Source organism: Thioalkalivibrio sp. HK1, assembly GCA_000583135.1.
Taxonomy (GTDB): domain Bacteria; phylum Pseudomonadota; class Gammaproteobacteria; order HK1; family HK1; genus HK1.
The window spans coordinates 1-57671 of the sequence record JFBG01000016.1 but is presented as its reverse complement, the minus strand read 5'-3'; the positions used below and the strand labels follow the sequence as shown (position 1 = coordinate 57671).

The 57671-nt window shown below is 56.8% G+C and carries 53 protein-coding genes, 2 tRNA genes and 1 pseudogene (1 of these 56 running past the window's edge); 35 read left to right on the top strand and 21 right to left on the bottom strand.

From position 1 onward, the window contains the following. Both BF99_RS0106100 and BF99_RS20320 read right to left on the bottom strand, forming a co-directional pair. On the bottom strand, positions 1 to 227 hold the start of the coding sequence (locus BF99_RS0106100; RefSeq protein WP_156013186.1) for a beta strand repeat-containing protein. 4561 nt of this gene lie to the left of the window's left edge; 227 of the gene's 4788 nt are visible here — the first part of the coding sequence; it begins with the start codon at positions 225 to 227; its stop codon lies off the left edge, out of view. Positions 228 to 610: 383 nt separating this feature from the next. After that, positions 611 to 1018 (bottom strand): hypothetical protein, encoded by a 408-nt coding sequence (locus BF99_RS20320; RefSeq protein WP_025770170.1) that lies wholly within the window; start codon positions 1016 to 1018, stop codon positions 611 to 613. 412 nt (positions 1019 to 1430) lie between these two features. Between BF99_RS20320 and BF99_RS0106080 the strand changes: the two genes are divergently transcribed. Further along, a complete protein-coding gene (locus BF99_RS0106080; protein WP_156013185.1) occupies positions 1431 to 1988 on the top strand; it encodes a DUF2380 domain-containing protein in 558 nt (185 codons plus the stop codon). A 66-nt stretch (positions 1989 to 2054) separates the two neighbouring features. Here BF99_RS0106080 and BF99_RS0106075 read toward each other — a convergent pair whose 3' ends face one another. Continuing rightward, entirely contained in the window at positions 2055 to 2852 is a 798-nt protein-coding gene (locus BF99_RS0106075; RefSeq protein ID WP_051482799.1) for a hypothetical protein, read from the bottom strand. A 110-nt stretch (positions 2853 to 2962) separates the two neighbouring features. Between BF99_RS0106075 and BF99_RS0106070 the strand changes: the two genes are divergently transcribed. After that, entirely contained in the window at positions 2963 to 3946 is a 984-nt protein-coding gene (locus BF99_RS0106070) for a quinoprotein relay system zinc metallohydrolase 2 (protein ID WP_025770166.1), read from the top strand. 331 nt (positions 3947 to 4277) lie between these two features. Here the strand turns inward: BF99_RS0106070 and mnmE are convergent, their stop codons facing one another. From mnmE to rpmH, 11 genes are all read right to left on the bottom strand, one after another. After that, on the bottom strand, positions 4278 to 5777 hold the full coding sequence (mnmE, locus tag BF99_RS0106060) for a tRNA uridine-5-carboxymethylaminomethyl(34) synthesis GTPase MnmE (protein ID WP_025770165.1): 1500 nt from the start codon (positions 5775 to 5777) through the stop codon (positions 4278 to 4280). A 221-nt stretch (positions 5778 to 5998) separates the two neighbouring features. Continuing rightward, positions 5999 to 6253, bottom strand: coding sequence for a hypothetical protein (locus BF99_RS0106055; protein ID WP_025770164.1), 255 nt, complete (start codon positions 6251 to 6253; stop codon positions 5999 to 6001). Positions 6254 to 6604: 351 nt separating this feature from the next. Beyond that, positions 6605 to 7750, bottom strand: a complete 1146-nt coding sequence (locus BF99_RS0106050) for a hypothetical protein (protein WP_156013184.1) — start codon at positions 7748 to 7750, stop codon at positions 6605 to 6607. Positions 7751 to 7826: 76 nt separating this feature from the next. Further along, entirely contained in the window at positions 7827 to 9173 is a 1347-nt protein-coding gene (locus BF99_RS20315) for a DNA cytosine methyltransferase (RefSeq protein ID WP_025770162.1), read from the bottom strand. 2 nt (positions 9174 to 9175) lie between these two features. After that, entirely contained in the window at positions 9176 to 9949 is a 774-nt protein-coding gene (locus BF99_RS0106040) for a DUF6339 family protein (protein WP_025770161.1), read from the bottom strand. After that, positions 9946 to 10605: a hypothetical protein gene (locus BF99_RS0106035; protein WP_156013183.1), complete on the bottom strand. Its 660-nt coding sequence runs from the start codon at positions 10603 to 10605 to the stop codon at positions 9946 to 9948. Before BF99_RS0106035 ends, BF99_RS0106040 begins: the two co-directional genes overlap by 4 nt. A gap of 89 nt (positions 10606 to 10694) precedes the next feature. Further along, a complete protein-coding gene (locus tag BF99_RS0106030; RefSeq protein WP_025770159.1) occupies positions 10695 to 10970 on the bottom strand; it encodes a hypothetical protein in 276 nt (91 codons plus the stop codon). Next, positions 10963 to 12831, bottom strand: coding sequence for a hypothetical protein (locus tag BF99_RS0106025; RefSeq protein WP_025770158.1), 1869 nt, complete (start codon positions 12829 to 12831; stop codon positions 10963 to 10965). Before BF99_RS0106025 ends, BF99_RS0106030 begins: the two co-directional genes overlap by 8 nt. A gap of 85 nt (positions 12832 to 12916) precedes the next feature. After that, positions 12917 to 14626, bottom strand: a complete 1710-nt coding sequence (yidC, locus tag BF99_RS0106020; protein WP_306699600.1) for a membrane protein insertase YidC — start codon at positions 14624 to 14626, stop codon at positions 12917 to 12919. 15 nt (positions 14627 to 14641) lie between these two features. Next, positions 14642 to 15124 (bottom strand): ribonuclease P protein component, encoded by a 483-nt coding sequence (gene rnpA, locus BF99_RS0106015; RefSeq protein WP_081759129.1) that lies wholly within the window; start codon positions 15122 to 15124, stop codon positions 14642 to 14644. Beyond that, positions 15117 to 15251, bottom strand: coding sequence for a 50S ribosomal protein L34 (gene rpmH / locus BF99_RS22410; RefSeq protein ID WP_081759128.1), 135 nt, complete (start codon positions 15249 to 15251; stop codon positions 15117 to 15119). Before rpmH ends, rnpA begins: the two co-directional genes overlap by 8 nt. A gap of 586 nt (positions 15252 to 15837) precedes the next feature. On the opposite strand from rpmH, the gene dnaA reads away from it, so the two are divergent. The 4 genes from dnaA to gyrB all read left to right on the top strand — a co-directional run bounded on the left by dnaA (position 15838) and on the right by gyrB (position 22371). Next, on the top strand, positions 15838 to 17193 hold the full coding sequence (gene dnaA, locus BF99_RS0106000; RefSeq protein ID WP_025770153.1) for a chromosomal replication initiator protein DnaA: 1356 nt from the start codon (positions 15838 to 15840) through the stop codon (positions 17191 to 17193). Positions 17194 to 17426: 233 nt separating this feature from the next. Beyond that, complete coding sequence (dnaN, locus tag BF99_RS0105995) at positions 17427 to 18536, top strand: DNA polymerase III subunit beta (protein WP_025770152.1); 1110 nt, start codon at positions 17427 to 17429, stop codon at positions 18534 to 18536. Positions 18537 to 18789: 253 nt separating this feature from the next. After that, complete coding sequence (gene recF, locus BF99_RS0105990; protein ID WP_025770151.1) at positions 18790 to 19863, top strand: DNA replication/repair protein RecF; 1074 nt, start codon at positions 18790 to 18792, stop codon at positions 19861 to 19863. Between the two features lie 57 nt (positions 19864 to 19920). After that, positions 19921 to 22371 (top strand): DNA topoisomerase (ATP-hydrolyzing) subunit B, encoded by a 2451-nt coding sequence (gene gyrB / locus BF99_RS0105985; protein WP_025770150.1) that lies wholly within the window; start codon positions 19921 to 19923, stop codon positions 22369 to 22371. Positions 22372 to 22482: 111 nt separating this feature from the next. Here the strand turns inward: gyrB and BF99_RS0105975 are convergent, their stop codons facing one another. After that, positions 22483 to 23199, bottom strand: coding sequence for a ComF family protein (locus BF99_RS0105975; RefSeq protein WP_025770149.1), 717 nt, complete (start codon positions 23197 to 23199; stop codon positions 22483 to 22485). A gap of 66 nt (positions 23200 to 23265) precedes the next feature. On the opposite strand from BF99_RS0105975, the gene BF99_RS0105970 reads away from it, so the two are divergent. From BF99_RS0105970 to BF99_RS0105930, 6 genes are all read left to right on the top strand, one after another. Then, complete coding sequence (locus tag BF99_RS0105970) at positions 23266 to 24246, top strand: hypothetical protein (RefSeq protein ID WP_025770148.1); 981 nt, start codon at positions 23266 to 23268, stop codon at positions 24244 to 24246. Positions 24247 to 24627: 381 nt separating this feature from the next. After that, complete coding sequence (locus BF99_RS0105960; protein ID WP_025770147.1) at positions 24628 to 24822, top strand: hypothetical protein; 195 nt, start codon at positions 24628 to 24630, stop codon at positions 24820 to 24822. A gap of 184 nt (positions 24823 to 25006) precedes the next feature. Next, positions 25007 to 26185 carry a cytochrome c oxidase subunit II gene (gene coxB, locus BF99_RS0105955; RefSeq protein WP_231471317.1) on the top strand — a complete coding sequence of 393 codons (1179 nt, stop codon included), beginning with the start codon at positions 25007 to 25009 and terminating at the stop codon, positions 26183 to 26185. Between the two features lie 5 nt (positions 26186 to 26190). After that, positions 26191 to 27828, top strand: coding sequence for a cytochrome c oxidase subunit I (ctaD, locus tag BF99_RS0105950; protein ID WP_025770145.1), 1638 nt, complete (start codon positions 26191 to 26193; stop codon positions 27826 to 27828). Between the two features lie 264 nt (positions 27829 to 28092). Further along, complete coding sequence (locus tag BF99_RS0105935; RefSeq protein WP_025770144.1) at positions 28093 to 28704, top strand: cytochrome c oxidase assembly protein; 612 nt, start codon at positions 28093 to 28095, stop codon at positions 28702 to 28704. Between the two features lie 81 nt (positions 28705 to 28785). Continuing rightward, positions 28786 to 29655 carry a cytochrome c oxidase subunit 3 gene (locus BF99_RS0105930; RefSeq protein WP_025770143.1) on the top strand — a complete coding sequence of 290 codons (870 nt, stop codon included), beginning with the start codon at positions 28786 to 28788 and terminating at the stop codon, positions 29653 to 29655. Positions 29656 to 29745: 90 nt separating this feature from the next. Here the strand turns inward: BF99_RS0105930 and BF99_RS0105925 are convergent, their stop codons facing one another. Then, positions 29746 to 29955, bottom strand: a complete 210-nt coding sequence (locus BF99_RS0105925) for a twin transmembrane helix small protein (protein WP_025770142.1) — start codon at positions 29953 to 29955, stop codon at positions 29746 to 29748. A 768-nt stretch (positions 29956 to 30723) separates the two neighbouring features. On the opposite strand from BF99_RS0105925, the gene BF99_RS0105905 reads away from it, so the two are divergent. The 4 genes from BF99_RS0105905 to cyoE all read left to right on the top strand — a co-directional run bounded on the left by BF99_RS0105905 (position 30724) and on the right by cyoE (position 33848). Next, positions 30724 to 31581: an SURF1 family protein gene (locus tag BF99_RS0105905; protein ID WP_025770140.1), complete on the top strand. Its 858-nt coding sequence runs from the start codon at positions 30724 to 30726 to the stop codon at positions 31579 to 31581. Further along, positions 31553 to 32137, top strand: coding sequence for a hypothetical protein (locus BF99_RS0105900; RefSeq protein ID WP_025770139.1), 585 nt, complete (start codon positions 31553 to 31555; stop codon positions 32135 to 32137). The genes BF99_RS0105905 and BF99_RS0105900 overlap by 29 nt, the downstream gene beginning before the upstream one ends. A 327-nt stretch (positions 32138 to 32464) precedes the next feature. After that, positions 32465 to 32902 (top strand): hypothetical protein, encoded by a 438-nt coding sequence (locus tag BF99_RS0105890; RefSeq protein ID WP_025770138.1) that lies wholly within the window; start codon positions 32465 to 32467, stop codon positions 32900 to 32902. A 55-nt stretch (positions 32903 to 32957) separates the two neighbouring features. Beyond that, positions 32958 to 33848 carry a heme o synthase gene (gene cyoE, locus BF99_RS0105885; protein WP_038097486.1) on the top strand — a complete coding sequence of 297 codons (891 nt, stop codon included), beginning with the start codon at positions 32958 to 32960 and terminating at the stop codon, positions 33846 to 33848. A gap of 145 nt (positions 33849 to 33993) precedes the next feature. On the opposite strand, the gene rpoH is transcribed toward cyoE, so the two are convergent. Beyond that, on the bottom strand, positions 33994 to 34908 hold the full coding sequence (rpoH, locus tag BF99_RS0105880) for an RNA polymerase sigma factor RpoH (protein ID WP_025770136.1): 915 nt from the start codon (positions 34906 to 34908) through the stop codon (positions 33994 to 33996). A gap of 331 nt (positions 34909 to 35239) precedes the next feature. Beyond that, positions 35240 to 36286 (bottom strand): signal recognition particle-docking protein FtsY, encoded by a 1047-nt coding sequence (gene ftsY / locus BF99_RS0105870; RefSeq protein WP_025770134.1) that lies wholly within the window; start codon positions 36284 to 36286, stop codon positions 35240 to 35242. A gap of 527 nt (positions 36287 to 36813) precedes the next feature. Here ftsY and rsmD point away from each other — a divergent pair. The 5 genes from rsmD (at position 36814) to BF99_RS21870 (ending at position 41370) form a co-directional block, all read left to right on the top strand. Continuing rightward, a complete protein-coding gene (gene rsmD, locus BF99_RS0105860; protein WP_051482802.1) occupies positions 36814 to 37383 on the top strand; it encodes a 16S rRNA (guanine(966)-N(2))-methyltransferase RsmD in 570 nt (189 codons plus the stop codon). Positions 37384 to 37467: 84 nt separating this feature from the next. Then, on the top strand, positions 37468 to 37944 hold the full coding sequence (gene coaD, locus BF99_RS0105855) for a pantetheine-phosphate adenylyltransferase (protein WP_025770131.1): 477 nt from the start codon (positions 37468 to 37470) through the stop codon (positions 37942 to 37944). 7 nt (positions 37945 to 37951) lie between these two features. After that, positions 37952 to 38233 (top strand): YfhL family 4Fe-4S dicluster ferredoxin, encoded by a 282-nt coding sequence (locus BF99_RS0105850; protein ID WP_025770130.1) that lies wholly within the window; start codon positions 37952 to 37954, stop codon positions 38231 to 38233. 368 nt (positions 38234 to 38601) lie between these two features. Next, positions 38602 to 40365, top strand: a complete 1764-nt coding sequence (gene argS, locus BF99_RS0105835; RefSeq protein ID WP_025770129.1) for an arginine--tRNA ligase — start codon at positions 38602 to 38604, stop codon at positions 40363 to 40365. Between the two features lie 36 nt (positions 40366 to 40401). Continuing rightward, entirely contained in the window at positions 40402 to 41370 is a 969-nt protein-coding gene (locus BF99_RS21870) for an SPOR domain-containing protein (protein ID WP_025770128.1), read from the top strand. A gap of 62 nt (positions 41371 to 41432) precedes the next feature. Here the strand turns inward: BF99_RS21870 and BF99_RS0105825 are convergent. Continuing rightward, positions 41433 to 41506: transfer RNA gene (locus BF99_RS0105825), tRNA-Gly, on the bottom strand. Between the two features lie 332 nt (positions 41507 to 41838). On the opposite strand from BF99_RS0105825, the gene thiS reads away from it, so the two are divergent. The 5 genes from thiS (at position 41839) to ppgK (ending at position 45275) form a co-directional block, all read left to right on the top strand. Next, a complete protein-coding gene (gene thiS, locus BF99_RS23320; protein WP_025770127.1) occupies positions 41839 to 42039 on the top strand; it encodes a sulfur carrier protein ThiS in 201 nt (66 codons plus the stop codon). Between the two features lie 51 nt (positions 42040 to 42090). Beyond that, a complete protein-coding gene (locus BF99_RS0105810) occupies positions 42091 to 42921 on the top strand; it encodes a thiazole synthase (RefSeq protein ID WP_025770126.1) in 831 nt (276 codons plus the stop codon). 243 nt (positions 42922 to 43164) lie between these two features. Beyond that, positions 43165 to 43241 (top strand) — tRNA-Arg (locus tag BF99_RS0105800). 218 nt (positions 43242 to 43459) lie between these two features. Further along, a complete protein-coding gene (locus BF99_RS0105790) occupies positions 43460 to 44269 on the top strand; it encodes a hydroxypyruvate isomerase family protein (RefSeq protein ID WP_025770125.1) in 810 nt (269 codons plus the stop codon). Between the two features lie 265 nt (positions 44270 to 44534). Beyond that, on the top strand, positions 44535 to 45275 hold the full coding sequence (gene ppgK, locus BF99_RS0105780; RefSeq protein ID WP_025770124.1) for a polyphosphate--glucose phosphotransferase: 741 nt from the start codon (positions 44535 to 44537) through the stop codon (positions 45273 to 45275). A gap of 31 nt (positions 45276 to 45306) precedes the next feature. Here the strand turns inward: ppgK and BF99_RS0105775 are convergent, their stop codons facing one another. Next, positions 45307 to 46539 carry an MFS transporter gene (locus BF99_RS0105775; protein WP_025770123.1) on the bottom strand — a complete coding sequence of 411 codons (1233 nt, stop codon included), beginning with the start codon at positions 46537 to 46539 and terminating at the stop codon, positions 45307 to 45309. 192 nt (positions 46540 to 46731) lie between these two features. Here BF99_RS0105775 and BF99_RS0105765 point away from each other — a divergent pair, with 192 nt between their 5' ends. The 8 genes and pseudogenes from BF99_RS0105765 to BF99_RS22805 all read left to right on the top strand — a co-directional run bounded on the left by BF99_RS0105765 (position 46732) and on the right by BF99_RS22805 (position 55277). Continuing rightward, positions 46732 to 47757, top strand: coding sequence for an amino acid ABC transporter substrate-binding protein (locus BF99_RS0105765; protein ID WP_025770122.1), 1026 nt, complete (start codon positions 46732 to 46734; stop codon positions 47755 to 47757). A 473-nt stretch (positions 47758 to 48230) separates the two neighbouring features. Next, positions 48231 to 49256, top strand: coding sequence for an amino acid ABC transporter substrate-binding protein (locus tag BF99_RS0105755; protein WP_038097474.1), 1026 nt, complete (start codon positions 48231 to 48233; stop codon positions 49254 to 49256). A 294-nt stretch (positions 49257 to 49550) separates the two neighbouring features. Then, on the top strand, positions 49551 to 50705 hold the full coding sequence (locus BF99_RS0105745; RefSeq protein WP_038097472.1) for an amino acid ABC transporter permease: 1155 nt from the start codon (positions 49551 to 49553) through the stop codon (positions 50703 to 50705). Further along, entirely contained in the window at positions 50706 to 51821 is a 1116-nt protein-coding gene (locus BF99_RS0105740; RefSeq protein WP_025770118.1) for an amino acid ABC transporter permease, read from the top strand. 60 nt (positions 51822 to 51881) lie between these two features. Then, a complete protein-coding gene (locus tag BF99_RS0105735; RefSeq protein ID WP_025770117.1) occupies positions 51882 to 52622 on the top strand; it encodes an amino acid ABC transporter ATP-binding protein in 741 nt (246 codons plus the stop codon). A 71-nt stretch (positions 52623 to 52693) separates the two neighbouring features. Then, positions 52694 to 52876: pseudogene (locus BF99_RS22405) on the top strand (SelT/SelW/SelH family protein); the annotation flags it as partial. A 229-nt stretch (positions 52877 to 53105) separates the two neighbouring features. Next, positions 53106 to 54737 (top strand): ABC transporter substrate-binding protein, encoded by a 1632-nt coding sequence (locus BF99_RS0105720; RefSeq protein WP_081759124.1) that lies wholly within the window; start codon positions 53106 to 53108, stop codon positions 54735 to 54737. Between the two features lie 201 nt (positions 54738 to 54938). Then, on the top strand, positions 54939 to 55277 hold the full coding sequence (locus BF99_RS22805) for a hypothetical protein (protein ID WP_156013182.1): 339 nt from the start codon (positions 54939 to 54941) through the stop codon (positions 55275 to 55277). 332 nt (positions 55278 to 55609) lie between these two features. Here BF99_RS22805 and BF99_RS0105695 read toward each other — a convergent pair whose 3' ends face one another. After that, positions 55610 to 56536 (bottom strand): methylenetetrahydrofolate reductase, encoded by a 927-nt coding sequence (locus tag BF99_RS0105695; protein WP_025770113.1) that lies wholly within the window; start codon positions 56534 to 56536, stop codon positions 55610 to 55612. Positions 56537 to 56990: 454 nt separating this feature from the next. Between BF99_RS0105695 and BF99_RS0105680 the strand changes: the two genes are divergently transcribed. Next, positions 56991 to 57464 carry a YHS domain-containing (seleno)protein gene (locus tag BF99_RS0105680; protein WP_156013181.1) on the top strand — a complete coding sequence of 158 codons (474 nt, stop codon included), beginning with the start codon at positions 56991 to 56993 and terminating at the stop codon, positions 57462 to 57464. Positions 57465 to 57671: the final 207 nt, after the last annotated feature.

Sequence of the window (57671 nt, the reverse complement as noted above, 5' to 3'; positions counted from 1 at the left end):
GTGTAACTCCCGGAATTGCCCACGGGGCGAGCGATACAATCTTTCGCCGCCGTGATTTGCGCGCCCGCAGTGCCGGGGAAGGCTGCAAGCATCGACAACGAGCCGAGGATGAGGGTGAGGGTGAAAACGATCGCCGAGCGAAGCGGTCTTTCGGTAGGCGAGCCATCGAGCGGCACCGGAGCCGGATACTGGTTCGAACCGGTGCAATCAATCGTTGTGGTGTTCATCGTCAATGGCACTCCTTGTCACGGCTGCTCGTTGATTAGGCTTGGCTGTGAAAAACCCGCCGCCTCGGTTGTTTTTCGGGCACTTGGAGGCGTTGGGGCATTTTTTCGCATTGGCATTATATCCCAATCCGCTTTGAAACCACCGGAATCGAAAAGCGAATCCGATGGAAAACGATGCGCTTTATGGGCTTATCGACGCACCCTCTTCTACGTATTCTTGCCAAAATCCTGCGACTACCGGCGAGATCACCCTTGCCTTCTCGATGCAAAAAAAGCGATGCCCTGATTCGGCGTTCGAAAAAATACCGCTCGAAATCGATTCCAAGGCTTTTTTTCACTCCGACTCGGGTATCCGATATGGGTTGGAAGACCGGGTTCGGTTCTTAGTCGACAAGGCGCTTCGCCGAGACGAAGCAGGCGTCTTCGGCTTCGTTGCGGACTGCGCGAAACAGATTGATACGCTGTCTCGATCTCGGGGCGGCATCGCGAAAGATCCCACCCCGTTCGCCGGCGGTGCTGTAAAGAAAACTCAAGGTCTCGGCTGCGGTGTACTCGTCATAAGGCATATTCGCCGCGATTCGGTCGATCTGACAAATACAAGGATATAGGGTGTCATAGCTCTGCCCCCCTCGATCGGCCATGCATCCGAGCACGAATTCGACCCTGGCTTGGGTGGGAAAATCATTGGCGGCCGCAGCGCTCGAAGCAAAACTCCCCGCAACGAGGAAAAAGGCGAGGAAGGCGGCGATACCCGACCGATACCAGCGGGGGTTCGACAAGCGGTCGTTCATTGTCTATCCTTCGATTCGGTTTTTCAGGTGAGATTCTTCGATGCTTTCGAATTAGACCGATTGAAACGATTGCACGATCCGCAAAGAACGATACGCTCTCGGCTTTCGTTTTTCGATTCGTTTTCGTCGATGGTAGCGAAGAATTCGTCTTTTTTGTCGAAATTCGCTTCGATATCGTCCTCTTGGTCGTCGATGTCTCCAATTTCGATCCTCAGGTCTTCATCGTCTCGTCGGAAAATATACCGCAAGAGCGAGCGGGGCCGTCGCAAGGGAATTGGATGCCGACCGAAGCGGTCCGGATTTTTCTTTGGCTTCGCCGACGAGCGAAAAATCTTTCGAACCCGATACCCCGATATCATGCCCCGTTGTCAGGGCGCTTTATCGACGCTACGCATCACGGAAGACCGCCGACATGAACAACGCGATCCTTTTTCGATGTGCCTTGGTAGGGTTGTGGATGGCCGCTTTGGCCATCGGACCGATGAAAAGCGCTTTGGCCGCCGATGCTGCGAAACGGGTGGCGGTGCTCGATATCGAACTGCTCAAGGCGGACTATTTGCCGAATGCCGAGCGCACCACCGAGGAGGATCGGCAACTGCTGAACATGTCCGCCGATTTGATCCGAACGCGGCTTCGCAAGGAGGGTTACGATGTCGTGCCCGCCTCGCTCACCCGAGAGGCGATCGCCGCTGCGGATCCGGGTCAACGACTCCATCAGTGCAATGGCTGCGAGATCGATATCGCCCAAGGTCTGAATGCCGACTGGGTGGCCATCGGCTGGATCCAAGTGGTGAGCTATCTGATCGTGAATCTCAATGTCGTGGTCTTGGAGGTCGAAAAGGGCCGCGAAGTGGGGCGAGCCTTCGTGGACCTGCGCGGCTACAACGAGCGTTCCTTGAAACGCGCCACCTTGTATCTGCTGGATCATCTGCTCGTGGAACGCTTGGCCAAAAACCGCGCGATGCCTTGATCCGGGCATCGGGAAATACTTGCCCGCTCAAAATGCCCGCTCAACGGGCGATGAGGGGAAACCCGCCTACTGCCCATCATCCCTCGGCACCGGTATGATCGACTCCATCGGCAGCCCTTGGCGCGCCCAGCCATCGGTACCATCCGGATACCAGATCACTTGGCCATAACCCCATCGATAGGCCCTGCGGGCTGCATTCCAACCCATCCAGCAATCCTCGAGACAGAAGAAAACCATCGGCCGAGCAAAATCCCCGGCGCTCAGCCGCTCGATATTCTCCTTGAAGTAGTTCTCCTCCACGATCGGCAAAAGCCCGTAGCCGATATTCGGCAACCATACGCTTCCAACGATGGTCGTGCGCTCGGGAGGAAACCACAGGGCATCATCGTTCATTCCTTTCGGACGCCGAGGCGACGGGAGCACATCGATCAGCAAGGGGGGGGATGCGCCCTCGACCAATCGCTGCATCTCTTCGGTCGAAACCGTGCGCACCCCGCTTAGCGAACAGGGCACCGCCGAGCGATAATTTTCCGTTCGGTAGGCATCCGGCTCTTCGTCGATACAGGCTTCGGCGGCCAGGATGCCGGCGCCGGGATCGAGGGCGACGATGCCCAAGACCGCCAACAAAATCGCCCTTGACGCTCGGCCGCCGGGATTTGCGGCAAAACTCCACATCGATGATCGGTGGTACCGGTAGGCCCTCTTCGCCGGGCGAAGCTCGAATCTTCCGGACAATGCTTCGAAGATCGCCCCGCAAGAGGCCAAATAGCGAGCGAGTCTCGACAATGCACCACGAAAACGATGAGGCAGCGCATTGCCTCGCCTGCGAATCCCCAATCCCGCTTCCTGCCGTTCCTCGTTCATCGATGAGATATCCCAAAAGAAGAACCATGTTCTCGAAGACAACGACAATACCGACTTGCACGAGTCGCTTGCATGAATCGACCGCTCGATCTCGATGGGAGACAACCCCTTTGTACATCCTCGCCCTTGTCCGCAGAACCCTTCCCGCCATCGCTGCCGGAATGGTACTCGTCCTTTTTTCCTCGCTTTCCTTGCCGACGAAAGCACAACCCGCACCTTTGGCGGGGCAGAGCGCCAAGCCTCTCGATCTCGACGAGATCGCCGAGGGGATCCATGTCTATGCCGGAGCGCATGACGAAGATGCCACGCCCGGCAATTTGGGGGGCTTTTCCAACGCCGCTCTGGTGATCGGCAAGCGCTCCATCGCGGTCATCGATAGCGGTGGCAGTCGGGCTTTCGGCCTTCGTCTGCGAGCGAGCGCCCGCGCCCTGTCCGATCTGCCGATTCGCTATGTCATCAATACCCACGTCCACCCGGATCATATCTTCGGCAACGGCGCATTCGATGACGCGCAAAGCGTGGTTGTCGGCCACCACAAACTCCCCCGGGCTCTCCTTGCGCGCGCATCTTTTTATCTGGAGAACTTCGGACGGCGGATCGGGGCGAGGTTCGAAGGCACGCGAGCGATCCCCCCTACGATGACCGTGGATCGATCGATGCGAATCGATCTCGGCGAGCGGGAGTTGATCCTCGATGCTTGGTCGACGGCGCATACCGACAATGACCTGACGGTTTTCGACCCTGCGACCGGCACCCTCTTCGCCGGCGATCTGCTTTTCGTCGACCGCCTGCCAATCATCGACGGTAGCCTCAAAGGTTGGCTGCAAGTCCTGACCGAGTTGCGCTCGATACCGGCACGGCGCGTCGTGCCCGGACACGGACCCGCTTTCGCACCGTGGCCGAATGCCCTCGATGCCCAAGAGCGCTACTTTCGCGCTTTGCTTCGAGATACGAGAGCGGCCTTGGATGCAGGTCATCGTATCGAAAGGGCCATCGAGAGCGTTGCGAGCGAGGAAAGAGGCCGTTGGATCCATTTCGATATCGGACACCCCCGCAATATCACCGCCGCTTTCACCGAATTGGAGTGGGAGTGATCCTTAATCATCCATGCTCTTTTCCATCATCCGCCGATGGCCGCCCCGCCGACGGCGAGGGGATTTCCTACTCGCCATCGATCCCTTGGCCGGCAGCCATTCCCCATCTCATCGCACAGTCACGAGGTATCTGCAGATCAACGAAGCACGGATTCACCGTCAACCGATCGATGATTGATCGACGCTCTCTTTATGCATAAGCGCCATGCAAGCGATTTGAAAGATCATGTCGGATCGATTCCGGCGCTGACCGGCCGACACTCGAACCCGGACGATTCCCTATCCGATGCCTTCTCAGCCTGTCGTCCCTTGCGCCAAACGCCTTGCAACCTTATTTCCCGATACAAAATCCGGAGAAAATTTCCGCCAGCAGATCCTCGGTGGCGAATGCCCCGGTGATTTCGGCCAAGGCATTTTGAGCGCTTCGCAATTCCTCGGCGCAGATTTCCCCGGCCTTGTCCTCCACCAATCGGGAGCGGGCTCGATCCAATGCCGCAAGGGCTTTTTCCAAGGCGCTGACATGACGGCGACGGGCCATGAAGGCATGCTCGAACCCGGCCGAATCGTCCGTCACTTTCTTTACGATCGCCTCTTCCAGATCGGCGATCCCCGCCCCGGTCAAAGCGGAAACCCTCACCACCGGCAACGGGGGGGCTCCCGACGCCGGATCCCTTGCCGCAGGATTACCATCCTTTGCCGAAGTCAATGAGGAATTCGAAGATGAATTCGAAAAGCGATCCTCGACCAGCCCCGGCTTCGATCCGCTGAGATCGATCTTGTTTCGAACCAATATCCCGGCACCTTTGCGAAACAATCGCTCGGGAAGAGCGAAAGATCCTTGGGGGAAAATATCGACCCCGAGACCGATCTTTCCCGGATCGCTCTTGATATCGTCCGTAATATCGCTCGTATCGTCGAAGACCAAAAGCGCCAGATCGGCATCTTCGAGCGCCGCCTGCGCCCGCTCCACCCCGATGCGTTCGACCGGATCTCGGGTTCGACGCAAACCGGCGGTATCTCGCACCTCGAAGGGAATGCCGGCGATCACCAAACGCTCGCGCACCGGATCCCGGGTGGTGCCGGGGATATCGGTGACGATCGCCGCCTCCGAGCGCGCCAATCGATTGAGCAGGCTTGACTTGCCGACATTCGGCGCTCCGGCGATCACCAATCTCACGCCTTCACGCAGCATCGCACCCTTGCCGGATTCGGCGAGGGTCGTCGCCAACGCTTGGCGCAGAGCATCCAAACGCCGGATGATTTCCGGATCGGCGAGGAGATCGAGCTCCTCTTCGGGGAAGTCGATCGCCGCCTCGATAAAGACCCGCAATGCCACCAACGCATCCCGATGCTCCCCGACCGTGCGAGAAAACTCACCACCTAACGAGCGTATCGCCGAACGGGCCGCGCTCTCCGAAGCGCTGTCGATCAAATCGGCAACCGCTTCCGCCTGCGCAAGATCGATCCGATCGTTGAGAAAGGCGCGCAGCGTGAATTCCCCGGCGCGGGCCGGTCGAGCGCCCAAATCGCATACACGATCGATCACCATCCTCGATACCACCGGTCCGCCGTGACCCTGGAGCTCCAACACATCCTCGCCGGTGAAGGAAGCCGGTGCCGGAAAAAAAAGAGCCAGCCCGTTATCGATCTCACCCCCTTCCCGATCGAGAAAACGAGCCCTGGTTGCCAACCTCGGCGAAGGCCTTCGCCCGATAATCCCCTCGGCGATGGCCACAACCTGCGGCCCCGATACCCGCACGATCGCCACCCCACCCCTTCCCGGGGGCGTGGCAACCGCCGCAATGGTGTCACCGACAACCGGTAGATTCATCTTCCAACGCTTCGCTGATCGCTCGATAGAGAATATGGATCATGGCTTTTAAGGAAGGGCCACCATGATGGCATGAAATGATAGCAAGGATATCTTTTTATTTTCATTAAATTCATCTATAGCATAAAACGATATATCACAAAGCGCTCGGAAAACAAAAGACCGGCCCTAAGGCCGGTCGAAAAAAGCAGTGATTCTTGTGAAACGGGTATTTATCTGCACTACAGTATCCCGGATGACTTTGCGATCGCGGCCAATAGCCCCGCTGATCCTCCCACGATACTGGAAATGATGATGGTCGTCCGAATCGTGGATTGAGCCAGTTTGGAATTCCCCTCCAACATCGCGACATGAATCTCGTGAATCCTATCTCGGGTCACCTCATCTCGCTTTCGGGCCTCCTCATCCAGTCTGCGGACATCCGCCGTGAGCTGCTTGATCGCATCCTCAATTCGCTCCAACCTCGCGTCTTCCATGTCGGTCTCCTTATCGTTGGCATCGTTTTACCTAGGATCCTCTCTCTTTTGGATCCTCTAGTCGAACATTGTACACCAAGTAATCCTTTGAGGGTCAAGAAATATCAAGAGAGCCAAGATTTTTTGCCGTCTCGAAACCGTTTATCATGGGGGCATCTCACCGAAGTCAGTGCGGTTATCAAATGATTCGAACCAATCTACCTTGACGATTGCCGCTCACTCTGTTTGTATTTTATTCTTGATCCATGGAATTATTTCAATGATATACTCCTTTTACGCATTGACATATATCGATCAATCGTGATTACTATAATATCGAATGATCATCCCGTAAATAAAAATCAATAACTCTTACAATTCGAATTCTCCGATATCATTCTCTTTTCTATTTTTGACAGTATAGATAACATATCTTTCACCCTCCCTCCTGAGGCGGATGTGAAAGCCCTCACCACCATCCGGGTATTTTGAAGAGTGCATATCTTTCGTTAGATTGTTTATATAGCTTACCGGTAAAAGAAAAGATTTTCGATTATCCAAACAACCAATAATATAAAAAGCATTGTCGGCCTCTTCCAATAAACGCATCTGATCGGTATTGTAGGTATACCAATATTGATTCAATCCAGATTCGTACAGCTTCGATACCGAGATAAAAAATCGCGTGCCATCGGGGTTGGTTTCAAAAAGGGATCTCCTCTTCCGTATGAGAGAGATACCATATTTCTTCTCGATTCTTCTAGCGATATCCATTTTGAATATCTTGATCCCCTCTTTATCGGAATCAATTTTATGATGTTTTTTATTTCGCTCTTCGTTCATATCTCTTTTGGCAATCCTTTTTTTGATCGGTTCATCTCTACCCTTGAAGAAATCAAACGCAACTGAAAGTATCCGATCGATGAGGGTGAATTCCCTCGGCTTGAATAAATCGACGATCTTTGATTTCAGATATTCATTCTCCGAGTTTTCAATGAATTCCAATGCTTTATACAAAGATTCAAATCCCACGATGCGCATATTCCAATGATGCCTCGATCCGCGAAGTTGGTTTTCGAGTGCAGTTGTGTCTTGTCGACCCACTACGATCAAGCATGTGGTATTTTGATCATCGATATTGGAATAATCGTTTCTCCAAGATGCAATTTTATCGAATTCGATGCTATTGCAATCTTTATCGTTCACCTCGACGATAAACGACCACCCATCACCAATCCAAATACCATCAGCGTTATCATGGCCGTATTCCATCTTCTCTTGATAATTACCGTATTGAATACCAAAGCCCATGCGCCTGCCTATCTCATTGACGATATCCTGAATTACAAATCCGCTACCGGAAAAACCATTCTCCAAGCACTGATTTGCATAAATTTTCAGATATTTCGTATCGATCGCTTTCAAAAACTCTCGCAATTCCTTGGAAGATTGTGTGCCATCCCCCAGATTACCATCTCCCGCCATGATAACGATCTGCTGGATTGTTTTGCTCAGCATATTCTGCCTATTCGTTTCCAAGTAATTCACCAATGACATGATACACCCCCGATTCCAAGGCAACGAGTGATTCTCTTCAAAGGAAGAAGGATAGCAGCAAAGGGTAGGCGATGAAGGACGGGACGGCGTCTCCGATGATTTTATGGAAATGCGCTCGCTTGAAGTTCAGGTCGATGGCGGCCTTCCAGTACCAATCGGGGAATCCCTGTACCCTTCCGGCTTCTCGGATATTGATTGTGCGTCTTTCCCTCGGATGAACGAATCGCCCCCGGCCCGGGCTTGAAAAGCCGGTGGTGATGGTGGTCATCGGCAATTTCCCCCGGATTCGGCCGTAGACCGCAGGGTAGGAATGCTCGACTCGATGGCATTCGGGTCGATTGGAGTTGGGGAGATCGTCGGTATCGTGATCGTGCAAATAATCTATTCGCTCCTTGTTTTCCGGTGAAAAATCCCCGACATCCTCCAAAATCGAGAGCGACGGCGGCAAAGGCTCCATATCCAAACAAGCCTCGTTAAAGGAAAGAGGGTTCACCTTCAGGTGCTCGCACGCCTTTTTCAGATTCGGCGCTCCTTTCTTGCCCGCCACCAGAAAATGCCGTTGTCGGCTTTGCGCCGTTCCGAAATCCGCGGCATTGAGAACCCTTTTCTCGATCTCGTAGCCGTGTCGCTCGAGAAGACGGGTGGTGATCTCCACTACATTCTCTTCGGCGACCTCGATGCTCCTGACGTTTTCGATGATGATCTTGGGAATGCCCAAAGCCACCGCGAAGGCGGGGACCGTGAAATAAAGAAGATTTCTGTTATCGAAGCCTCTGGTCTTGTTGTTGAGGTTCGAATGCCCTTGGCAAGGAGGACCGGCGATCAGGAGATCGACCTTTCCTTTGAACTGCGCGATCTGGGCATCGAGCATCGTCGGAGCGCTGATGAAATCGTCGAGCGCCCCGGAGCGATCGACATCGTAGCGCACCAGGTCTTCGACCGGTCGGCTGCGGGTGATCAAAGGAGAGAATGCCTTCTTGACCAAGCGCAGTGCCACCTCGTCGGTATCCACCGCACACAGCAGTCTTGCTTTGAACCCCAAGAATTCGGCGGCTCTTCGAATACCGAGAGATAGCCCGCCCCCGCCACAGAAAAGATCGATGAAATGCAATGTACCGGTTTTTTCGGTCAGCGCCTTCAAGGGGCGATCGCCCAACGCCGATACGAAAAAATCCGCCCGAAGAGAATTGTCGATGGTCTCGGGAAAAAGATCGAGGGTTCGAGGCAATGATGGCTGCCTGACCAAGGGGGCTTCTTCGACCTCCTCGACATAGAGCCTTTCACCGACTTTCAATTCCCGGCGAAGCCTTCCTGCGCTTTTTCTAAAACACAGACTCGGGTTGATTTCTTCGACCTGTTCGTCAGCTTCGGCGATTGCGTGCATCGTCAACCCTTATCGATCTTGGCAAGGGCCTCGGCACGAGCCTTTTCCCATAGGTATGCAAGGAGCTCCTTGTTTTCTTCGTAGGAAAGATGAGAAAAGGAGGCACTGGAAGTCCACTCCCGGATTTCCGGAATCAGTTGCGCGCGCAAATCATCCGTCCCGATGACATCCTTTCCTGATTCGTTATAGATCGTATCGAGGAAGGCCTTCACGAACTCTCTGTCGCTTCCGAATTCCTGACGCAGGATATGAGAACGCCAAACATCGCCGGATCCCAGTTTCGCATAATGATAGGGATCATCAAGGCTCGGATCGTACATCCGATGACCGCGCAGCCAAGCACGATAAAAATAGACCTCCTTGAGGTTTTTCGGGGTGGTGATACCCCAGTTCACCAGCTGATCGCTACCGCTGAATCTCCAATACAGAAAATTCCATAGACCTCCATTGACCGCAACATTGCTGAGCCACATCCAAAACTCGATCTGACTCAATTGAAAGGCGGTGGCGTGCTCGCTCAATGCTCGATGCACCGGCTCGACCACATCGGAATCGATATCCCCACCTTTGAATTTTATATTTCCGCCTTTATAACGCATCTTGATACGATCAAGGCTTTCGAGCATCTCTTGAATTTCGACATCCGAAAAGCAACTCCAATCGTCCGAACCGATATATTCCAATGATATTTTGGAAGGATCGTATTCTTCATGATGACGCATGGAGTTCCATACATCGTTGGCGGTCTCTCGATTGATGCTCGGTAACTTCATCATTTTCGATACCCTCCGAATTTGATCTTCTCCAGATTCGATGCGATCGAACCGAGCCTTTGTACGAACCTGTCGATTTCCGATATCGCTTTCAGTTGATCCTCCAAATCATCCCCTTGAATACGTCTTGCATACTCATCGAAATCCTGAGAATTCTCCGAAAATATATCTTTTATCTTTTGATGCAACGAATCATCTCCCGGCTCTTTATCCAAGTTTGCATAGCGCAATGTTTTTTCGATCAGATTGGAAACAATCCGATCCGTTATCAAGCGAATGCAAAACTCGCCGAAAGACTTGTTGTTTTCCAACCTTTTGAATTGATCTTTGAGATCGCTATTGACCCTGACTTCGAAACATTCGGTAGGGGATGAGTTGGATACCTCGAAAGATCTCCAATCTACAAAAAAGAGTAGGTCATTCTTTTCATCGTCGGAGAATTGAACATAATTTATTTCGAATAGCGCCTCGCTAGCGGTCGCTTTCACTTCGAATAGCGTTTCGGCGATAATCTGTGACTTGGACCATAGATAGCCGGACTCCGGCCTATCGGATTTCTCTTTCGATAGATAGCAACGAAGATTGAATCCCAGATAAAAACCGAGATCATCGTCTTTCAAGTCGATGCCGATTCTCTTGTTTTCGGAATCGTTTATCAAACTTGCCAATCGTATTTCATATATCTTTTTTCTGATCCCCAATCCTATATCTTCGAGTGTTATGAAAAGGGAAAAATCATCAGGATATTTTACCCCCCCCCCCCGAATTTTTTGGCGATGTTTTTCAAATTTTCGTCTATTTTATGTGCATTTTCACGGATTTTCTCGCAGTTTATCTCCAACACCGGTTTCAACTCGCTCTGAAAATCAAACCCGATGGATTCGCTGAAACTGAAATCATCGGCACTTTGCGCACTCTCTTCAGCCCTTGCGGAAAACGAAAAGATACCCTTGGCGAGCGATGATAAATCACCCGGGAAATCTTCCCGCCTCACCGAAAAGGAGCGTTTTTCGATATCAGCCATTTTGCTCTCCCGACTTTATCGATTCCGTTTCGCATTTGCATCGAACGAGATAGTTTTTATGCCCGGGGTTGTCTATCTCGATATCGAAAGCCAACGACTTGCCCTTCGAAAAGGGTCGCTGAATTAAAAGCCTCTCTTCGTCGGAAAGGACCTCCCCCGTTGCCTGATCTCGAACGATGAAATCCCGATGCCGAATCGGAATTTTTTTGGAATCACCGGCCAAGGATATCTGCGGTTTCAAGGTCAGTTCGAATTCTTCATCGGGGGTGTGCTCGCAATCCTCGATACGCAATCTCCAAAGGGATTTCTCCTCGGATCTTCCCCCGGACTGCAAACTCAAAGAGACTGGGTTGGATATTTTCTCGATACGCTCGTTTCCTTTGGATCCCGACAGGATATTTGCCAACAGGCGTGATAAAAGCCCGCCGTCGCTTCTGGTTTTCGGAACATCGGGCTGCAACGATTTTTGAAAGTCGCGAAAGTTTTTCATTAGCACCCGATTGGTTCGCTTGACCAATTCCTTTCCGACTTCTGGATATTGTTGCGCCAAGCGTCGGGAATCCTCGCTCCATTGCGAATGAGCGGCATTCTCCGCAATGCGAAGGTGATCTCTGATATCTTTATGCGCCACGAAAACTCCGATCGCCGGTTCGTATTGGTCGCTTCCCATCTTCACATAGTCGATCACCATTCCCGTACCCCTCATGATGGCGACCCGATTTCTCTTATTTCTCGTTTTCGAATCATCGTCATCGGAGTCGATTTCGCCTTCTTCGACGATGGTGGACTGAAAAGCGAAACTCCCGATGTAATAGCCTTGGTGTCGGGCCAGATTTCCTGTCCAGAGGGTCTGTTGCTTTAGCTTTTGAGCATTGCCGTCTCCGGCTTTTTTATAAAGATCGAGAAAGGGCAGAAGATCTTCTCGTTTAACCACCGAGGGGATGGTGGTTTTTTTATTTCTATCGATGAATCGAACATGCAATTGATTATCGTGCAGAGCGGGGAAATAATAATCCTCGATCGCCCGGATCAAGCCCTTCCAATCGAGATTGTCCATCAATATCAACACATCCGTCCCATGCTGTTTTTCCGATCGGCTCAAATCGACACCGAAGGCTTCGCCCAAGGAATTCCATAGATGCTCGGCTTTTTCGTTTTCGAAAGGACCGGCATCTTTTGTCGATTGGCGCTGTCCGATATAGGCATAGCCTCCGTACTTTCGACCTTTGAACTCATGCCTCGGATAAACGCCGGCACCCATCAATCGACGATATGCACCCTCGGTGGATTCGGTCTCCTTGAAAACAGAATGATAGATAACGGTGTTGATCGTGGAACTCTTGGCATAAGCGGTTTTGCCCAAACCATAGGAGCCGCCCGAATTATCGTCTCCGCCGGCTTTGTCATCCAAGTTGAGGGCATAGATCAGTCTGCTGAAATGATCTTCTATTTCGTAGCGATTCAGCGCTCCACCCAAGCCACAGGTGTTGTAATCTCGAATCAGCAAAGCACGCATCGGCTCCGGCGATAGAAAATTCTTCAAACTGTCGAAAAATCCAATATCCCCTTCGCCCTCGGAGAAGACTTTCAACCTAGGCTTCAAGCCATCTCGTATCTTCAATAAATCCAATATGCGATCTTTGTTCTCACCCTCGGCTCGCAGTTCTTGGAAAACGAGCCGCGTTACCTTTTTGATCTTGCTGCCGGCATCCATCGCGTTCTGGCCGCTTTCGCGAGCGGCGACTTCCTCGGGGGAAAAATCGCGGTGGTCGTAAGAATTAAGGAACGCTCCCGTATGAGTCGGATTCTTTCCTTCCATCACGTTCCATTCCCAAAATACCTCTTCGCTTTTCAATGCCATTTCCCGGCCCCCTTCTTGGGATGAGTGAGATCGGATGGATAGTATGAGGGGTCTTCGGTCGCTTCGACAAGTGGGGGGCGGGGGATCAGGTCGTGCCCACGATCTTCTTGGTGATCACCCATTGTTGGATGATCGAGAGTACGTTGTTGACGAACCAGTAAAGAACGAGTCCTGATGGGAAGAACAGGAAAAAGAAGGTGAACACGAAGGGCAGGGCCATCATGATCTTGGCTTGAATCGGATCCGGGGGCGATGGATTGAGCCTTTGTTGGATCAGCATCGTCAGCCCCATCAGGATCGGCAGCACGAAATAGGGATCGTGCTCGCTCAAATCCACCAGCCAGCCGATGAAGGGGGCTTGGCGTAGCTCCACGCTTTCGAGCAATACCCAATAAAGGGCGATGAAGACCGGTATCTGCACCAAGATGGGAAGACACCCCCCCAAGGGGTTGATCTTCTCTTCCCGGTAGAGGTTCATCATCTCCTGGTTCATGCGCTGGCGGTCGCTGGAGTAGCGATCGCGCAAGGCCGTGATTCGAGGCTGCAGCTTTCGCATTCTCGCCATCGAGCGATAACTCGTGGCCGAAAGGTGGAAAAACGCCAGCTTGATCAGGCACGTCAGGACGATGATGGAAAAACCCCAATTGCCGATATAGGTGTGGATCCAGCGCAGCAGCCAAAAGAGGGGCTCGGCGATCAGGGAAAGGAATCCGTAATCCACCGTCAAATTGAGGTTTTCCGCAACCGACTCCATGCGATCCTGGATTTTGGGTCCGGCATAAAGGGTTAAGGAGAAGGTCTCGCTCTGGCCGGGATCGACCGAGCGCGAGGGACCGACCACCCCGAGGGCGAATTTCCCGCCCGACAACTGCCTCGAATAATAGCGATTGGTATCTTGCGCCCCCGGCACCAAGGCCACGGTGAAATAGTGCTCGATCATCGCCGCCCAGCCACCGGCGACGTCTCGCTCCAAGTTATCTCTTTCCATATCGGAGAAATCGACTTTCTCGTAAGGATCTTGCGGGCCCGACAACACGCCTCCGGTATAGGTGTAGGTGCCGAAAAGCCCGCCGCCCCCGGAAGGCGGGCTACGCTGCATCTGCGCATAGAGGGCCGCTTTCCAAGGACCGTTTCCGGCATTGGTGACCTCGGTGCGCATTTCGATGGTGTAGGCGTTGCGCTCGAAGAGGTAGGTGCGAAGGTACTCGACACCATCGGCGGAGCGCCATCGAAGGGGGACTTCCAAGGAGCGAGCCTCGGGGGGAAGCTCGTAGAGGGTTCGATCGGATTCGAAAAGGGTATTGGAGTTCGGAAGTGCCTGATTCGGGTCGGCACCTTGGGCTCGGGCCATCCCCGATCGAACCGTGAAATAGCGATCCGGATCTCGATCGTCGAGCAATCGATAGGCTTCGTCCGGCCGGTCCACCGCAACCGGATAGCCGATCAGTTCGAGATGATCGATGGTGCCGCCTCGGGTGTCGATCTCGACCGAAAGGACATCGGTGATCACCCTGATCTTGGGCGAAGCGGTCTCGTCGGTGGATGAGATTGCGCTGACCTCGCCCGCCGCGGAAGGGATATCGCCTTCCGCCGAAGGGAGCACCGGCGGCGCGCTGGGGATATCGCTTTCGGTCTCGGGGACCCCGGCAACGCCATCGGGAGGCGAAACCTGCTGCGAGAGCGCTCCACCTGCACCCGACGCCGGACCGTAGTCGCGCTCCCAAGCATCCCAAAGCAGGAAGCCGAGCACGCCCAAGGTGAGGATCAAAATCATTCGAAGCTGGTCGACCGCCACCTTGGCACCTTCTCTTTATATAGCCGACTCGTTGCCGAGCCGAAGGGATATTTCACCGGATGCGTTCATCGAGCGGGACCCTCGCTTGGCGCTTTTCGCTCGCAAAGCCGAAAGAGCCGCCCGCTCCCACTTGACATCGAGCTGCGAACGCACTTTCGATCGCTCTTGCGTTCCCGCTTGGGCTTTGGCCAATACGACGAAATCGACGCCGCCCAAACGATGAGCGTGCTGGCGAAAGCTCTCCCGAATGCGGCGTTTGAGCCACTGCCGCTTGACGGCAAGGCGAATCCGACGACGACCGATCGCCATCCCGAGGCGCGGATGATCCAAGCCATTGGGCACAGCGATCATGGTAACCACCCCGGCATGAATACGCGCGCCATCGGCAAATACCCTCGAAAACTCCCGTGCCTTGCGCAAACGGAAGTCGGAGCCGAATCGATGGGAAGCCGATTTGGGGGCCGGCCGATTGGCCGAGGTGTCTTTGGATTCAGGCACAAAGGCGGGCGCGGCCCTTGGCTCGACGGGCGCTCAAAATGCGCCGACCCGCACGGGTCGCCATTCTGGCGCGAAAGCCGTGTTTGCGTTTGCGCTTGAGATTGCTCGGCTGATAGGTGCGCTTCATGATGTGGATATCTCCGATGTCTTGCGATATACGCTGTATGCCATCGGGGGAATTCTACGATATCTCGATGTCCCGGGGACCGATGGTTCGATTTTGAATGGCTCGAGGAAAAAACCGCCGGTGTGATCCCCGCTGCGGTCCGGGGCATTGGAAGTTGGAACCTTAGGACTCCACGAGCGTTGGACCGGTTCCCCGAAGACGGTGAATTGTGCATCCGAAACGAAAGATCTGTCAATGCCGAGGGAGGACATCATAGAAATCACCGCTTGAGCAAGTACCTGCCATCGGGGGGCGATGAGGGGCTGAATCGGCGGGTATACTTAACGCCCTGCCGATTCGAAGTTCTTCTCGCCTCGATGGTCGAAGGCAATCGATCGACCGAGCGGTCATTATCGACATCGGCTACCCTTCGTGCCTTGCGGCATCGTCATCGCCGAGCGCCGATAAGGATGTGGCGGGAAGGACTTCTCGGCATCGGCGAAAGAAATACGGTGGATAGCATTGAATGCGCGAAAAAAACCTCTTCGATCGAATCTCGAACCATCATCACTTCGAATCCAATGAATCAATCAGCGGAGCCTGAACGGTGAGCGAGGCCGTCTGGAAGTCTTGCCTGGATCGCCTCGAAGGCGATCTGACGCCGCAGGACTTCAATACCTACATCGGCTCCTTGCAGGCGGTGGTGGAGAACGGCGTCTTGCGTCTTTTCGCCCCCAATCGCTATATTCGGGACGAGGTCGAAAAGAACTTCGTCTCGTGTATCGAAAGCGCCCTCGAACGAGTCGGCTCCGGCGATGACGAAGGGGGATCCCAAGGGGTGGAAAGGGTCGTCGTGGAAGTCGGCAACCCCTCGCAAAAAACCGAAAGGCCTGCGGAAAACACCCGAACTTCCGTGCAAAGACCGGCCGCGATCGATCCGAACAGCGGCCTGCAAGCGACTTTCACCTTCGAGAATTTCGTAACCGGCTACTCCAATCAGATCGCCTCGGCGGCATCGAAGCAGGCGGCGGACAATCCGGACGATCCGAACTGCAATATCCTGTTCATCTACGGCGGTGTGGGGCTGGGAAAAACCCACCTGATGCACGCGATCGGCAACCATCTCCTGCAAGGAAAAAGCTCGGAGGTGATCTATCGCCATTCCGAGCAGTTCGTCAACGAGATGGTTTCGGCGATCCAGCGTAAATGCATCGGCGAATTCGCGAAGTTCTACCGCTCGGTGGACGCCCTGCTCATCGACGATGTCCAGTTTTTCGCGGGAAAGGAGCGCTCCCAAGCCGAGTTCTTTCATACGCTGAACGCTCTGTTCGAGCGCAAAAGACTCGTGGTGCTGAGCTGCGATCGCTATCCCAAGGAAATCGATGGCATCGAAGAGCGATTGCAGTCGAGGTTTTCCGGCTCCGGTCTACCGGTTTTCATCGAGCCTCCCGATCGAGAGATGCGCGCCGAGATTCTGTATAAAAAGGCGCTTGCCCAAGGTATCGATCTCCCGGTTGCCGTTCAAGATTGGATGGCGAAGGAGGTCCACTCGAATGTGCGCGATCTGGAAGGGGCGCTGAATCGAGTCATCGCCACCGCCCGCTTCATGAAGCGCGAACTCACCGTCGATCTCGCCAAGGAGGCGCTGCGGGACCTGCTGGCCTCCCAAGGGCGGCGAGCGTCGATCGAGAATATCCAAAGCGTGGCCGCCAGTCGGCTGGGGATTCGGGTCGCCGATATCAAATCGAGAAAGAAAACGCGTCCGATCACCCGCTGCCGACAAATCGCGATGGCCCTCGCAAGAGAGCTCACGGAACACAGCCTGCCGGAAATCGGAGATGCCTTCGGTGGTCGGGATCACACCACCGTTTTGCATGCCTGTCGAAAAATCAAGGAACTGCGAGCGACGGATCCGAAGGTCAACGACGACTACCGGATGCTGCTTCGCCAATTGACCTCGTGAGCCCCAGTCCTTCGATCGGGGATATGAACACCCCTGTGGGATGGCTGTGGGCAATGGCTTGGACAGCGAAGTGCATCGAGATCCGTCCACGAATCTTCCCTTGCTCATCCACAGGGAAATCACCTCTCGTCAACCGAGATAACTTCGATGCAAGTGACTGATTTTCAATGGAAAAAGGTCTTTGTGCAGAAAAAAGGCCTTACCGATAACGATGACGATCGAGGATTAAGATCATGAAATTCACCATCGACAGGGATACGCTGCAAAAGCGGTTGACGAATGTGCAAGGGGCGGTCGATCGTCATCCTCAGCTACCGATCCTGATGAATCTCCTGGTGCAGGCGAAAGACGGAACCTTGTTTTTCACGGGCACCGATTTGGAGCTCGAGATCGAAACGAGTGTCGCCCTCGACGAGATCGAAACCGGAAGCGTGACGGTACCGGCTCGGAAATTCATCGATATTTGCAATGCCCTGCCCGAGCAGGCGATCGTGGATTTCAATCTCGACGATGACAAGGTCGTCGTGAGTTCGGGGAGAAGTCGCTTCACCTTGAGCACGATGGACTCGAGTCAGTTCCCGACGGTCGACGAAATCGGCGATGCGACGAGTTTCACCGTCTCCGCCACCGCCTTCAAAGGCCTGCTGACCCGCACCCGCTTTGCGATGGCCAACCAGGATGTTCGCTACTACCTCAACGGCATGCTGCTCGATATCGCCCCGCAGCGTATCCGTGCCGTGGCCACCGACGGCCATCGTCTGGCGCTATCCCAAATTCAAACCGTTACCGGAGTGGACGAGGCCAAATCGGTGATCGTTCCTCGCAAAGGGATCGGTGAAATCTCTCGCCTGATCGGTTCTCGGGAAGGGGAGATCGGCATTCGGGTGGGGAGCAATGCGATTGCCATCGATATCGAGGATATCCGATTCACCAGCAAACTGATCGAGGGTCGATATCCCGATTACGGGCGCGTGATTCCGGATGCCTCCAAATGCGACAAGAAAATCAAGGTGGATCGACAGACCTTTCGCCAGTGCTTGGAAAGGGTGGCGGTTCTCTCTCGCGACAAGGCGCGAGCGGTATGGATGAACTTCGGTAGCGGGATTTTGAAATTCAAGACCGAGGAGACGGTCGAGCGGGAAGTGGCCGAAGACGAGATGGAGATCGATTACGATGGACCCGAGTTCAAGATCGGCTTCAATATCGGCTATATCCTTGATTCTCTTTCGGAAATTCAAGACGATCATGTGGATATCTTTCTCACCGATGCCACCAGCAGCTGCCTGATACAGCCGCATGACGATACCGATTCGCAGTATGTCGTGATGCCGATGCGTATTTAGGCCTTTTCGCCTCGGGATATCGTTGTCGTCGAGGGATCCGAGTCGATATCCTGTCGATATCGGCTCGAAGCATTCTTGATGGGGGCGAAAGACGGATCGATTCCAAATTCCTTGGAATCCGCCGAGCGGTCTTTGGGTATCCATCCAAGCCAGCCATCGGGATCGGCCTTGAAAGCCGGTGCGTGGCGGGGTTTCTCACCGAGACTCGTCGCTATCGCTCTTTATCCTTCGAGGCCGGTTTGACGGGTCGATTATGCGAGTCGTTTCCTTGGAAGTCGGCAATCTACGCATCATCGCCGATATTTCGATCGAACCGTCGCCGGCGTTGAATCTCATCAGCGGCCCGAACGGCAGCGGTAAATCGAGTCTCCTCGAGGCTTTGCATATTTTGGGATCGGGGCGCTCCTTTCGCTCCCATCGACTGCGCGATGTGGTGCGAAGGGAGAGCGACAGTCTGCGCGTGGTGGGTCGCACCCTTGGCGACGACGGCCTTGTCGATGTTACCGGTATCGAATATTCCCGAGACGGCCTTCGGATTCGCCGAGGAGGAAATACGCTCAAAGCCGCATCCGATCTCGCCCGCACCCTGCCGATCGTGGCCGTGACCCCCGATTCCTATCGCTTGGTGACGGATGGTGCGGATATCCGCCGCCGAATCATCGACCGCTTGTTGTTTCACATGGAACCATCCAGTTTGGGGGTGCATCAGCGTTATCGCAAGGCATTGCGCCAGCGCAACGCCGCGATTCGGGGCGATCCCGCTTCGCAAGGGTTGAGTGGATGGAGCAAGGAATTGGCGATCGCCGGGAGCGAGTTGACGGAAATCAGAATGCGGCACGCCGAACGCATTTTGCCGCTGATGGTCGATAACGTCTCTCGTTTCGTCGGGCGGCGGATGAAGATTCGCTTCTACCCGGGCTGGGATTCGGCGATCTCTCTCGAGGATGCCTACGAAAGGACTTTGGCGGCGGATCGAATGCGAGGCTATACCGCGCTCGGCCCTCATCGCGCCGATTTGAAATTCAGTATCGACGGGCATTCCGTTCGGCAGACGCTTTCTCGAGGCGAGACCAAGCTCTTCGTGATGGCCATTGCGGTGACTCAGGTGCACGATATCGCGGAATCGGTCGGGTCGCCGCCGATGGTGCTGGTGGACGATTTGGCCTCGGAGCTCGATATCGCCGGCCGCAATCGCTGTCTCGGGGAACTGCGCGAGACCGGGGCCCAGCTGTTTTTGACCGAAATCCCGGGCAGCGATCCCCTCGCCGTCGGACAGGATTCATCCGCTCGGGTGTTTCATGTGAAACATGGGCAGGTCGGTGGGTGATAGAATCTCACAGGATCATCCCGGGATTTTCCCGCATTCGGATAGGTATGCATCAAAGTGATCGAACAACGAGAGAGAGAGTACGATTCTTCCAGCATAAAGGTTCTAAAAGGTCTGGATGCGGTCAAAAAGCGTCCGGGGATGTATATCGGAGATACCGATGACGGAACCGGTCTCCACCACATGGTCTTCGAGGTCGTCGACAACGCCGTCGATGAATCCCTCGCCGGCTATTGCACCGATATCGAGGTGACGATCCACCAGGACGAATCGATCACCGTCACCGATAACGGCCGCGGGATTCCGGTGGACCGCCACGAAGAGGAAGGTCGCCCGGCGGCCGAGGTCATCATGACCGTCCTTCATGCGGGCGGAAAATTCGATGACAACTCCTACAAGGTCTCCGGCGGATTGCACGGAGTCGGGGTCTCGGTGGTCAATGCCCTTTCCGAACGCCTCGAGCTCGTGATTCATCGCGATCGGAAGACCCATCGACAAATCTATCGCTACGGTCGCCCCGAGACCGATCTCGAAGTCGTCGGCGAGACCGCAAAAAGGGGGACGGAAATTCGTTTCACCCCCGACCCCGATATTTTCACCAATATCGAATTCCACTACGATATCCTCGCTCGGCGCCTGCGCGAGCTCTCCTTTCTCAACTCCGGGGTGAGGGTCCGCTTGGTTGACGAGCGCAGCGGAAAGCGGGATACCTTCGAGTATCAAGGGGGTATACGGGCCTTCGTCGAGCACCTCAATCGCAACAAGACCCCGGTTCATCCCGATGCTTTGAGCATCGGGGCCGAGCGCAATGACATCCAGATCGACCTGTCGATGCAGTGGAACGACGGCTATCAGGAAAATATCTTTTGCTATACCAACAATATCCCGCAGCGGGACGGCGGCACCCATCTGGCCGGTTTTCGCTCGGCGTTGACCCGCACCCTCAATCAATATATGGATGCCAACGGCTTGGCGCAAAAAGCGAAGGTGGAGCCGAGCGGCGAGGATGTGCGCGAGGGGTTGACGGCGGTGCTTTCGGTCAAGGTCCCGGATCCGAAATTCTCGTCCCAGACCAAGGATAAATTGGTCTCATCCGAGGTCAAGTCGGCGGTCGAATCCGCGGTCGGCGAGAAACTTTCGGAATTTCTGCTCGAATCCCCGGCCGCGGCTCGGGCGATCGCGGGCAAGATCATCGATGCCGCTCGCGCCAGAGAGGCGGCGCGCAAGGCCCGGGAAATGACCCGCCGCAAGACCGCCCTCGATATCGCGGGATTGCCCGGGAAGCTGGCCGATTGTCAGGAAAAGGATCCGAGTCTTTCCGAGCTCTTCGTCGTCGAGGGGGATTCGGCGGGGGGATCGGCCAAACAGGGCCGCGATCGGCGTTTCCAAGCCATCCTTCCGATCAAGGGCAAGATACTCAATGTCGAGCGGGCTCGTTTCGACAAGATGCTCTCCTCGGCCGAGGTGGGAACGTTGATCACCGCTCTTGGCTGCGGTATCGGTCGGGACGAATACGATCCGGGAAAACTGCGTTATCACCGCATCATCTTGATGACCGATGCCGATGTCGACGGCTCTCATATCCGTACCCTCTTGCTGACTTTCTTCTATCGTCAGATGCCGGAGCTGATCGAACGCGGCTACGTCTACATCGCCCAGCCGCCGCTTTACAAGGCGCATAAGGGCAAGATGGAGCGCTATATCAAGGACGAAGCCGAGCTGGACGCTTTTTTCATGGAATCGGCGCTTGTCGATGCGAGCATTCGCATTCGAGCGAGCGAAGCAGGCGATGGGGCATCGGACGATCTGATCGAAGGCGAGCGGGTGGAGGATCTATCCCGGCAATATCTGCACCGCAACACGATCATCAAGCGTCTTTCCCGTCGCATCATGCCCGAGGTGATCGATGCGATGATGCACATCCCCGGCCCCGATCTCGTCGATGGGACGAAGGCTTGGCAGGATTGGGTGGATGCCCTCGAGCGCAAGGCCTCGGATTTTCTGCACGAGCGGGATCGGGTGCGGATTCGCATCGATAGCGAGCCTTCGAAGGATGAGGAAAGCGAAGGCGATTTCTCGCTCCACATCGTCACCGTGATCAACGGGGCGGAATCGGAGCGTCGTTTGGGCACCGAATTCTTTCGCTCGGCGGAATATCGGGATTTGATCCGACTCGGGATGCGCATCGATGCCCCGCTGGAGCGGGCGGTGGTGCGCAAGGGAGAGAAGGAGCGTCCGGTCGTCAATGTGCGCGAGGCCTTCGATTGGCTCCTCGGCGAAGCCCGCCGCGGTATGCACATGCAGCGCTACAAGGGTTTGGGCGAGATGAACCCGGATCAGCTGTGGGAAACCACGATGGATCCTCAAACCCGCCGCCTGCTCAAGGTGCGGATCGAGGACGGGGTGGCGGCGGATGAACTGTTCACCACGCTGATGGGGGATCATGTAGAGCCGCGGCGGGAATTCATCGAAGAAAACGCATTGACGGTCGCCAATCTGGATGCCTGATCCGGCCGGATCCGATCCGGTTCGACGATACTCGAAACGCTCGCCGCCCGCTTGGGTTTTGCGTGCGCGGTCTCGAGCGAATGCGTCGATCGACGGCACGAGCCTAAGGATCTAAGGTGTCCTTGCGACCGCCCAGACTTCCACCTCCTGCGCTCCGGCGTGCATCAGACATTTGGCGAGGGCGTTGACCGTGGCCCCGGTGGTGACGACATCGTCGACGATCGCCACCCTTCCGTGCAGGCGACCTCGTACCTCGAAGGCATCTCGTACATTCGAGCGGCGGGCGCCGATGGTGGGCAAGGATGACTGGGGAGCGTCGCTTTGCCCCCGGCGATGGACGAAAGAAGCGATCGGGATCGGTCGATTCGGTTTCAGTTCTTTGGCGATCTCGAGCGCTTGATTGAAGCCGCGACTTCGCAAGCGGGGCAGGCCGAGCGGAACCGGGACCAGCCAGTCGACCTCCCTCGCCCGAATCTCGCAGCGTTTTTCCAGCAGGTTGGCGAGCGTCGGTGCCACCCTCAGATCGCCCCCGAATTTCAATCGCCCGATCAGATGGCTGACCGGCGAGGCGTAGGCCAAGGCGCAGAGCGTGCGCGCAACCGTGGGTGCGCGGCGGGCGCAGAGCCGACAAAGAGCGGTTCCGGGCACCGCCCACCCTCCGCATCGTCGGCAGGGATCGTCGATCAGCGGCAGGGATCGGGCGCACGCATCGCAAAGGTTGGCGATGGTGCGAGCCGGTTCGTCGCACAGCAGACAAAAGCCCGGCGGGATGCGAAATATCGGTGGTTTGGCGAAAAAGGCTCGCAATGCAGATCGAACGATGCGCATATCGAACTCCCGCGGATTTCCTGAAACGATGCGGTGGGTGCCGGGCCGAGGAAAAGGTAAAGAATCATGATATCCCCGCTCGGCGACCCCCAAGACTCGCCCCTTTGCGATGCCCCATCGAGTATCGGCGAATCGGATGCCGATGGGCGATCCGCCTTGGAACGCCGAAGCACCCTTGAAAGGAGGGTGATCGAGGTGATGGATTACCTCTCCCCGGGCGTGCGCAAAATGCAGCTCGAGCAGCTCGAGGCGATTCGTTCGGATCCGGCCAGGATCCTCGATCTCGGATCGATGCCCGCCGCCGAAGGGCTAGGCGATGCCCTCGAACGCCGATACCCGAAAGCGCAACGGATCATCGCCGATAGTGCATCGCAGGCCACCTCATCCGATGCCGCCTCATCACCGCGCCTGTCTTTACCCTCAGATAGCGCGGATTTGCTGATCGCCACCCTTTCCTTATCCGACCTCTCGCCCGAGAATTTACGCAAGTGTGGGCAGGCGCTTCGGCCGGAGGGATTGATGATGCTCGCTGCCTTGGGAGAGGGCAGCCTCGATACACTGGCCCGGCTCGTATCGATGGCGGGGGAAGCCGTCCCCGGACCGATGCCTGCATCGACGCCCGCATCGACATCCGCGCCGGCTCGAAAAGACAAGGCCTTGCGCGAGGATCTGCAACGGTTGCGGATCGCGGTCGATATGCAGCGTTTGGGTGATGCCTTTTTCGAGGCGGGATTCGCCGATGTGGTGGTGGATATCGAGAGGATTTCTCTCGGGCAAGCCCAAGTCTCGATCTTGAAAGGGATCATGCAATCGCCTTCGGGATCGACGCAAGCGACGGGATCGATCGTTGCGGGCGAGGTAGCCGAAGACGAGCGAGATGGTGTGGGCATGTCGCAAGCACGGTTTTCGATATCGGGGAAAATCGGATCGGGAGAGAACGCCGCCGATGCGGTGATGGAAATCGTCTTCGTTCATGCCCGTTGCCTTGGGAAGCAAGATCGTCGAGGAGGCGAAAGCAAGGGTGTGGTCTTTCCCGAATTTCGATAGCGGATCGAAAGGTATCCTCCTTCGATCCATCCCCTTCTCGCATCGATATTCTCTTCGACAGTCCAAATCGATATTCGATGGCGTTCGACCCTCGATCGACCGGTGATATCGACTCGCCGTCTTGGATGTTGCAATGCAACACAGCCATGATGCAATTTGCCCGCAAAGGGTGAATTGCGGTACCATTGACCGCACGGATATCGCTCGTCTCGTCTTTGCCTCCGGCGTCATCGGGTGATATGCCTTTTCGATCCCGAAGGCTCGTGAATCGCTTTGTCGGGAGGTTTCTCGCACCGGGAAATTCGACGACCTTAAGGGTCATGCGAAGTCGAGGCCTTGGCCGAGCTTGAAGCCGAGTGTGATTTTTAAGGGAGCGAGTCAGTGAGCGAATACGATAAGCAAGAGATTATCAATAGACTTTTCCAAGGCCACGAGATCAGGATTCGTGTGCTGGAAAAGATCGAGGCGAAGGTGGATCGACTGGACGAGAAGATCGATAGTCTTCGAAGAGGCAGCTGGTTGTTGACCGGGGCGTTCGGTATTCTCGTCGGAGCGATCTTCGGGGGTTTCGTCTAAGCGCAGCACCCGACACCGGCATCCTCCCGGTGGCCGTGGGCGCAATATCGATGGCGGTCGATCCGATCGTCCCTCGTCTTCGGCTGATGATATTCGGCTGATCACGGGGCCGACATGGAATCATCGCCTCTGCGCGAATCGATGGAGCAATCAGGTGCGGGCAATTGCCAGTTGGAGAAAATGGATGATGAAAGGAATCGTTTCGTCTGCGTTTGCCGGTCGATCCGCCGGGGCGATCGGGGCGGCTTTCGCCTTGCTGTCTTGTCGGGATGCCTTTGCGGCTTGGAGCGATCTGAATCTGCCGGTGGGAGTCACGCCGCTTAGCCGGATCGTCTACGACCTGCATATGCTGATCCTGTGGATCTGCGTCGTGATCGGAATCGTGGTTTTCGGGATCATGTTCATCTCGATACTGCGCCATCGAAAATCCCTCGGAGCGAAAGCGGCACAGTTTCATCACAGCACCTTCGCCGAAATCGCTTGGACGGCGATCCCGGTGGTCATTTTGGTGGCCATGGCCATTCCTTCCACCCAAACCCTGATCGAGATGGAGGACACATCCCGGGCGGATATGACGGTCAAGGTCACCGGCTATCAGTGGAAGTGGAAATACGAATTCATCGAAGACGATTTGACGATCCACAGCAGCCTCGCCCCCTCGAGTCGCGAGGCCATCTACGAAGATCCCTCCCGAGTCGAGAACTATCTCCTCGAGGTCGATAACCCCATCGTTTTTCCGACCGGCAAGAAAGTGCGTCTGCTATTGACCGCCGACGATGTCATCCATGCGTGGTGGGTTCCCGCATTCGGTCAGAAAAAGGATGCGATCCCCGGATACATCAACGAGATTTGGGTGCAAGTGGATGAGCCCGGCGTCTATCGCGGGCAGTGTGCCGAGCTGTGCGGGAGGGATCACGGATTCATGCCGATCGTGGTCGAGGCGATGCCGCCGGAAGAATACGAGGCTTGGGTGGCCGATCGGAAAGCCGCGCAGGCGGAACAAAAAGCGCTTGCCGAGCGGGAATGGGAAAAACCCGAGCTGATGGCCTTGGGCAAGGATATCCATCTCACTTCCTGCGCCGCCTGTCATCAGGCGGACGGCACCGGGATCGAAGGGGCGTTTCCCTCGATACGAGCCAGCGAGATCGCAACCGGCGAACTGCGCGCCCATATCGATGTGGTGATGCAAGGGCGTGTCGGAACCGCAATGCGCTCTTTCGCATCCCAACTCGATGATGTCGAGCTGGCCGCGGTGCTGACCTACCAACGAAATGCATTGGGCAATGCCACCGGAGATATCGTTCAGCCGGCGATGGTATCGGCGGTTCGCGATCAGATGCGTCGTATCGAAGAGGGAGGCTAAAAGACATGAGCGCCAATCAAGCACACGCACATGCAGCGGACTCGATCGCCGAGCATGATCATCACGGCCCGCCCCCGGGCTTGCTGCGCTGGGTATTCACCACCAACCACAAAGATATCGGAACCCTTTATCTGTGGTTCGCGTTGATCATGTTTTTCGTCGGCGGGGCGCTGGCTTTGGGTATCCGGGCCGAACTTTTCAAGCCCGGGTTGCAGCTGCTCGATCCGCATCTGTTCAACCAGTTCACCACCATGCATGCGCTGATCATGATCTTCGGCGCGGTGATGCCCGCCTTCGTCGGTTTCGCCAACTGGCTGGTGCCGATGATGATCGGCGCCCCGGATATGGCGCTGCCGCGAATGAATAACTGGAGTTTTTGGATCCTCCCCTTCGCCTTCACCTTGTTGTTGGCGACCTTTTTCATGCCCGGAGGAGCCCCGGCGGGAGGATGGACGATGTATCCGCCGCTGGTGCTTCAAGGCGGATCCAATGTCGCATTCTTGATTTTCGCGGTGCATATGATGGGGATTTCCTCGATCATGGGCGCGATCAACGTCATCGTCACCATTCTCAACATGCGGGCGCCGGGGATGACCTTGCTGCGCATGCCCCTCTTCGTTTGGAGCTGGTTGATCACCGCATTTTTGCTGATCGCGGCGATGCCGGTTCTGGCGGGAGCGGTGACGATGCTGCTCACGGACAAGTTCTTCGGCACTTCCTTTTTCAATGCCGCCGGCGGCGGCGATCCGGTGATGTTCCAGCATATCTTCTGGTTCTTCGGCCATCCCGAGGTCTATATCATGATCCTCCCGGCCTTCGGAATCATCTCGCAGATCATCCCGACCTTCTCACGCAAACCGCTTTTCGGTTATGAGTCGATGGTTTACGCCACCGCATCCATCGCCTTCATCTCCTTCATCGTTTGGGCGCATCACATGTTCACGGTGGGGATGCCGTTGACCGGCGAGCTCTTTTTCATGTACACCACGATGTTGATTGCGGTGCCCACCGGGGTGAAGGTCTTCAACTGGATGGCGACGATGTGGCGAGGATCGATGACCTTCGAGACCCCGATGCTATGGGCGATCGCCTTCGTCGTTCTGTTCACCATCGGCGGATTCTCCGGTTTGATGCTTGCCATCACTCCGGTCGACTTCCAGTACCACGATACCTATTTCGTGGTTGCCCATTTCCACTATGTTCTCGTCACCGGTGCGGTCTTCGCGATCATCGCCGGGGCCTATTACTGGTTGCCGAAGTGGACCGGTCATAACTACGACGAGACCTTGGGCAAGTGGCATTTCTGGCTCTCCACCATTTCCGTCAACGTTCTTTTCTTCCCGCAGCATTTCTTGGGGCTTGCGGGGATGCCCAGAAGAATCCCGGACTACGCTTTGCAGTTCGCAGATTGGAATATGGTATCGAGCGTCGGTGCCTTCGTTTTCGGTTTCTCCCAGCTGCTCTTCGTCTACATCGTCGTGCAGACGATTCGAGGCGGGAAGAAAGCCACCGATCAGGTTTGGGAGGGCGCCGAAGGGCTGGAATGGACCTTGGCCTCGCCTGCGCCCTATCACACCTTCGAGCAGCCGCCTTCGATCAAAGAAGATAGCGCTCATCCCGGAACCCCCCTTCCGGCGCACTGATCGGTCGGCTACTTCGAGGCAAGACGGATATCCCCCTTTCTTTTTCTTCGAAAACAAAGGGGGATGTAGGTGAAAGGCAATGACAAGGAATCATGACGATCGGCGGCTTCGAGAGGGGTCCGAGCAAGGCTCGGATCCTCATCGACCGAGCGCCCCATCGAAGGCCCGATCGAATATTCGATTGGCCAAGATCCTGGTGGGAGTCGCTTTCGTGTTCTACTTCGGGATCATGGCTTATTTCGGGATCTTGGCGCTGCAAGCCCCATGAGCGTGGAAGCCGAATCGAATGCGAGGCTTGGCCCATCCTCGCCGAATCCCGGCGGGGACGAGCCGCCTTCGGCGCCTTCGAATTCCTTGAAAAAGGATAATTTCCGCTCGGCGGGGAAGCTCGCCGTCGTCGTATTGGCGATGTTCGGATTCGGCTACGCCCTCGTTCCCCTTTACGATGTCCTGTGCGAGATCACGGGCTTGGGCGGACGCAGCGGAGGGGTGGTGGAGGCGAAAACCTCCCTCGATGCCGGGGTGGATCTCGATCGCACGATCGAGGTTCAGTTCATCGGCACCGTCAGCAGTCAGTTGCCTTGGGAGTTTCGACCCAATGAGCAATCGCTGCATGTGCACCCGGGGCAGGTTTATGAAACCACCTTTTTCGCTCGCAATTTGGCCGACGAGATAACGGTCGGCCATGCCCGTCCGGCGGTTTCTCCCTCGGAGGCTTCCCGTCATTTCAACAAGACGGAGTGTTTTTGCTTCACGCTTCAAGAATTCTCCCCGGGTGAGGGTCGAGATATGCCGGTGCGCTTCGTACTGGATCGAGGGATCCCGGACAGTATCGAGACCGTAACCCTCGCCTACACCTTTTTCAATTCACGATGATGCCCGTCCCCTCGGTCGGTACCGAGCGGTAATCGACTTCGATTCGGGCGATTTTCGCGCAGCGATACAGGATGATCGAACATGAGTGCAACGCATCCCGGTTATTACATCCCTCACGATACCCGCTGGCCGATCATGGGCTCGATCGGTCTTTTCGCCCTCCTCGGGGGTTTTGCGATGCTGCTCAATGGCAGTTCGTCCGCCCCGGTGGTGATGATCATCGGCACCTTGATTTTGGTGGTGATGATCATCGGTTGGTTCGGCACCGTGATCAAGGAAAGCGAATCGGGTTTTTATAACGATCAGGTCGATATTTCTTTCCGGCATGGAATGATCTGGTTCATTTTTTCCGAGGTCTTGTTTTTCGCCGCATTTTTCGGGGCGTTGTTCTACGCCCGTATTTATTCCGTTCCGTGGTTGGGCGGAGAAGGCTCCGTCGGCGCCACCACCGGTCCCTTGCTATGGCCCGGATTCGAGGGGATTTGGCCGACGAACGGCCCGGCCGAGATCGGAGGGGCATTCGGTACCATCCCCGCCGTCGGAATCCCCCTGCTCAATACCATCATCTTGATCACCAGCGGCGCAACCGTTACCTTGGCGCATTGGGCGTTGAAGAAAAATCAACGCAAACCGCTATGCTGGTGGCTCTTGGCCACGGTCTTGTTGGGGCTGGTCTTTCTCTATTTCCAAGGGGTGGAGTTCGCTCACGCCTATAACGATCTCAACCTCACGCTGGAATCGGGGATCTATGGCTCCACCTTTTTCATGTTGACCGGCTTCCATGGCTTGCACGTCACCATCGGAGCGATCATGCTTTTGGTGATGTTGCTGCGGGCGATGCGAGGTCACTTCACCCCCGAGCGCCATTTCGCCTTCGAGGCTGCGGCTTGGTATTGGCATTTCGTGGATGTGGTCTGGATCGGACTTTTCATCTTCGTCTACTGGTTTTGAGATCGACGGGCTTTCGAATAAGAAGGGGGCGCATATTGCTTTCGCGCCCCCTTCTCGGTTCCATCTCGGCAATACCCGAGATGCCTTTCTTCAAGGACGCACTCCATGGGGCTGGATGATTCCCAGCCACCAAAGCACGATCAACAACCCGAGCAGACCGATCGAGATACAAACCCTCATCGTCAAGGCTTTGACCGTGCGATCCGAGCGTCCCTTATCTCGAATCAGGAAGAAGAGCCCGGATCCCAAGCTTGCCAGGATCGCGATGAAAATGGCAGCGACGATGATTTTGGTGGTCATGATCTTATCGATTCCTTCGGGTCGGTGATTGAAACGAAGCGGCCGGATGATTGTCCTCGAAGGCTTATCTTATTGTATGCGAGCATGATGGGGATGTTTTTTCGGAGCGACGATCGTTGGAAGCGATTTCGTTCTTTTATCGAGATGCGAGGCTTTGCCGGCCTGATACCGATCGAAACCGACACCCGACAACCGATAGTCGAAGCGATGAATCTGATGATAGAAATCTTTTATATCGTCGATAAAAAAATCTATAAAAAAGAATGCGGTGAACGAGACCATCGATCATCGACATCGAATGCGCAAAAAACGAAGAAGCGCTTTATCTATCCAATGACGAGGACTCGCATCATCGGATTGACGAGATCGATCATCATTCGTTTTTATGCGAGAAAAACGATGGCTATCACCTCATATTTTCGAAAGGAAGACAAGGGCGATGGTAAGGATGATAAGATCGCATATTCGAATCGATAAACGCCGACGCCTGATGGCGAAAGAAGTCTTTTCCTATAAAAACGAAAGCGCATGTGTCATCGAAGGGATTTTCGAAAAAACCGTTATCGATCAAAGCCGCGTTTCGATCGATAACTATCCGACAGTGAACGAAAGATGATGAACGAAAAGAGATCATCGTCGATGCAAGCAATTCGGTGGTCGTGCTACGAGGGCGGGAATGGAAATGATGCATCACCTTGGCATCGATGAGGGTTTCGGATTCGAGCCCTCAGCGCAAGATGCTTTCGAAATATCGAAAGGCCGACGGCTTTGAGCGATCGCTTTCCATCCTCACCGAGTCCCGCTCCCGATGACAACTCATCGGCGGAGCCGGTTCATCGAAACAAGCATCGCTTGGTCATCGGATTTTGGATCGATGCCAAAAACGCATTGTTTCACGGGCACGGACTCTACGCTCTTTTGGCGCTCGGGTTGCTGATATTGGGATGTTCTCTCGGTTTTTGGCAGCTGGATCGGGCAGCCCAGAAGCAGGCTCGTATCGATGCCTTCGATAAGCGCTCGCAGCAGCCCATCGTCGCCCTCGATGATCATCTCGATTCGAATATCGCCGCCGATCTCGATATCGACCGGTGGCGCTACCGCAAGGTCGAGGTCGAAGGCGAGCCGGTGGTCGAGCGGCAATATCTGCTTGACAATCGCACTCGCCACGGGGTGGCCGGATATCATGTCCACCTTCCCTTTCGCCTGCACGATTCGGATCGCATGATCTTGGTCAATCGTGGCTGGGTGGCGGTGGGATCGAGTCGGCAATCTCTGCCGGATACGACTTCGAGCGCATCGATGACAAGGGTCTCGGGTATTTTGGATCTGCCGCGTCATCCGCCCCTGCTCGGCGATGATGGCTATGCCTCGAATTCCTGGCCGAAGGTGGTGCAAAGGATCGATATCGAGAGTATCGGGCGCGATTTGGGGCAACCGCTTCTACCCTTGGTGCTGCAAATGGATCCCGAACAGCCCGGGGGTTTCGCCCGCCAGTGGGAAGCGCACTTGGGTATCGGGCCGGATCGTCATCGCGGCTATGCCTTGCAGTGGTTTTCCCTCGGAATCGTCGCCTTCATCGCCATTTTGGTGATCGCCCATGCCAATCGAACCGACCCGTCAAACTGATCCTCGCTCCTCGACCGCCCCTCGCCGACGATTCGGCCGCGGTACCCTGCTAGGGCTATTCGTCATCTTTTTCGCTCCGGTGATGCTCGCTTGGTCCCTCAATGTGTGGTGGCCGGATTGGCATCCCTTCGGCGAGACCAACCATGGCGAGCTGATCCGCCCCCCTTGGCGGGTAGAGGATCCGGCGATTGGCGAAGCGATCGCCGGATCATGGGCGTTGTTACACATCGCCGATCGCCAATGCTCGCAGGACTGCATGGCGATGCTCGATACCACCCGCCGGGTGCATATCTCTCTCGGCAAGGACTTCGATCGCGTGGTTCGAGGCTATATCCGTCCCCATGACGCCCCCGAGGGCGCACCGACCCCGCATGTCGATATGATCGATCTGCCCCTGCCCTTTGCGTGGGTCGAACGATTCAAAGAAGATCGAAGGCCCTTCCTGCTGATCATCGACCCCCAAGGCTATGCGGTGCTTCGCTACGGGATCGATTTTTCGGGAAAGGGATTGGCAAGCGATATCGCCCGGCTTTTGAGGATATCCAAGATCGGATAGGACCTTTCGATGAAAAAGCGGCGCCTCGCAAAAGGATCAAGGGATTGCAAAGCCTCGTTCCATCCCGATAGTGTGCCGTTTCGTAATACAATCCTTACCCGTTACCCGCAAGACGAACCATCGGGAGATTTTTTGCTCCTTATGGATAAGACGAAAGCGATTGCACCCTACCCTCTTCGCATCGTAAGGAAGGGTGCTCGCTAGCGATTAGACGGGTAAAAAACGATATCCCTCCCCGATATCTTCTTGTCATCGAACGAAGACAACTCCCCGAACAAGGCTGCCCGGCACTCGGCTCGGGTCGGTTTGAAGAAGAGAATCGAAAAGATGGGCACTGAAAGGATTTCCCCGGCACCTTCGGATATCGCTCCTTTGGAGATCGATCTTTCCTCATTGACATCGAAAGGGGCGGACCCTTCCTCGTCCGACAATCCTCTCGTCGATGTCGGCTGGCATCTTGCGCAGATTTTCGGGGCGAAGGAATCCCCGGAAGGGGAATGGATTCTTTTATGGTGGGAAATCCTCGACGGGAATTCGAAGGGGATTCGCTTCGGCACCTTCGATCGCCTCGATTCTTCGGGATTCGAAGCCAGGGTTTCGAGTTTATGCAAGGCGACGGGGATCGATTCACCGCTGACCGACGCAAAGGATCTGTTGAATCTCCCGCTTGAAATCTTCATCGATCAATCGACTTCGAAAAACGCAGCCCCTCGAAATTCGATCGCGGGATTTCGACCGCATCGCAAGGTCGGTACCCCGTCCTGAAAAGCGCGATCTTCGATAAAGAGTCTTTAAAAAAGTGTCCTCCATCTCTTCGGCGATGCGCACTCATCATGGTATCGGGTGGCGCGATTATCTTGCGCTTTGCAAGCTCAAAGTCGTGGCGTTGATCGTATTCACCGCGATCGTGGGGATGCTGCTGGCAAGCGAGATGCCGCTACGCTTCGATCTGCTGATCGTCGCCAGTTTAGGGATCGGTGGCGTTGCCGCCGCCGGAGCGGCGCTCAATCACCTGATCGATCGCCGGATCGATGCCGACATGGCCAGAACGGATGACCGGCCCTTGCCCAGCGGCAGGATCGATCCGCTAAGGGCCTTGATCTTCGCCCTCGCCCTGTGCGCGATATCGACTCTGGCTCTTTATATTCTGGTCAACCCTTTGACCGCTATTTTGACCTTCATGTCGATGGTGGGATACGCGCTGATTTATAGCGTCTTTCTAAAGCGAGCGACCCCGCAAAATATCGTTATCGGCGGGGCGGCCGGGGCCATGCCTCCGGTGTTGGGTTGGGTTGCGATCAGCGGTAGCGTGGAAGCCCATGCCTTGCTTCTTTTCGTGATCATCTTTGCATGGACGCCGCCGCATTTTTGGGCGTTGGCCATCCACCGTCATCGTGAATACGCCGCTGTCGGCATCCCGATGCTCCCCGTGACCCACGGGGTCGATTTCACCCGGTTGCAGGTACTTCTTTATACCCTGATCCTCTTCGCTGCGAGCCTGTTGCCCTACGCCACCCGGATGAGCGGGGAGATCTATCTGATTTCGGCGTCGATCCTCGGGATGGTTTTCGTCGGCTATGCGCTGGCCCTGTATCGAAAAAGGCAAGCCCGAGGGTTGCCGATGCAGACCTTCGGCTATTCGATCTACTATCTATTCGGCATCTTCGCCGCCTTGCTGATCGATCGCTATGTGAATATGATGATTCGATAGAAAAGGCGCAAGGATAAAAGATAAAAAGCGGTTCGATAGGCATTGGCAGCCTGATCAAAGCTTTTTCTCCGGTCGGCGAATGCGCCGGCGAAAGACGCCGCACACTCGGGTACGAGAGTGCACGGTCGCCTTTAGTGCTTTGTTATCAAACGAGATCGGGATCGATCAGCAATCGCAGCCTGGACAAGGCTTTTTTCTCCAGCTGGCGAATGCGTTCGGCGGAAACGCCGCATTCCCGGGCCAGTTCGTGCAAGGTGGATTTTTTCGCATCGATCCAGCGTTTCTTGATGATCTTGCGAGAGCGCTCGTCCAAGGCTTCGAGCGCATCGAGGAGGGCTTGGGAGCGCTTTTGTTCGTGTTCTTCCTTTTCGACCAACTCCGCAGGCTCGAAGCGCATATCTTGTAGGTAGCCGCTCGGTGCGAGTTTTTGCGATTCCGAATCGGAATCGTTCTCGATCAGCGGATCGAAAGCGGTATCTTGCGCACTCATCCGCTTTTCCATTTCCGCCACCGTCTTCGTATCGACTCCGAGATCTTGGGCGATATCTTCCATCTCGCGCCGAGACATCCATCCCAAGCGTTTGTGCGAGCGGCGAAGGTTGAAAAAGAGTTTGCGTTGCGCCTTGGTGGTGGCCACTCGCACGATACGCCAGTTGCGCAAGATGAACTCGTGGATCTCGGCTCGGATCCAGTGCACTGCGAACGAGACCAGCCGCACCCCCATATTCGGATCGAATCGCTTGACCGCCTTCATCAGGCCGATATTTCCCTCTTGAATCAGATCCGCCTGAGCCAGCCCGTAGCCATCATAGCCACGAGCGATACGAACCACGAAACGAAGGTGGGCACTGACCAACTGCCAAGCGGCATCGAGATCGTTCTCATCTCGAAAGCGGCCGGCGAGCGTTCGCTCTTCCTCGGCTTCGAGCATCGGCAATGCGAAGACCGCGCTGCGGTAGGCATCCAGGCTCCCGAGCGGTCCGATGCGAGCGAGGCTACCGGCGGGAATGCCGGATATGGAGGTGTCGGGGGTCGGTTGCAGTTCTCGATTGCTGGCCATATTCCTCTCCGAATCCTTGGACGATCGCCGATCCGATCGAAGCGATCGATCGAGATGGCAAGGGGATACCGAGTGTCGGCAATATCTTAGCACTCTTTTCCTAGGAGTGCCAATATCAAGCGTGCCAATACGGGGATGGCCGGGGGATGAATCGCGATCGATCCGGCATTCGAACCAAGGATTGAAGATGCTTCACCGCCGATCCCTGCGATATCGGCTCCGGACGATGCCAAGTGCACTCGGGGATGCGTTTGGCTGAGTCTTGCGAGGGATCGCAAGATCCGATTCGGGAGAAAAGCGTAAGGAGGGGGCGATAAGGGATCGGGGATCGTCAGCCTTCCAGCAAGGCGCGAACGAATTCCCGAGCCTCGAAGTCGCGCAAATCATCCTGCCCTTCGCCGATCCCGATCAATCGGATCGGAAGGCCGAGCTCCTCGGCGATGGCGAAGATGATGCCCCCTTTTGCGGTGCCGTCGAGCTTGGTCAAGGCGATGCCGCTCACCCCCACCGCCTCGTGGAACTGCACCGCCTGAGCGAGGGCATTTTGCCCGGTACCGGCATCCAAAACCAGCAATACCTCGTGCGGGGCGGAAGCCTCCAGTTTTTTGATGACGCGGCAGACCTTGCGCAGCTCGTCCATCAGGCCGGATTTCGTATGCAACCGGCCTGCGGTATCCGCAATCAGAACGTCCACCCCTCGGGCGCGAGCGGACTCCAAGGCATCGTAGATGACCGAGGCGCAATCGGCCCCGGTGTGCTGGGCGATCACCGGCACATCGACCCGCTCTCCCCAAGCGCGAAGCTGCTCGATCGCCGCCGCCCGGAAGGTATCGCCGGCGGCGACCATCACCGATCGCCCTTGCCCTTTGAATCTTGCCGAGAGCTTCCCGATGGTGGTGGTTTTGCCCGCCCCGTTGACCCCGACCACCAAGATGACGAAGGGCGAGGATCGAGTGGCCGCTTTATCGGATCTTGCTTCATCGGGGCCTATAGTATCGAGGCGAAGCGGCCGCTCCACCGGCTCCAAGAGAGCGAGCATGTCGCTTTCCAAGGCGGCCAGCAAGGATTGATTGTCCTTGATTTCGCGACGATTGCTGCGCAAGCGGATGTTGTCGACGATCCTTCGGGTCGCATTCACCCCCAGATCGGCACCGAGCAGGATATCCTCGATTTCCTCGAACAGGGTCTCGTCGATGGTCGAACGAGTGCCCAGTAGCGAGCCGATTCCCCCCGAAATGGCTTGGCGGGTTCCTCTAAGGGCATTGCCCAAGCGCCGGAAGAAGCCGGTCTTTTCCTCGGGCGTCTCCTTGGGCGTTTCGGCCTTAAGGGCGGCGGAAGAATCGTTCTCGTCGGATCGTTTTCGAAAAAGGCGGATCAATGTTCTTTGCTCTTTTTCGGGGGAAAGTGCGGTGAAGGCGGCTGATATCGATGCCGGAGCGATCGGCTAGAACGAATCGGGCGATGGCTGCCGATCGAGCCGTCGAAGAGCGATATTCGATCGACGAGGAGCGGGACAATCACTCCGGCGAAGCCGAGCCGGTTCACATCGATTCGCCGTCGATCCCCATCGATCGTTCACACCCTTTGAGATATCGAATGGCCGGTAGGGGTTGCGATGATAAACCCATTTCATCGCGGTCTTCGTAAATACGCTCCTTGACCGTGGGCGAATCGCTGAAAAAGCCGGCGATTCTTGCGTAAAATCCTCAACGGTTCGCATCCATGCCTTTCCTTGCAGATGCGGCGGTGCGACCGGATCGTCCATGCGAGAGCGTAAAAACGTCAACATCGAGAACCTAATCACCGCCTTGGATCGCTCGTTTTGGGGATCGACGGAGCGCTCAAGGATTCTGGCCGACCCCGTTGCGCAAGCGCCGCCGCCCGATCTCCTCGCCCCATCGAATCATGCCATCGGGAAATATTCGTATCATCGCCGGTCGTTGGCGCCGTCGCCTCTTGCCGGTCGCCGATTCCATCGGTCTGCGCCCGACGCCTTCGCGCGTGCGAGAGACCCTGTTCAACTGGCTGCAAGACGAGATCGAGGGAAGAACCTGCTTGGATCTCTTTGCGGGCACCGGAGCGCTCGGCTTCGAAGCCGCCTCGCGCGGAGCCAAGGAAGTGGTGATGGTGGAGCGAAAGCGAGATTTGGCGCGGTCCTTGGAAAAAACGGCATCGGATTTAGGCGCCGGATCGATCGAGGTCCATTGCGCCGATGCCTTGACATGGCGCCCGGCGCCGGATAAGCGTTTCGACCTCGTCTTCCTCGATCCTCCGTGGTCCGGCCCGTCCCCGGCCGAGGCATTGAAGTACTTGGGTGATATCGAAGCCATCGCCCCTTGCGCCCTTGTCGGCATCGAGAGTGATCGCAAGACCGAGGATCGTTCCTTGCCCGCAGGCTGGACGCTTCGCCGTCGCCTGTGCGCCGGACAGGTAAGATACGGCTTGTTCGAGCGCGATCCGCCGTTTGCGCCGTGAATCGGCTCTCGGATCATCGCTTGGATTTCGTTCATCCCCCGATACAAACCAACTCGATACGAGCCATCATAAGGAGAAGCGAGGGTGAATCCCGTCGTCGCCATTTACCCCGGAACCTTCGATCCGATCACCAACGGTCACGCCGATCTCGTACAGAGGGCGGCTTCGTGTTTCGAAAAGGTGCTCGTGGCCGTGGCCGGTAGCACGGGCAAAAACACCCGTTTTTCCCTCGCCGAGCGCGTCGATTTGGCGAAGACCGTGACGGCGTCGATCTCCAATGTCGAGGTCATTTCCTTCGACGGTTTGTTGGTGGAGATCGCCCGCGCCCGAGGTGCCCGGGTGATTTTGCGCGGTTTGCGGGCGGTCTCGGATTTCGAATATGAATTTCAGTTGGCCAATATGAATCGCAAGCTCGCCTGCGATATCGAAACCATGTTCCTTGCCCCCGACGAAGGCTATACCTATATATCGTCGAGCCTGATTCGGGAGATCTCGGATCTCGGCGGCGATGTGAGCCGCTTCGTCCATCCGGCGGTCGAAGCCGCTTTACGATCTTGCTGAGTTCGAAATGGCGCTGCTGATTACCGGCGAGTGCATCAATTGCGATGTCTGCGAGCCGGTATGTCCGAACGAGGCGATCTCTGCGGGTGAGGAGTTTTATGTCATCGATCCCGCTCTTTGTACCGAATGCATAGGTCACCACGATCAGCCGCAGTGCGTGCAGGTATGTCCGGTCGATTGCATCCCCAAGGATCCGGATTGCGTGGAAACGCAAGAGGAGCTCGAAGCGAAGTACAGGCGGCTTGTCGGGTGGGACGAAGATTTCGAGCAGGCGAAGGATCCATCCTAAGAGCTTTGATGAGCGAAGAGCGAAAAAGACCATCGGACGCCTTCGTCGATGGGGCGGCGGGAGAGATGATGCGTTGCAGCAGGTTAGAATCATCGATCGGATCGAGCGTGCCGATGTTCATGGCAACGACCGGCTTGCGATCCCCGGTTTGCGATCCTTGACTTGTGATATTCGTCTTGCGATCTCATGCGCTCGAAATCGAAAGGATGTCGTTCACCGAATAAAGCGATCGGTTTCGATGATTTTTTCGCATATCGATGCGCTTGAATGCAAAATATCGTATCGATAACCCCAATCGTCGCCTCGAAAGGTGAACATCGACCGATCGACCGACGATTTTCGACATCGATCAAGGAGCCGTCTTGTCAGTGAAGGAGCAGATACGGGCCTATTTGGAATCCGCCCTCGATGCGCTGCGCACGCAAGGGGAGATCGGGCTCGATTCCATGCCGGAGATACCCGTCGAGCGCAGCCGGGGTGCGGATCATGGCGATTTCGCCAGCACCGTCGCCCTCGTGCTTGCCAAGCGCCTCGGTGTCGATTCGCGCAAATTGGCGGCAAAGATCGTCGAGGCTCTGCCTTCGAGCGATGCACTCGCCCAAGTGAGTGTCGCCGGCCCCGGCTTCATCAACTTCCACCTCACCGAGGCGGCGTTCACCGAGATCGTGCGGCGTCTTTTGGCCGCCGGCGGGGTCCAAGCCTTCGCCCACGGAGAAAAAAAGAGCCGGGCGAGGATACAGGTGGAATTCGTCTCCGCCAATCCCACCGGCCCTTTGCATGTCGGGCATGGCCGCGGCGCCGCCTACGGAGCGAGCGTCTCCAATCTATTGGCGGCCGCCGGCTTCGATGTTCAGCGCGAGTATTACGTCAACGATGCCGGCCGCCAGATGCATATCTTGGCTTTGAGCGTTTGGATGCGCTATTTACAGGCTCTAAGGGTCGATCTCGATTTCCCGTCGAGGGGCTATCGCGGGGATTATGTCCTCGAGATCGCCCAAGCCTTGGAGCGCGAAGTCGGCGCCGATTTTGCGGTGGATGCGCAAGCGCTGATGCGCGACATTCCCCCCGATGCCCATGTCGGAAAGGCCGCCGAGACCCATATCGACGCCCTGATAACGAGAGCCCGCGAGCGATTGGGAGAGGAGCGCTACCGGCGGTTATTCGATATCGCCTGCGAGAGCCAAGTCGAGGATATCAAGGGTGATCTTGGGGAATTCGGGGTCGTCTTCGATCGCTGGTTTTCCGAACGGGAGTTGGTGGAATCGGGCGAGATCGAGCGGGCCTTGGAGCGGCTTCGAGATGCGGGGCATCTTTACGATCACGAAGGCGCGCGCTGGTTTCGCAGCACCGACTTCGGCGACGAGAAAGACCGCGTGGTGGTGCGCGAAAACGGCGAATCGACCTATTTCGCATCGGATATCGCTTATGTCGCCAATAAATTCGCCCGGGGATTCGAGCGCATCATCTATGTATGGGGCGCCGACCATCACGGCTATATCAAACGGGTCAAAGCCGCCACCGCCGCCTTGGGCCACGATCCCGATGCCGTGGATATCCTGTTGGTGCAGTTCGCGACCTTGATGCGCGCCGGGCAGCGTTCGCAGATGTCCACCCGCAGCGGGGATTTCGTTACCTTGCGCGAGTTGCGCGAGGATGTGGGGAGCGATGCCGCTCGCTTTTTCTATGCGATGCGCTCGTGTTCCCAGCATCTCGATTTCGATCTCGATCTCGCCAAATCGCGCAGCAACGACAATCCGGTTTACTACGTCCAATACGCCCACGCCCGTATCGCCGGGGTTCTGCGCCAGTGCCGAGAAAGAGGATGGGACGAAGGTGCCGGTCCGCAGGCCGATTTGGAGCGTCTCGTCGAGCCCGAAGCACGGGCGCTGATGATGAGCCTATCTCGTTATCCGGAAGTCATCGCCGGCGCCGCTTGCACCCTCGAGCCGCATCAGATCGCGAATTACCTGCGCGAACTCGCCGGGGATCTGCATGCCTTCTACAACGCCCATGTCTTGTTGGCCGAGGACGATCGCCTGCGAGGTGCCCGCCTGTCGTTGATAATCGCCGTTCAATCCGTGCTCGCCGACGGTCTTGCGTTGCTCGGGGTCGGCGCCCCGGATTCGATGTAGACATCGGGCAAGGATCGGTCAGGAGCGAATGCGGCGATGGCGGGACAAGGCAAAGGAGCGGTCAAGCGCCCGAGGCATATCGTGGGGGGTGGCGGCACCACCCTCTTTCTCGCCGGGGTGGCTGTGGGCTGCGTGTTGACGTGGTCGACACAAAGGCCGGAGTCGATACCCAATCCCTTGCGCGCCTCCTATCAGGATCGAGCGGGGGTCGATGAGAACGCCTTTCCGCCTTCGCCGACCTACGAGTTCTATACCGTCTTGCCCGGCGGGGGTGCGGACCTTCCCGCTCAATCGGAGTCTTTGGTCTTGGCGCTCGATGGTGCGCAAGAAGATGGGGATTCGAGCGGGGATTCGAATCCCGACTCGGATGCCGATTCGAACGCCGATTCGAACGAAGACACTGGCGATGATATGGCCGACGATGCGTCCGGGGATTCGGTCGATGATGCGTTGGACGAAGAGAAAATCGCCGCCGGCGAGTCATCCGAACCCGACTTGTCATCATCCCCGGATTCGTTAGCGGATTCGTCGCCTCGAGATCTGAAGCCGACGAGCCCATCGGAGCCTGCCCCCGATCATCGGGCGAACGCTTCCCCGGGCGAGGAAGCGCCGGCGGTGGCATCGAGTGCCGCCCCCGTACAAGGTGCACCGGCCCGGAAGATCGAGGATCTGGTATCGCCGCCCGCGGCCGCTCCCGATCTTTTAGAGGAAGCCACGCTCGCCTCGATCCCCGACCCGGAAGACGAAGCGCAGGCGGCCTTGCCTTCTCGCTATGTGATCCAAGTGGGTTCTTTCAAAGAACCAAGCGAGGTCGAAAGAGCCAAGGCCTCGCTCATCCTGATGGGCTTTCGGGTGATGGTGCAGAGCATGTCGATCGACGGCGGAGCGCCGTGGCATCGAGTTCGGGTGGGTCCCTATCAAAGCCTCTCGCAGACCGAAAGCGCCCGCGCCCGTCTTGAATCCGAGGGCTTTAGGACAATCGTGCTCGAAGGTCGACGAGGATAGCGATCGCGCGCACTCGAAAAGACGCAGGCGATGAGACGGCGCTCGATAAGGATCGGAAGCAATGGAGCGGGTGATGGGAATCGAACCCACGTCATCAGCTTGGGAAGCTGAGGTTCTACCATTGAACTACACCCGCATTGCAAGGCCTTAGGAAGAATACCTCCTTGGGCTCGATGCTCGGATGCCTTTTGCGGCCCGCGGCCCCAAGCATCACGCTATGATCTTAATGAGGAGTGCGCCTGCGGTCAACCGCCTATTCGGCTTGGCCGCACACCGATCGCACATCGAAGGGATCGGATGATGGTTTTTCCTCGCATTCCCCCGACCCCCCTCGATCGGGTGGGTGAGATGAGTGATCGACGGTGCGCCAAGTCGCTCTCTCGCCGAGCGAGGGTGATCCTGAGCCGAAAAATCATCGATCACCGAGGCAATGGGCTCCGAAAAGGGTTGTCTTGAAATGGAAGGCCGATGGAAATCGTCTTGAACGGGCAACCCCGGGAGATCGAACCCGATACGACGCTCGAAGGGCTGCTCGAAGGGCTCGGCCTTATGGATAAGCGTTTGGCGGTCGAGGTCAACGAGAAGGTGGTGCCGCGCAGTCTTTTTGCCGAGCGTCGGCTCGCTTTCGGGGATCGGATCGAGATCGTCCATGCCATCGGCGGGGGCTAGGCGGAAGCGCTCCCTCGTTCGCTCTTTCTTTACCTTACCGTTGGAACCCTCATGAGTCAAAGCGTGAACCAAGACCAAGCGAAGCATGCAGTATCGGACAGCCCCGATGCCCCGTTGGTGATCGCCGGGGTCGAATATCGCTCGCGTTTGATCGTCGGCAGCGGCAAATATCGGGATTTCGAGCAGACCAAGGCGGCGACCGTCGCCAGCGGGGCGCAAATGATCACCGTCGCCCTTCGCCGCACCAATCTGGGTCAGAATCCGGATGAATCGAATCTGCTGGATTATCTGCCGCCCGATGAATTCGTGATCTTGCCCAATACCGCCGGTTGCTACGATGCCAAGAGCGCGGTGCGCACCTGCCATCTCGCGCGCGAGCTCTTGGACGGGCATTCGCTGGTCAAACTCGAGGTCTTGGGCGATCAGCAAACCCTCTATCCCGATATTGCGGGCACCTTGGAAGCGGCCGAGATCCTCGTGCGCGATGGCTTCGATGTCATGGTCTACACCAGCGACGATCCGGTGGTGGCGCTCAAACTCCAAGCGATCGGTTGCTGCGCCGTGATGCCCCTCGCCGCCCCCATCGGCTCCGGTTTGGGGGTTTGCAACCCTTATAATATCTTGACCATCGTCGAGAACGCCAAGGTTCCGATCATCGTGGATGCCGGGGTCGGCACCGCATCGGATGCCGCGATCGCGATGGAGCTCGGTTGCGACGGGGTATTGATGAACACGGCGATCGCCGGGGCCGAGAATCCGATCTTGATGGCATCGGCGATGCGCAAAGCGGTGGAAGCCGGACGCGAGGCTTGGCTTGCCGGGAGGATCCCGCGCAAAAGGCATGCCAGCGCTTCCTCGCCCATCGAGGGGCGAATCGCCTGAAAGTCAAGGATCGAAGGGCTGCGAGGTGGCGATTCGCACCCCCAAGGGGCTTTTCGGTATCCCCTTTTTCGGGGCACTGCCTTGGGGGATCGCAGGCCTTCGAATGCCCAAGGCCGAATCCCCTCCCCTTGCAATCGTCGATCATATTCTCGACAGTCAGGCCTTGATAGTCAGGCGATCGAGGAGGCGATGATCGCTTTTACCCTTTGCGATGTTCTATACTTATCCCTATCGATTCATATTGCGCCCGTAGCTCAGTTGGATAGAGTACCTGGCTACGAACCAGGGGGTCGGGAGTTCGAATCTCTCCGGGCGCGCCATCTTTTTTTTCGATCGATCGCTTGCGACCGACGACGCATGCTTTTTCGGGTTCGGCGCTATCGCCCCCTTCACCTTACCTGAAAGACGGCGCGGCGATTTGCGTCGATCACGCCAATCATCGGTGACGCTTCGGGCTGCGGGCATCCGCCTGCCGTTGCCGATTCGTCGTTGACGTCCTCCGTTTCGATCTCGACACTCGCCGCATAAGACGCACGCAATGAACGAGCCAAGGAAATTTTCCGCCAACTTGGGTTTCCTTTGGCGTGAGCTGGCGCTGCCCGATGCCATCCATGCCGCGAAAATATCCGCCTTCGATGCCGTCGAATGCCACTGGCCCTATCACGAAGACCCCGAGCGGGTCGCCGCCGCGTTGGCGGCAACCGGCTTGCCGATGCTGAGCATCAACACCCGCAAGGGCGATGCGGACTCCGGCGAGGTGGGTTTGTCCGCCCTTCCCGATCGCGAAAGCGAGGCCCGCGATCACATCGAGGAGGCTTTGGCTTACGCCGATGCCATCGATGCCGCGGCGATCCATGTGATGGCGGGCATCGTCGCCGGCGGCGATTCGGCCCATCGCGCGGCGCGCACCGCGTTCGTTTCCAATCTGGATTTCGCCACTGAGAAGGCCGCGGCGCAAGGGCGGGACATATTGATCGAGCCCTTGGCTCGTCAATCCTTCCCCGGCTATTTTCTCGACTCGAGCGCTTTGGCTCGAGAAGTGATCGAGGAAGTCGGCCGATCCAATCTAAAATTGCTATTCGATACTTGGAACCTTCATCTTCTCGAAGGGGATTCGACACCGATTACCGATCTCTTCGAGCGCCATCTTCCGATCATCGGCCATATCCAATTCGCGGCGGTACCGGATCGCGGCCCGCCGGATCATGGCGATATCGATTACGCCGATTTTTTCGAAACGGTGGATCGTCTCGGCTACTTGGCCCCGCTCGGAGCCGAATACATCCCGCCCGAAGGCGATACCGAGGCCGGCCTCGGGTGGATGAGCGCCCTGCGAGGGCGCGATTGAAAGCGAAGATATGGTTGTTGCGGCGATCGGGGATCGGTGGAGTATGCGCTTGCCGATGGTCAAAGTTTCGTCCATCTTTTTTCGAATCCCGATCGCTTCGACGAAGGAGCGATGTCCCAAGACGGGCTTTTGACCTGCCAATATCGACCTCGCCCGGTTATCCGCCCAAAGGCTTGGATGCCCGCCCCATCATATAAGCGCTTCGCCCCGAGGGATTTGCGTAAGATCCGAGCGGAGATTTCCCAGCGCTATCGAAGAGGGGGCGATGAATATTCTAGGCATCGACATCGGCGGATCCGGGATCAAGGGCGCTCCGGTGGATATCGAGACGGGGCGTTTGGTATCGCAGCGGCATCGGATTCCGACCCCGAAACCTGCGACCCCGCCGGTGGTGGTGGAGGCCGTGGGAAGGCTGGTCGAGCATTTTGGATGGAAGGGGCCGATAGGGTGCACCTTTCCCGCCATCGTCAAGGCGGGCGTTGTCCATAGCGCCGCCAATGTCGACAAGTCCTGGATCGGCACCGACGGGCAAGGATTGTTGGAGGAGCGAACCGGGTGTCCCGTCTTGCTGATCAACGATGCCGATGCCGCCGGTCTGGCGGAGATGTCCTTCGGGGCCGGAGAGGGGCGAAAAGGGGTGGTGATCATGCTGACTCTGGGCACCGGCTTGGGCAGCGCCGTTTTTATCGACGGGCGTTTGGTCCCCAATACGGAGTTCGGCCATATAGAAATACGAGGCAAGAATGCGGAGGAGCGAGCGGCATCTCGCATTCGCAAGGAAAAGGATCTCGATTGGAAGACATGGGCCGGTCACGTCGATGAGTTCATGGGGAGGATGGAGGCCTTGCTTTCCCCCGATCTTTTCATCATCGGGGGCGGGGTCAGCAAAAAACATCATCAATTCCTGCACCTTATCGATACCCGGGCCGAGGTCGTTCCCGCCAAAGCCTTGAACGAGGCGGGGATTATCGGGGCCGCATTGGCCGCTCGATCGGTGGCTTCGTAAAACCCCTCGAACGCCCGCTTCGAACGAATGATCAACTCGCTCCGTCGGAGCCGGTGCTCGCCCCTTTCTTGGCGTCGATCCTCCAAGCGGCGATGATCGAGACGATCGATATGAGGGCGATGGCAAAAGCCAGCGCGATCACCCGATCGTAGCCACCGGCCTCCCAAACGACGGCCGAGAGGATCGGCCCCAAGGCGTAGCCCGTCATCCCCGTCATGCCGATCACCCCCGCCACCACCCCGAAATTCCTTCTCCCCATCAGCTCCGCCGTTGCCACCGGGCGCATCACGCTGGCGATGCCGATCCCCGCCCCGTGCATGACCACGAAGGCCGCGATCAGCCAAGGCGTGGCCCCGGCGTGGAGCAGGCTCAAAGCCGCAGCGGCCAAGAGGGTGAAGGCGATGGTGGTGATGGTCGAAGTGCGGGCGAAGCGATCCGATTGCATCAAGGTCATGCGCGCAACGACTTGCATCGGACCGATGAAGGAAGCGGCGAGGGTCGCGATATCGACGCTCGCCCGGCGGCTTTCGAAAATGGGCAGGATGTGGGAGATCAGCATGCCATGATCGAGCGATGAGCAAAAGACCGCGACGGCGAGGAGGTGGAAGCGCAAGTCTTTGAGCGCCGCAAAGCCCTTGGTGCGAGGATCGGGGGGCGCGACATCGATCAAAGCATGCGCCTCGGCATGACGAGAGGCGAATCGGAACAGCGGCAGGGCGACAAGGCAGATCGCCGCTGCGAAGACCCATAGCGCCGCTCGCCACCCGATCGACTCCGTCAGGATGCGGGCGCTGGGAAAGGCGATGGTTCCGGCAAAACCGGCGAAGATGGTCACCAAGGAGATCGCGCGCTTGGCTCTCTTGCCGTTGGCGCGCACCAATACGGCAAAGCAAGGATCGTAAAGACAGCCCGCCATCGCGATCCCGAGTCCGGCCCACACCCACCAAAATTGCCACGGCCGGGTGACTTGGGAGAGAACGATGAGCAAAACCGCCCCCAAAAAGGCGCTGCCGGTGAGAACCTTGGTCGAATGGCCGCGATCGATCAATCGTCCCGAGAGCGGAAAGAGCAAGGCCGTGATCACCAAAGAGAGGGTGAAGGCCATCGAGAGCATGGTCTTCGACCAGCCCGGATCGCTTTCCCATTCGGGTAAAAGAGCGGGAAAAATATAGTAAAACCCGGCCCAGACGAGGGTCTCGGCGATCGCCAGCGGAAGGACGATTCGGCGGGTGAAGGAATCGAGTTTCAATGATAATCCGCTCATGCTCGCGGCTCGCTCGTCGCGATCGGATACGCTTGACCGATCAGCGAAGCTTTGAGCGCGATCGGGCGCCGCATGAAATGCCGCAGGGCCGTCGCCGGGGTCGAGACGGGGTCCATCGATCCATCGACGATGCGCATTCCATCACCGCTGTTTGCGCATGGCAACGAGGTGTGATCCAAGGGGAGATCGGATATGGCCATCAGGCAATTCATCGGCGTTGCGGTCTTCGCCGCCACCTTCGCATTCGCAGGAACCCTGGCACACTCGGCGATGCTCGACGATATCAGGGCCGCCGACGAAATCAAATGCGGCATCAATACCGTCATGCCCGGTTTTGCCGAAACCGATGACGAGGGCGAGTGGCAGGGTTTCAATATCGCCTACTGTCGGGCGCTTGCCGCCGCCGTGCTCGCCGATGCGAAAAAGGTCGAATACATCAATCTCACCCCCAAGAATCGCTTCCCGGCCTTGCAATCGGGCGAAGTCGATATTTTATCGAACAACACCACGTGGACCATCTTGCGCGATGTGCATTTGGGTTTCACCTTCGTCGGTATTCGATATTACGACGGGCAGGGTTTCATCGGGCGCAAGTCCTTGGGCATCGAAAGCGCGATGGATCTCGACGGGGCTTCGATCTGCATCCTGACCGGTACCACCACGGAGTTGAATCTGGCGGATTTCGCCCGCGTCAACAAGATATCCTACGAGCCGGTTCCGATCGAGACCAACGCCGAAGCCCGAGCCGCCTACGAGGCCGAGCGTTGCGATGTCTATACCGCCGATGCCGCCGGTCTGGCCGCAACCCGCGCCACCCTCGCCGATCCCGACGAGCATTTGGTTTTCCCCGAGATCATCTCCAAAGAGCCCTTGGGTCCCTTGGTCCGCCAAGGCGACGATCAATGGGCGGATATTGCGCGCTGGACCTTGAACGCCCTGATCATCGCCGAGGAATTGGGGATCACGAAGGCGAATGTGATGACCAAGGCGCAAGGCACCGATAACCCCCAAATCAATCGCCTGCTCGGGAGCGAGGGGGATTTCGGGGCGATGCTCGGGCTCGACAAGCAGTGGGCGGTACGAGCGATCGCCGTCGAGGGCAACTACGCCGAGATCTTCGATCGTCACTTGGGCTCCGACAGTGAAATCGGTCTTGAGCGCGGACTCAATGCGCTTTATAAAGACGGCGGCATTCTTTATGCCCCGCCTTTTCGTTGATTGATGGGCTTTGGCGCAAAAAGTAGGGCTTGTCCGCCGGAAAAGCCCGAGGCAATGCGGTGCTTTGGGTGATGGCGCAGGTCTTGGGGGTAAGATCCGGCGCCCGAGGCGATCGATCCGGCGATAAAAACGACGATCGTCCCTCTTCGAATTTGTCTTCGATTTCGGTTTCGAATTCAGTCTTGAATCCAGTCTCGAATTCCCCCGAATCCTCGAAGAGCCGCCGAGAACGGGAGTGCCTCGGGGGTTAGAGCGCGCACTGTCGGGATATCGGATGCCAATCTTCGGACTTCGAGATTCATCGTTATTTTTTCGCGCAGGTGGTATCAAGACGCTATTCGTGTCAAAATCCCCCCTAGGGTTTGTCGAGGCGATGGTTGATCGAAACGATGAATCCGTGCGAGGGCGGTCTCCACTTCGATAATGCGCATTCCACCACCGCCATCCTTTTATCTCCAAGGAGTATGCTAATCATGGCAATCAGGAAATTCTTGAGCACTGCGGCGCTTGCGGGAACGGTCGCTTTTGCGGGACTGCCCGCACAGGCGGCGACGCTGGACGATGTCAAAGCCGCCGGCGAGCTCAAATGCGGCATCAACACCGGTCTGCCCGGCTTTGCCGAAACCGACGATTCCGGCAATTGGAGAGGCTTCGATGTCGCCTACTGTCGGGCCCTTGCCGCCGCCGTGCTCGGCGATCCGGATAAGGTCAAATACGTCAGCCTGACCGGCAAGAACCGCTTCCCGGCGCTGCAATCCGGCGAGGTCGATATCCTGTCGCGCAACACCACTTGGACTTTTTCGCGCGATGTGGACTTGGGCTTCACCTTCATCGGCGTCAGCTACTACGACGGTCAAGGCTTCATCGGACGCAAGGCCTTGGGTGTGGATAGCGCAACGGGTCTCGACGGAGCCTCGATCTGCATCCAGACCGGCACCACCACCGAGTTGAACTTGGCGGACTTCTTCCGTGTCAACGGCATCTCCTACGAGCCGGTTCCGATCGAAACCAACTCCGAGGCCCGGGCGGCCTACGAGGCCGAGCGTTGCGATGTCTACACCACCGACGCCTCCGGTCTGGCCGCAACCCGCACCACCTTCGACGATCCCGACATGCACATGGTCTTCCCCGAGATCATCTCCAAGGAGCCCTTGGGACCCTTGGTCCGCCAGGGTGACGATCAGTGGGCCGATATCGCGCGTTGGACCTTGAACGCGTTGATCATCGCCGAGGAACTCGGGATCACGAAGATGAATGCGAAGAGCATGGCCGGCGGTTCCGACAATCCGGAAGTCAATCGTCTGCTCGGCAGCGAGGGCGAGCTCGGCGCGATGCTCGGACTCGACGGCATGTGGGCGGTGCGAGCCATCGAGGCCGAGGGCAACTACGCCGAGATCTTCGATCGCTATCTCGGAACGAGCACCAAGCTCGGTTTGGCGCGCGGTTTGAACGCTCTGTACAAGGACGGCGGCATCCTTTACGCTCCTCCTTTCCGTTGATCGGCGGTCGAGTCGTTCATCGGGCCTTGCGTTGATCGGCCGGTATCGATATCCCCGGCGGCCTCCTTGTCAGGAGTCCGTCGGGGGTACGATCCATCATTCCATCATTCGAAACATATCGTTGTCCTACCCTTTATCGATCCGTCCCATCTCGTCGATTTTTTGAAACCCGAGCCGATTTCGGTTGCCGACCTTATCCCCTTTATTGCTTCCCAAATATTTTTGCCGCCCTTCGAGGCTTGATCGCGTGTATCATCGGGCGCAGTGCGAAAAAGCGAGGGGAGTGCTTGGCGCATGCGAGTGCAGAGAATCTGGACGGACGAGCGAGCGCGGGGGGTCATCCTCCAGCTATTGTTGATCTTGGCGCTGCTGCTGGTTCTCGCCTTTATCGTATCCAATACCGTTGCCAATCTGCAGCGGGCCGGTTTGGCATCCGGCTATGGTTTTCTAGGCAGTACCGCCTCTTTCGATATCAACCAGCGACTGATCCAATACGATTCCACCTCCACCTACGGACGGGCGTTCGTGGTCGGAGGGCTCAATACGATCTTGGTGGCTTGTTTGGGGATATTGGCGGCCACGATCATCGGTTTCGTCGCCGGGGTGATGCGCCTGTCGAGGAATTTCTTCATCAGTCGGATCGTCGGCGCCTATGTGGAGTTCACCCGCAATGTCCCCTTGTTGATTCAAATCATCTTTTGGTGGGTGGTCATCCTCGCCTTGCCCAAGGTGCGCGATGGCATCTCCTTCGGCGATACCCTCTTCCTCAACAATCGCGGGGTACGCCTGCCGGCGCCGATCATCGAAGACGGTGCGGGTATCATCTTGGTGGCGCTGGCGCTGGGGATCGCCATCACATGGCAGATCGCACGCCGGGCGCGAAAACGTCAGGACGAAACCGGGCAGATATTCCCCGTCGTCCGCACCGGCTTTGCGCTGATCATCGGCCTTCCGCTGGTGACATATTTCCTCGCCGGATCCCCCATCGACTTCGATATCCCGGTGGCGGGCAAATTCAATCTAAAAGGGGGATTCAATATCACCCCGGAGTTGGTCGCGCTTTGGGTCGCCCTGTCCACCTATACCGGGGCCTTCATCGCCGAGGTGGTGCGGGCCGGAATTCTCTCGGTGGGAAAGGGGCAAACGGAAGCCTCCGGCGCTTTGGGGCTTCGCCCGGGGTTGACGATGCGCAAGATCATCTTGCCTCAGGCCTTGCGCGTGATCATTCCTCCTCTGACCAGTCAGTATCTCAATCTCACCAAGAATTCATCGTTGGCGGTGGCCATCGGTTATCAGGATATCGTATCCATCGGTGACACCATCATGAATCAAAGCGGACAGGCGTTGGAGGTCATTTCGATCTACATGCTCTTTTACCTCACGATCAGCGTCTTGACCTCCCTGTTCATGAATTGGTACAACGCACGCATCGCATTGGTGGAACGTTAGATGTCCGATACCGCTTTCCATCGCCGCCAAGCGGAGATGTTGCCGTCTCGCCCGGCGCCTGCGGGTCAGACCGGGGCTGTGGGTTGGATGCGGGCCAATCTCTTTTCGAGCCCCTTCAATATTCTGCTGACGCTGATTTCGCTCTTCCTGCTATGGTCGATCATCCCTCCGGCGTTCGATTGGGCTTTTTTCGACGCCGAATTCGTCGGCACTTCGAGGGATGATTGCGTCGGCGGCGCCGGGGCGTGCTGGGCTTGGATCGATCAACGAATCGATCAATTCGTCTATGGCTTTTATCCCGCGGAATCGCGTTGGCGGGTCAACCTTGCGGTGTTGTTGCTGATCCCGGCGTTGGCATGGGTGTTGATCGAGAAGGCCCCGGGGGCCCGCTACGGTCGTTGGTTCGCGCTTTTTTATCCGGTGATCGCCACCTTGCTCTTGGTCGGCGGTCTCGGCCTCGAAGAGGTTACCACCGATAAATTCGGCGGTTTCATGCTCAATCTCGTTGCGGGATTGGCCGGTATCGTCCTTTCCTTGCCGATCGGCATCCTGCTGGCTTTGGGAAGACGCTCGAAGCTTCCGGTGGTGCGGGTGGTTTCGGTGACCTTCATCGAAGTGATCCGGGGGGTTCCGCTGATCACCTTGCTATTCGTCGCCATCGTCATCTTGAATCTCTTCTTACCGCAAAATGTCTCCTTGGATCAGCTGGCCAGGGTGATGATCATGGTCACCCTCTTCGCCTCCGCCTATATCGCGGAGGTGATTCGAGGCGGCCTGCAGGCCATCCCCGCGGGCCAGTACGAGGCGGCCCAAGCCATGGGCTTGGGCTATTGGAAGATGATGCGGCTGATCATCTTGCCCCAAGCCCTCAAGATTTCCATCCCCGGGATCGTCAACACCTTCATCGGCTTGTTCAAGGATACGACCCTGGTCATCATCATCGGTCTGTTCGATATCCTGGGGCAGGCGCGCTTGCTGCAGACCAATCCGGAGTGGATCGGAGAGGTGGATCACGAGACTTACGTACTGGCCTCGGTTTTCTTCTTCGTGATCTGTTTTTCGATGTCGCGCTACTCCATCGGCTTGGAAAAAAGATTGGATACCTCCGGGCGCTAGCCCCGAAGAAGCCAAGGGATCCTCGGTGGCGATGCGAGCGATCTCGGAGAAATCGAAGAGATGAGCGATTCCATCATCAGCATATCCGGCCTCAATAAATGGTTCGGCGAATTCCATGTCCTGCGCGATATCAATCTCGATGTCGCCTCCCAAGAGCGAATCGTGATTTGCGGGCCATCGGGCTCGGGAAAATCGACGCTGATTCGCTGTATCAATCGCTTGGAAGAGCATCAGGAGGGTTCGATCATCGTCGATGGCACCGAGCTCTCCCACGATATCAAGGATATCGACTCGATTCGCCGCGAAGTGGGGATGGTTTTTCAGCAGTTCAATCTCTTTCCGCATCTGACGGTGCTGGAAAACTGCACATTGGCTCCGATTTGGGTGCGCAAGCTGCCTCGAGAAGAGGCCGAGACCCAAGCCATGGGATATTTGGAGCGAGTGCGGATCCCGGATCAAGCGAATAAATATCCGGGCCAACTCTCCGGGGGGCAGCAACAGCGGGTCGCCATCGCCCGCTCCCTTTGCATGCATCCCAAAATCATGCTTTTCGACGAACCGACCTCCGCTTTGGATCCCGAAATGATCAAGGAGGTCTTGGAAGTGATGGTGGACTTGGCGCAGTCGGGGATGACGATGTTGGTGGTCACCCATGAAATGGGTTTCGCCTCGCAAGTCGCCGATCGAGTCATTTTCATGGACGACGGCCAGATCGTCGAGGAAAATATCCCGAGCGAATTCTTCGAAAATCCCCGCTCGGATCGCACCAAGCTTTTCTTGGGTCAGATATTGAGCCACTGATCGATAACGAAGAGGAAGATTCAACCATGCAATTCACCATCGAATACTGCGGTGCTTGAGGCTACGAGGCGGAAGCGCTCCGTGTGAGCGATAGGCTTTCGTCCTCGATCGAAGGTGCGCAGGTCGAGCTGATCAAATCATCGGGCGGAGTGTTCGAGATCAACTCGAACGATCGCCTCCTCTTTTCGAAAAAGGCCACCGGCCGTTTTCCCACCGAAGAGGAGATCGATGCCATTGCGGCCGGGCAGGCATAGGGAACGGGCTTGGATGCCGGATCGTTCCCGAGGTCGTCCCCGAGGTCGTCATCGCCTTTCGGCGATCACCGTTGCGGTGCGTTGTTTGTTCAATCCATCCACATCGGCGCTTCCGATGGGAGCTGCGGATGATGGGATTGTTCGTCGCTTTTTTCGGCAAATTCGCATCCTCCGGAATGCATTGCCGTAGCGCTCGCAACCAACAACCGGAGTCACAAGGAGTTTTTCGATGAATCGTAAGCAAGAGAAGGAACTTGAAATTCAGCGCATGCTGAAAGACGGTCGATTGAATCGACGCCAGTTCCTCGGTCGTACGAGCGCGATGGGGATCGCGGCCACGACCGCCGGTGGATTGTGGTCGAGTCGCGCGCTGGCCAATATGCCCAAGATGGGCGGCCACATGCGCTGCGGGCTCAACGATGCGAATACCATCGACTCGTTGGATTCCACCGCATACAACGCCACCACGATGATCGTCATCAGCCGTTCGATCCGGGATTCCATCGTGGATGTCGGGATCGACGGTCAAGCGACCCCGAACCTCGCCGAGAGTTGGGAGTCCTCCCCCGATGCCAAGACTTGGCGTTTCAAGATCCGCCAAGGGGTGGAGTTCTATGATGGCATGAGCGGCTCGAACGATCCGATCAAAGCCCTGACGGTCGAGGATGTCATCAACTCCATCAACGTCCATCGAGGCGAGGATACCAAGTCGGCGGCCAAGGGCGTTTTCGAAGGGGTATCGGACGTACGAGCCGATGGCAATGATACGGTGGTGGTCGAGTTCGCCAACGCCAACGCCGACGGTCCCTTCATCTTCACCGACTATCACTTTTCGGTGGTGCCGACGGTCGATGGCAAGGCGGATCTATTTTCATCGGCCGGTACCGGTTGCTATTTCCTGCGCGAATTCGATCCCGGGGTGCGTACCACCTTGGAGAAAAATCCGAATTCCTGGCAAGCGAGCGAACTCGGCTTTGCCGATTCGGTCGAGATCATCGCCATTTTGGATGACAACGCTCGCGTCACGGCTCTTACCAGCGGCTCGGTGGATGTGATCAATCGCCCCGATCTCAAGACCATCCATCTGCTCAAAATGGCGCCGGGGGTCTCGATTGTCGACGTGCCGAGCAATCTTGCCTACACCCATCCGATGCGGACCGATGTTCCGCCCTTCGACAACAACGATTTCCGCCTTGCGCTCAAATATTCGACCCCGCGTCAGGATTTCGTCGACAAGATCCTCTTCGGTTATGGCTTCGTCGGCAACGACCAACCCTTGGGCCCCCAATTCCCGAGTTTCGATCGGAATCTCCAAGTCGAATTCGATCTCGACAAGGCAAGGGATCATCTCAAGAAGTCCGGTTTGGAAGGGGCCGAGTTCGATATGAGCACCTCCGATACCGCCTATGGCGGTGCGGTGGATGCCGCCCAGCTCTTCGCCGAGAACTGGCAGGCGATCGGGCTTCGACCCAATATCATCCGCGAGCCCAAGGATGGCTATTGGAGCGATGTTTGGAATAAAAAGCCCTTTTGCGCCTGCTATTGGGGCCCCCGTCCGATCGAGGATCTGATCCTCTCCATCGCCTATGTCACCGGCGCACCGTGGAACGATACGGTGATCAGCATCCCCAGGGTCGACGAGCTGGTGGTGATGGCGAGAGGGGAGTTGGATCAGGCCAAGCGCACCGAGATGTATCAGGAAGTGCAGCAGCTGATCAGCATGCAAGGCGGTACCATCATCCCCGCTTTCGGCAGCGATATCGCGGCCACCAACGATATGGTGGGCGTCCCCGAGAAGATCGGAGGGGGTTGGGAGATGGACGGCGGCCACTTCGTCAAGCGTTGGTGGATGAAGGGCTAAGCGATCGGCAAAAATCGCGCTCGCTTTCAAAGCCTGCGGATCTTTGCAGATATTGCCAAAACCTTGGGGGCGGCTTTAAAGTCGCCCCCATTTTTTTGGTTATATCGAATGGTGCCGAAAAATATAGCTTGACATATTGATCAAAATAAAGTAAAGGGTATAAGAACGGGTACACAAGTGATAACCACGGAGGAAGTAGCCATGAAAAAGATAGCGATGATTGCGATGCTCTTCGGCTTCGTCGGTGCGGTTCATGCCGGTCCGCAAAAAGCGACAGGTCAAAGCGAAATCCAATATCAGTCTTCGGTCGAGCAAGAGACGCAGACCGCGTTCATTGGGCCATCGACTTCGGGGCAAACCGAATTCGATAAAGGCGGTGCGATGTTGAAGCCGGAATATGACATCAAACTCGACACCGATCCGCTTTGCAACACCGACCCGTACTCCTGCTTCCATCTGGCGGATCATGACGCTACCGTGGTGCAGGAGAATATGCAGGTTGCCATCCCGATTCTTATCTGGATAATCAACCAACTCTAAGGTAGGCGAATAAAAAAGGGGCTCCGTGCGAGCCCCTTTTTTTCAGTTATCTTTCGGCACTATTCGATATAACCCCCATTTTTATGCACAAAAAACGAGGAAAGACAAGGCTTTGTTCGGCTTCGCTCCTTCGATCGCTTCAAGAAGCGAAAGGAGGGGGTCGAAGACGAGCCGCCGGCCTTGCCATCGCCCGGCGCCCGCCGACGGACCAAGGTCCATGCGCCTCGGTCGGTGCCTCATCGAGATTCATCCGCATCGATGGCTTGCCGATCGTCTTGGCAGCGGTCGATGGAAAAAGAGGTGCGATCGAAAAAAAGAGGATGAGTGATCCGCTAATCCGCTCTCGATGGATTCAAGGCGGCTGCGGGTGGTGCCCCGCCGTGTTCGAAGATCCACGATGCGCATCTGCGGATGCCGCCCAAGGGAAAGAAGTGGATCCTCTCGATATTCCCTTTGGGATCCTCCCGCTTGTATTGCGCCAAACGATCCAATATCGATGTCGGTTCGAAGGGCAAAAGGAGCTTCGAGAAATTCAAAGCGCGTTTTTGAAGCACCGAGAGCGAGGGGCCGATCCCGCAGGCGATGGCGAATTTGATCAGGGTTTGAAGTTTGGTGGGACCGGCGAGCCCCAAGTGTATCGGCATGTCGATGCCGGTGTCTCGCAAGCGCTCGGCCCAAGCGATGATCCCCTCGGGGTCGAAGGAAAACTGGGTGGCGATCGCGAACTCGGCATCCGTGCAAGCAAAAAATCGCTGTTTCCACGCCAGCGCCGCCATGGCTTGGCTTTCCCCGCCATCGGGATCGATGCTCCGATTCCCCTCGGGGTGGCCTGCGACATGCAAGCGGCGAAAATCACCGAACAGGCCTGTTTCCAAAAGTTGCATCGAAGAGGCGAAATCGCCCTCGGCTTTGGCGGCCCCCCCGGCGAGTATCAAGCCCTCGTCGACATTCGCCTCCTCCCGGTAGCGTGCGATCCACAAAGCCAAGGTCTTTCGATCGCAGATGATGCGCGCCGGGAAATGCGGCATCGGCGTGAAACCCTCAAGATGAATCCGCTTGGCGGTGGCGACCATATCATCGATATCCGTGCCATCGACATGGGCGATATAAACGCGGGTGCCGGGGGGCAAAAGAGATCGAAAATCATCGATCTTCGATGCGGTACGAGGCATGACCTCGATCGAATAGTCATCGAGGAGGGCCTTGAACTGCGGATCCATCGAAGCCTCCGGCTGATTGGTCAGGGCGAAAAACGGCATCGCTCGTCATCGTTCATCGACAGATGCCGACACGACAGACATCGAGATGCTCTCGATGCGGGGGACCTAAGCGAACGATTCAAGCGCCCGCGCCGTCGGCAAGCGCTTGAAAATACCCCCGCCGTCGTCGATGGCCGGCGGAGATCTTCGAGCATTCGACATCGAGACCTTCGGTTCTCGATCCGCCTCGGATTCGCTCGGGTTCATCGAGCCTCGTCATCGGCGGCATTTTGCACCGAGGAAGTGGACGAGATATCTTGAAAAGCCGGATCTTGCCCGATTTGTCCGTGCCACATCGCAAATGCGGTATTGTGCATAATTGCCGATGGCAAAAAACCGGAAATCGCTCGATCGACGAATCGAAGCCAAGCCGGATGTCGATGACATCCATCGGTATCGAGGCTTGAACGATTCGCAGGCCAAGGATTTTCACACCCATAAGGATAGATGCGTCATGACAATGTCAAGTGGTCGTTCACTCGCTTTTGCGATCGCGCTGGTCTTGGTAGGGGTGGTCGGGTTCTGGTCGATCGATGCCAGCAAAGCCGCCGAGCCGATCTACGCCGATGACGGAATCGCCATCGACGGGACCGATCCCGTTTCTTATTTCAGCGAAGGAAAGCCGGTTGCCGGATCGGCCGAATTCTCTCACCGCTGGAAGGGAGTCGATTGGCATTTTTCCAGCGCGGAAAATCGAGATCGCTTTGCCGCCGACCCCGATGCGTTCGCCCCTCGATACGGCGGTTATTGCGCGTGGGCGGTGGCCAACGGCTATACCGCATCCACCGTCCCCGAGGCTTGGCATATCGAAGACGGCAAGCTCTACCTGAACTATTCGCTCGGAGTCAGGGGGAAGTGGCGTCAGGATATCCCCGGCAATATCGAAAAAGCCGATGGCAACTGGCCCCAAGTTCTCGACAAGGGCTGATCGTCAATCGAAAACAAGGGGGTCGGGATCGGGCGATGATGCCCTTCGAAGATCGGCAAACGACTTTGCCGAGGTAAGCCAATCTCTTGTAAAGGAGAAAAAAGCATGAAAGCAATATCGAGGATCGTGGCTCTTTCGACCCTTTTAGTCGCAGGGTCGGCGATGGCGGACGGTCATGCGGGATTGAACATGCCGCTAAGAGCCAGC

Excerpts from the sequence above, each read along its gene's own strand:
- BF99_RS0105900 (WP_025770139.1), top strand. The coding sequence starts at position 31,553 with ATGCCAATCGAACCGACCCGTCAAACTGATCCTCGCTCCTCGACCGCC.
- BF99_RS0105735 (WP_025770117.1), top strand. The coding sequence starts at position 51,882 with ATGAGCGATTCCATCATCAGCATATCCGGCCTCAATAAATGGTTCGGC.
- BF99_RS0105850 (WP_025770130.1), top strand. The coding sequence starts at position 37,952 with ATGGCGCTGCTGATTACCGGCGAGTGCATCAATTGCGATGTCTGCGAG.
- cyoE (WP_038097486.1), top strand. The coding sequence starts at position 32,958 with ATGCGCACTCATCATGGTATCGGGTGGCGCGATTATCTTGCGCTTTGC.
- ctaD (WP_025770145.1), top strand. The coding sequence starts at position 26,191 with ATGAGCGCCAATCAAGCACACGCACATGCAGCGGACTCGATCGCCGAG.
- BF99_RS0105930 (WP_025770143.1), top strand. The coding sequence starts at position 28,786 with ATGAGTGCAACGCATCCCGGTTATTACATCCCTCACGATACCCGCTGG.
- rpoH (WP_025770136.1), bottom strand. The coding sequence starts at position 34,908 with ATGGCCAGCAATCGAGAACTGCAACCGACCCCCGACACCTCCATATCC.
- BF99_RS0105695 (WP_025770113.1), bottom strand. The coding sequence starts at position 56,536 with ATGCCGTTTTTCGCCCTGACCAATCAGCCGGAGGCTTCGATGGATCCG.
- BF99_RS0105970 (WP_025770148.1), top strand. The coding sequence starts at position 23,266 with ATGATATCCCCGCTCGGCGACCCCCAAGACTCGCCCCTTTGCGATGCC.
- BF99_RS20320 (WP_025770170.1), bottom strand. The coding sequence starts at position 1,018 with ATGAACGACCGCTTGTCGAACCCCCGCTGGTATCGGTCGGGTATCGCC.
- BF99_RS0105765 (WP_025770122.1), top strand. The coding sequence starts at position 46,732 with ATGGCCATCAGGCAATTCATCGGCGTTGCGGTCTTCGCCGCCACCTTC.
- recF (WP_025770151.1), top strand. The coding sequence starts at position 18,790 with ATGCGAGTCGTTTCCTTGGAAGTCGGCAATCTACGCATCATCGCCGAT.
- BF99_RS0106040 (WP_025770161.1), bottom strand. The coding sequence starts at position 9,949 with ATGATGAAGTTACCGAGCATCAATCGAGAGACCGCCAACGATGTATGG.
- coxB (WP_231471317.1), top strand. The coding sequence starts at position 25,007 with ATGATGAAAGGAATCGTTTCGTCTGCGTTTGCCGGTCGATCCGCCGGG.
- BF99_RS0105890 (WP_025770138.1), top strand. The coding sequence starts at position 32,465 with ATGGGCACTGAAAGGATTTCCCCGGCACCTTCGGATATCGCTCCTTTG.
- BF99_RS0106025 (WP_025770158.1), bottom strand. The coding sequence starts at position 12,831 with ATGGCATTGAAAAGCGAAGAGGTATTTTGGGAATGGAACGTGATGGAA.
- BF99_RS0106075 (WP_051482799.1), bottom strand. The coding sequence starts at position 2,852 with ATGAACGAGGAACGGCAGGAAGCGGGATTGGGGATTCGCAGGCGAGGC.
- BF99_RS0106050 (WP_156013184.1), bottom strand. The coding sequence starts at position 7,750 with ATGCTGAGCAAAACAATCCAGCAGATCGTTATCATGGCGGGAGATGGT.
- rsmD (WP_051482802.1), top strand. The coding sequence starts at position 36,814 with ATGCCATCGGGAAATATTCGTATCATCGCCGGTCGTTGGCGCCGTCGC.
- BF99_RS0105925 (WP_025770142.1), bottom strand. The coding sequence starts at position 29,955 with ATGACCACCAAAATCATCGTCGCTGCCATTTTCATCGCGATCCTGGCA.
- BF99_RS0105740 (WP_025770118.1), top strand. The coding sequence starts at position 50,706 with ATGTCCGATACCGCTTTCCATCGCCGCCAAGCGGAGATGTTGCCGTCT.
- rpmH (WP_081759128.1), bottom strand. The coding sequence starts at position 15,251 with ATGAAGCGCACCTATCAGCCGAGCAATCTCAAGCGCAAACGCAAACAC.
- BF99_RS0105745 (WP_038097472.1), top strand. The coding sequence starts at position 49,551 with ATGCGAGTGCAGAGAATCTGGACGGACGAGCGAGCGCGGGGGGTCATC.
- BF99_RS0105720 (WP_081759124.1), top strand. The coding sequence starts at position 53,106 with ATGAATCGTAAGCAAGAGAAGGAACTTGAAATTCAGCGCATGCTGAAA.
- BF99_RS0105810 (WP_025770126.1), top strand. The coding sequence starts at position 42,091 with ATGAGTCAAAGCGTGAACCAAGACCAAGCGAAGCATGCAGTATCGGAC.
- BF99_RS21870 (WP_025770128.1), top strand. The coding sequence starts at position 40,402 with ATGGCGGGACAAGGCAAAGGAGCGGTCAAGCGCCCGAGGCATATCGTG.
- BF99_RS0105975 (WP_025770149.1), bottom strand. The coding sequence starts at position 23,199 with ATGCGCATCGTTCGATCTGCATTGCGAGCCTTTTTCGCCAAACCACCG.
- ppgK (WP_025770124.1), top strand. The coding sequence starts at position 44,535 with ATGAATATTCTAGGCATCGACATCGGCGGATCCGGGATCAAGGGCGCT.
- BF99_RS0106030 (WP_025770159.1), bottom strand. The coding sequence starts at position 10,970 with ATGGCTGATATCGAAAAACGCTCCTTTTCGGTGAGGCGGGAAGATTTC.
- BF99_RS0105790 (WP_025770125.1), top strand. The coding sequence starts at position 43,460 with ATGAACGAGCCAAGGAAATTTTCCGCCAACTTGGGTTTCCTTTGGCGT.
- BF99_RS0105680 (WP_156013181.1), top strand. The coding sequence starts at position 56,991 with ATGACAATGTCAAGTGGTCGTTCACTCGCTTTTGCGATCGCGCTGGTC.
- BF99_RS20315 (WP_025770162.1), bottom strand. The coding sequence starts at position 9,173 with ATGCACGCAATCGCCGAAGCTGACGAACAGGTCGAAGAAATCAACCCG.
- BF99_RS22805 (WP_156013182.1), top strand. The coding sequence starts at position 54,939 with ATGAAAAAGATAGCGATGATTGCGATGCTCTTCGGCTTCGTCGGTGCG.
- BF99_RS0105775 (WP_025770123.1), bottom strand. The coding sequence starts at position 46,539 with ATGAGCGGATTATCATTGAAACTCGATTCCTTCACCCGCCGAATCGTC.
- BF99_RS0106080 (WP_156013185.1), top strand. The coding sequence starts at position 1,431 with ATGAACAACGCGATCCTTTTTCGATGTGCCTTGGTAGGGTTGTGGATG.
- dnaN (WP_025770152.1), top strand. The coding sequence starts at position 17,427 with ATGAAATTCACCATCGACAGGGATACGCTGCAAAAGCGGTTGACGAAT.
- BF99_RS0105755 (WP_038097474.1), top strand. The coding sequence starts at position 48,231 with ATGGCAATCAGGAAATTCTTGAGCACTGCGGCGCTTGCGGGAACGGTC.
- BF99_RS0105935 (WP_025770144.1), top strand. The coding sequence starts at position 28,093 with ATGAGCGTGGAAGCCGAATCGAATGCGAGGCTTGGCCCATCCTCGCCG.
- BF99_RS0106055 (WP_025770164.1), bottom strand. The coding sequence starts at position 6,253 with ATGGAAGACGCGAGGTTGGAGCGAATTGAGGATGCGATCAAGCAGCTC.
- mnmE (WP_025770165.1), bottom strand. The coding sequence starts at position 5,777 with ATGAATCTACCGGTTGTCGGTGACACCATTGCGGCGGTTGCCACGCCC.
- thiS (WP_025770127.1), top strand. The coding sequence starts at position 41,839 with ATGGAAATCGTCTTGAACGGGCAACCCCGGGAGATCGAACCCGATACG.